Consider the following 57,534-nt stretch of genomic DNA (forward strand, 5'->3'; position numbering starts at 1 on the left):
GTTGGATGCGCTGCTGACCGCGCTGACCCGCTACGTCATCCTTCCCACCCCTGAGGCCGCCGACGCCGTGGTTCTGTGGATCGCCGCCAGCCACGCCCAACCCGCATGGGCGCACGCCCCCCGCCTGGTGATCCGCGCCCCCGAAAAGCGCTGTGGCAAGTCCCGGCTGCTGGACGTGGTCGAGTCCACCTGTCACGAGCCGTTCATCACCGTCAACTCCACCCCCGCCGCCGTCTACCGCTCCATCACCGACGACCCCCCGACGATGCTGGTCGACGAGGCCGACACCATCTTCGGCCCGAAAGCCGACGGACACGAAGACCTGCGCGGGCTGCTGAACGCCGGGCACCAGCGCAACCGGCCCGCCAAGCGCTACGACGCCAACACCAACCGCGTGATGAGCATCCCCACCTTCGCCATGGCCGCGCTCGCCGGCATCGGCGCCATGCCCGACACCATCGAAGACCGGGCCGTCGTCATCCGGATGCGCCGGCGCGGCCCCGGCGAAACCGTGGCGCCCTATCGGCACCGCCGCGACCGGCCCGCCCTCCGCCAGCTGGCATGCGAGCTGTCCGCGTGGCTGCGCGCCGACCTCGCCGCCCTGGAGAAAGCCGAACCGCCCATGCCGGTGGAAGACCGCGCAGCCGACACCTGGGAACCCCTCGTGGCCGTCGCCGACCACGCCGGCGGCCACTGGCCCGACCGGGCACGGGCCGCCGTGCTGGCCCTGACCGCCGAAGCCGACGAAGCCTCTCAGCCCTCCACCCGCGTCCGGCTGCTGGCCGACTGCCGCAACGCCTTCGGCCCCGACACCGCCCTGGCCACCACCATCCTGCTGGACCGGCTGAAGGTCAACCTGGAGGCGCCCTGGGCCAGCTTCGGCCCCACCGGGCTGACCGCAATGCGCCTTGGCACCATCTTGCGCGAGTACGACATCCGCTCCACCACCATCCGCTTCCCGCCCCCGATCGGCCAGGCCAAGGGCTATCAGCGAGCCGACTTTCTGGACGCGTGGGAACGCTACTGTCCCGCCCCTGCGCCCGTCCCGACGGCCGAAGTGCTCGACTTCACCAGGGGGAGCCGTACCAGCCGTACCAGCCTCAACATTGCAGGTCAGACCCAATGAGGCTTTCACGCTGGTACGGCTCAAGCCGTACCAAGATCGCCGCCTGGTACGGCTTGAGCCGTACCACGAAACAAGCCTCTTCGGGCCTGACCTGGGGAAACGAGGCTGGTACGGCTGGTACGGCTACCCCCCTCAGAACCGCATCCCACCGCCAAGGAGCGACCTCCCACATGAACACCCCTCCGCTCGACGACGCCCAGCTCTATCGCGTCCCGGACGCGATGAAGCGGCTCAAGCTCAGCCGAAGCCTGATCTACGACCAGATCCGCACGGGACGTTTGCCCTCCGTCAAGCAGGGCCGCGCCCGTCTGTTCACCGCCAACGGCATCAGGGCCTACATCGCCCTGTTGGAAGAGGAAGCGAGGAACGCCGCTTGATGGCCAAGCGACGCAGCAGGGGAGACGGCGGCATCCATTGGGATGAGAAGCGCCAGCGCTACATCGCCACCGCGAGTCTCGGCTACGGCCCCAACGGCAAACGCATCGTGAAGCGCGCCAGCGGCAAGACCAAGACAGAGGCCGGCGCCAAGCTCAAGCAGATCCTCCGCGACTTCGAGGACGGCTTGGCCATCGCGCCAACCAACTACACAGTTGCCGAAGCCGTGACCTACTGGCTGGACAACGGACTTCCCGGCCGCGACGCCAGAACGGTGAACATGTACCGCTGGTACGCAGGCAAGCATCTCATCCCTCACCTGGGCAAGCGGAAGCTGCGCGACCTGTCGGTGGAAGACGTGGACCGCTGGCTGCAGAACCTCACCAAGCCACTCGGCACCCGCTCCCTTAAGATCCTGCACAACATCCTGAACCGCTCAGTCAAGAACGCGATGCGCCGCGACAAGGTCAAGCGGAACGTCGTGGACCTGTGCGAAGTCCCGGAGGGCAGAGAGGGCCGCCCGTCCAAGGCTCTGACCCTCACACAGGCGGAAGCCGTCCTGAGGGTCGCTGAGACTTCCGTGCCTCGCATCCGCGCCTACATCGTGGTCTCCCTACTTTCTGGAGCGCGCACAGAGGAGGTGAGGGCGATCCAGTGGAGCCACATCGTGGCTTACGTGAAGGAGCACAAGAGCTGGCTGCCCGTGGCCGAAGCAGGCTGGGAGCATGAAGAGTTTGCCCTGTACGTGTGGCGCTCGGTCCGGAAGAAGGGCGACACCAAGACCCCCAAGTCACGGCGTAGCCTGGCGCTCCCCAAGCGGTGCCTTGAGGCCCTCAAGACTCTCAGGCAGGCACAGGGAGACGAACATGAACTGGTCTTTGCGACGCGCGATGACAACCAGGTCAGCGCGCACAACATCCGCCGCGATTTCCGGAAGCTGATCACCAAGGCGGGGTTGGACCCAACCGAGTGGGCTCCCCGCGAGCTGCGACACAGCTTCGTCTCGCTGCTCTCCGATCACGACATCCCGATCGAGGACATCTCCCGGCTGGTCGGTCACTCCAACACGGTGGTCACGGAGACGGTCTATCGGCACCAGATCCGGCCCGTCATCCAAGACGGTGCACGGGCGATGGATGCCATCTTCCCTGCGGCGGAGGAGCCTTAGTCACGCAGTTTGTCACTCACGCCCCGTTTCCTTGATCGGAAACGGGGCGTTTTGGCAGGTGGACGGTACTGGGTTCGAACCAGTGACCCTCCGCTTGTAAGGCGGATGCTCTACCGCTGAGCTAACCGTCCCCGATCGGCACTACACCTTACGACACCAACGGCCCCGACCGCACATCCAACCGCCACGTCCCCCCGATGGCCCCCCGTCCGGCGGCACGCCAGCCGAGGAGCGCCGCGCCCAGCATGCCCGCGTCGACCCCGAGGGCCGCCGGGACGAGGGGTGGCGCGTCGCGGAAGGCGAGCCGCTTGACGAGGCGGGTGCGTACCGGGTCGAACAGGGCGGGTCCCGCCTCGGCGAGGCCGCCGCCGAGGACGATCACGGACGGGTCGAGCAGCAGCGTGTAGGTCGCCAGCGCGAGCGACAGCGCTTCGACGGCTTCGTCCCACACCTCGATGGCCAGGGGGTCGTCGGAGGCGACGACCTGTTCGGCGCGGATGCCTTCCTGGCCGGAGCGCAGTGAGTAGCGGCGTCCGACGGACGCGGCCGAGGCGTAGGTCTCCAGGCAGCCGAACTGCCCGCAGGCGCACTGTTCGCCGTCGGGGAAGACGGGGATGTGCCCGATCTCGCCGCCCCAGCCTGAGGCTCCGCCGTACGGGGCGCCGCGCAGGATCATGGCGCCGGCGATGCCGGTGCCGATGGGGAGGAACAGGAAGTCGTCGACTCCGCGTCCGGCGCCGATGACGCTCTCGGCGAGGCCGCCGGTCTGGACGTCGTGTCCGAGGACGACGGGGATGTCGAGGGCGCAGAAGGCGGACGCGGGGACGTCGCGCCAGCCGATGTTGGCGGAGTAGAGCGCCATGCCGGGGTCGACGAGGCCGGGCACGGCGATGCCGACGCCGGCGGGGCTGCCGTCGCCCGACGCGGCGAGGTCGCCGACGAAGGTGCGGATGGCTTCGACCACGGCCTCCGGCCCGTTCTCACGGGGCGTGGGGCGGCGCTCGGTCAGCAGGACGACGCCGGTGTCACTGACCAGCCCGCCCTTCATGGACGTACCACCGACGTCGAGGGCGACAACGAACGAACTCACGACACCAGAAGATAGCGCATGTCACGAAATGCGACCGAGCACCCGATTCAATGCGGCTTCCACCTCGTCGGACAGCCCGGGGACCGTGGTGACCAGGTCTCGCGTCTCCCGCGCCTGCCGTACGGCCCCGCAGGAGCGGCATTCGACCTCGCCGAGCCGGCAGATCAGCTCGAATGAGCCGCACGAGGAGCAGGTGTCGAGCTCGAGGTCGTGCGACCGTTGGCAGTCCGGGCAGATGAGCACGAGGACCTCGTGCGAGACCCCGCGGCGCCAGGGTGAGGCTCCGCGGACGGGGTCGGTCTGCCGGGCCCCGCAGCGATAGCAGGGCATGGGTCCCTCCGAACAACAGACGACGGATCGACTGACGACGGATCGACAGACGATGGATCGATGGACGGGTGTGCGACGGCGCCGGGCGGGGTGATCACGAGGACCGGTCGCCGGCGCCCCCACGACGGTTACGACAGGGCTTTGAGATAGTCGGCGACGTCACGCGGCGTGGAGACCGGGTTGTCGATCGACCACACGATGGCGCCGCCGCCGTCGATGATGAAGGTGCCCCGACGGGCAACCCCCTTCTCCTCATCGAAAACACCGTACGCCTGTGCGACCTGTCCATGTGGCCAGAAATCGGAGAGAAGAGGGAAGGCAAAGTCCTCTTGGTCCGACCAGGCACGCAAGGTGAACATCGAGTCCACTGAGACGCCCAGGATCCTGACGTCGTCAGGAAAGGCGGTGGAGGCGAGCGCGGAGAGCTCGCTGAAACAGATGCCGCTGAACGCGAGCGGGAAGAAGACCAGCACGACGCGCGTGCCTCGGTGGTCCGACAGCCTGGTGGGCGTGCCGTGCTGGTCCTTCAGCTCGAAGTCCGGAGCGAGGTCTCCCAACGAGAGAGTCAGCGTCGCCCCTTGGGCGGTGCCAGTCTGGTTCCCGACCAGTCGGGTGCGGCTGAGATGCTGCTGGTCTGGGAGAGACCCGCGGTGGCGGCGTCCTCCCCGATGTCGCTCGGCTCCACGTGTCCGTCGCGTCCGGCCTTGGGAGTCAGCAGCCAGATATGGCCGCCCTCTGCGAGGCCGCGCATGGCATCGCCGCTGAGTACGTCGAACAGATCGCCGTCACCGTCGCGCCACCACAGCAGCACCACGTCGACGACGTCGTCGGTGTCCTCGTCGAGCAGCTCGTTGCCGGTCAGGTCCTCGATGGCCGCCCGAAGGTTCTCGTCGACGTCATCGTCCCAACCGATCTCCTGCACCACCTGACCCGGCTTGAGTCCGAGTCGTTCGGCCAGGCCGCGCTCGCCCTGCGCCTGACCCGCGGTCGCGCTCACTTGTATCCCTCCTGGTATGCGGTTATCGCTTCGGGACAGTCCACACGCTGTGACCCTCAGTCGTCAACGGTCAACCGCCGATGAACGACAACCTGACCTCACGTGTCTGGTTGTCGACGTTCAGGTCGACGAGGGCGATGGACTGCCAGGTGCCCAGCGCGAGCCGCCCGCGCAGCACGGGAACGGTGGCGTAGGGCGGAATCAGCCCGGGCATGACGTGCGACCTGCCGTGCCCTGGTGAACCGTGGCGGTGGCGCCAGTCGAAGCCGACGGGCAGCAGGTGGTCGAGGGCGGACAGCAGGTCGTCGTCGCTGCCGGCCCCGAGTTCGATCAGCGCCACGCCGGCGGTGGCATGCGGCACGAAGACGTGCAGCAGGCCGTCGCCCTGGTCGCGCACGAACTGTTCGCACTGGTGCGTGATGTCGTGCACGGTCTCGCGCGACCCCGTGGTCACGCTGATGACCTCAGATCTCACCTGGACAATCTTACCGGGGCTCGATGACCGCGTCCGGACCGGGATAGACCAGGCCGGTATGCCCGTCGTCGAATCTGACCAGGTACGGCGGGCCGCCGTCGGGCCCGCGGATCTCGATGATCTCTCCCGACCGGTTCCTCTGTCCTACGACGTGTCCGTGGACCAGGAGCCGGTCTCCCACCGTCGCGTTCATAGAAACCACATTGGTACGGCACGCGCCGCGCGGAAAGACCCACCTGGCAGAAACCTTGGGGTGTCCTACCCCTAGGCTGGGTCACATTCGCGCCGCAGGGGTGTTCTCCCACTCCCCGCCAGGGGAAGGTAAGCGGTATGACAGAAATTTCGTTCGTTTTCCGGTCTTGTTAAATGACGCCCTGCGTGTAACCTTTGCGGGGATTCGTCCTACCATCGGTGGTCTAGGCCACCTCAGGCGCATCACCAGCGGTTACTCGCCGGTAGAGATGCACTTTCCGCAGCCAGCGGTAAGGATGGAAGACGACCCACACGACAGACATCAGTCCACCTCGGAAGGCGAGACCCAGTGGCTTCCGGACGCCAGCGTTTCTCGATCATCAGCGACGGCCTACCCAGCCAGCTGCCTGATGTCGACCCCAGCGAGACCAACGAGTGGCTCGAGTCGCTCGACAACGTCGTGAAGACGGAGGGCCGGACCCGCGCCCGCTATCTCATGCTCCGCCTCCTGGAGAGGGCCCGTGAGCACCAGGTCGGCGTGCCCGGACTGCGCAGCACCGACTACATCAACACGATCCCGCCGGAGCGCGAACCCTGGTTCCCCGGCGACGAGCACGTGGAACGGCGCATCCGCGCCTACATCAGGTGGAACGCCGCCGTCATGGTCTCCCGGGCCAACGCCCGCACCAACGTGGGCGGCCACATCGCCACCTACGCCTCCGCCGCCTCCCTGTACGAAGTGGGCTTCAACCACTTCTTCCGCGGCAAGGACCACGGAGAGTCGGGCGACCAGGTCTTCTTCCAGGGCCACGCCGCCCCCGGCATCTACGCCCGCGCCTTCCTGGAGGGTCGCCTCAACGAGGCGCAGCTCGACGCCTTCCGCCAGGAGCTGAGCCACGGCTTCCACGGCCTGCCCAGCTACCCCCACCCGCGGCTCATGCCCGACTTCTGGGAGTTCCCGACCGTCTCCATGGGCCTGGGCCCGATCGGCGCGATCTACCAGGCGCGGTTCAACCGCTACCTGCTCAACCGCAAGATCAAGGACACCAGCCGCAGCCACGTCTGGGCGTTCCTGGGCGACGGCGAGATGGACGAGCCCGAGTCGCTCGGCGCGATCGGCATCGCCGCCCGCGAGGAGCTCGACAACCTCACCTTCGTCATCAACTGCAACCTGCAGCGGCTCGACGGCCCGGTGCGCGGCAACGGCAAGATCATCCAGGAGCTGGAGTCGTACTTCCGCGGCGCCGGCTGGAACGTCATCAAGGTCGTCTGGGGCCGCGAGTGGGATCCGCTGCTGGCGGCCGACGTCGACGGCGTGCTCGTCAACCAGATGAACACCACGCCCGACGGCCAGTTCCAGACCTACAGCGTCGAGTCCGGCGGCTACATCCGCGAGAACTTCTTCGGCTCCGACCCGCGCCTGCGCAAGATGGCCGAGCACCTGACCGACGACGACATCCGCAAGCTCAGCCGCGGCGGCCACGACTACCGCAAGGTGTTCGCGGCCTTCAAGGCGGCCCGCGAGCACGTCGGCCAGCCGACCGTCATCCTGGCCCAGACCATCAAGGGCTGGACCCTCGGCAAGGACTTCGAGGCGCGTAACGCCACGCACCAGATGAAGAAGATGTCGAAGGCCGAGCTCAAGGAGTTCCGCGACCGGCTCTACCTGCCGATCCCCGACTCCGCGCTCGAAGGCGACCTGCCCCCGTACTTCCACCCCGGTGAGAACGACGAGGAGATCGCCTACATGAAGGAGCGCCGCGCGGCTCTGGGCGGCGTGCTGCCCAAGCGCGTCGTGCGCGCCAAGGCGCTCAAGCTCCCCGGCGACGACGTCTACAAGCAGTTCTCCAAGGGCTCGGGCAAGCAGTCGGTGGCCACCACGATGGCCTTCGTCCGCCTGCTCAAGGACCTCATGCGCGACAAGGAGATCGGCCACCGCATCGTGCCGATCATCCCCGACGAGGCGCGCACGTTCGGCATGGACGCGATGTTCCCGAGCGCCAAGATCTACAACCCGCACGGCCAGACCTACGAGGCCGTCGACCGGGAGCTGCTGCTGTCCTACAAGGAGAGCGAGCAGGGCCAGATCCTGCACGAGGGCATCAACGAGGCCGGTTCGATGGCGTCGTACACCGCCGTGGGCTCGTCGTACGCGACGCACGGCGAGCACATGATCCCGATCTACATCTTCTACTCGATGTTCGGCTGGCAGCGCACCGGCGACCAGATGTGGCAGGCCGCCGACCAGATGACGCGCGGCTTCCTGCTGGGCGCCACCGCCGGCCGTACCACCCTGAACGGCGAGGGCCTGCAGCACGAAGACGGCCACACGCCGCTCATCGCCTCCACCAACCCGGCCGCGGTCAGCTACGACCCGAGCTGGGCCTGGGAGACGGCCTACATCGTCAAGGACGGCCTGCGGAGGATGTACGGCGAGCAGCCGGAGAACGTCTTCTACTACCTGACCGTCTACAACGAGCCGTACGTCCAGCCGGCCGAGCCCGCCGGGATCGACGTCGAGGGCCTGCTGAAGGGTCTGTACCTGTTCAGCAAGAACGACAGGCCGGGCCCCAAGGCCAACATCCTGTCCTCCGGCGTGGCCGGTCCCTGGGCCGTCGAGGCCCAGCGCCTGCTCGCCGAGGACTGGGGCGTGTCGGCGGACCTGTGGTCGGCCACCTCGTGGTCGGAGCTGCGCAGGGAGGCTCTCGCGTGCGAGGAGCACAACCTGCTCAACCCCGAGTCCGAGCAGCGGGTGCCGTACGTCACGCAGGCTCTCTCGGAGGCCGGTGGGCCGTTCGTGGGCGTCAGCGACTACATGCGGGCCGTGCAGGACCAGATCGCGCAGTGGGTGCCGGGTGACTGGAGCGCGCTGGGCACCGACGGGTTCGGCCTGTCCGACACCCGCTCGGCGCTGCGCCGCCACTTCCACGTCGACGCCGCGTCGATCACGCTGGCGGTGCTCACGCAGCTGGTCAAGCGGGGCGAGCTCGACGCGAAGGTGCTGCAGGAGGCCATCGCCAAGTACCACCTGAAGAACGGTGTCACCGAAGCAGGTGGCGCCGAGAGCAACGACGCCGAGTCCATGGGCGTCTGACCTTCCGCTGAAGGGGCGGTCCGCTGGGCGGGCCGCCCCTTTCGCGTTCACAAGACCGTCACAAGCCATCGCCAAGTGACATTCGGGATGGTGAGTGACGTGAAGCGATTTCTCCCCCTCATTGTGGCCGGCTTGCTGGTCACCGGCCCTGCCGCGCTCGCCGACGATCAGCCGCCGGTCCCGGTCGGCACCCGCATCGCCGCCCAGACGCATCCCGCGGTCCTGCTGACCATGCTCGACTACACCGCCAAGGTGACCATCCCCTCGGCGCAGATCAAGCAGAACGCCCTCAGCAGCCTGGCCGAGCAGGCCTCCGCGGAAGCGATCGCCGGCAAGATCGCCACCGACGAGCGCACCATCCTGAAGTGGATGTTCGAGCGCATGGCCGCCGACCCCGAGACCTACCTCGAGGCCGTCCTGCCGTACCGCAGCGTGGACGGCGAGGCCGGCGGCGCCTGCACGGGCTGGTGGGTGACGCCCGACGGCTACATGGTCACCGGCGCGCACTGCGTGCAGATGAGCGACCAGGACCTGGCGGCGGCCTTCTCCACGCAGGCGCTCAGGAAGTTCAACGAGGAGGACGCCAAGGAGGTCATCGGCGCCCTCGGCAAGAGCGGCGACGCCGAGACGCTGGCGCTGGCGCAGCAGCTGTTCGCCACCTTCAACAGCAACCACCTGGAGATCACCGGGCTGCAGCAGAGCCTGAACGTGGTGCAGACGCTGCCGGGCGGCGGCGTCGACAAGAGCGCCAAGCTGGTCCCCGCCGAGCTGGTCTCGGTGGGCGAGAACTACCCGGGCAAGGACTTCGCGCTGCTGAAGGTCAACGGGCTGCAGAACCTGCCGACGGTACCGCTGGGCGAGGACGCGGACGTGCGCACCGGCGACACCCTGTACATCAGCGGCTTCCCCGGCCTGGTCACCAACCTGGACTTCCTCAGCCTGGAGTCGCGCCTGGAGCCGGCGCTGACCGAGGGCCCCTACAACGCCCTGCGCAGCACCAAGTCCGGCGTGCCGTACATCCAGACGCAGGCGCCCTCCTACCACGGCAACTCCGGCGGGCCGGTCTTCTCCGCGAGCGGCAAGGTCATCGGCATGCTGATCGCCGGGACGGTCGACGCCACCGGCGCCGCCTCCGAGAGCGAGAGCTTCGTGCTGCCGGTCAGCGTGATCAAGGAGAAGCTCAACGAGAAGAACGTCAGCCCGTCCGCGTCGATCACCACCACCAAGTACGGCGAGGCGCTCAACGACTTCTTCAACCGCCACTACCAGGCCGCCCTGCCGAAGTTCCGTGAGGTCCAGGCCCTTCACCCGGCCCACCCGTATGTCGGCAAGTACGTGCAGGAGGCCCAGATGGCCATCTCCTCGGGCAAGGACGAGACGCCGTGGCCGATGTGGGTCTGGGCCGCGATGGGCGGCGGAGCGCTGCTGGTCGTGGGCCTGACGGTGCTGCTCGTCGTGCTGCTCAAGCGCCGCAGGAAGCCCCAGGTGGTGGTGCACCAGGGCTGGCAGCAGGGTCCCTGGGACAACACGCAGTACGTGCGGCCGCTGCCCTACGCCCCCCAGCACCCGCAGCCGCAGCCGCCCTCGCACCCCCATCACCACCCGCAGCAGCTGCCCTACAACCCGCACCAAAATTCTGGTCGCTGAATCGCGTCATAGATCGGTGGGCACCTCGTCTTGGAATGGTGAGGCGGCGAGTTCTGGAGGGGTGCTCGCCGCCTCACTCGTATTGTGGGTAGTGCTTCCCCCTTGGCAGAGGGGAAGACCATGCGCCGAATGCTGGCAGCCTGTGTGCTGATCGCGATTGTCCCGGCCTGCGGCGGGGGTGATTCGCAAGCCGAACGGGCCGCCGACCCGATCTCCTGGGGGGCGTGCAAGGACCTGGTCCGTCCCGACGGCCAGCCGCCGGCCAGCGCCGACCCCGCCCAGCAGTGCGCGACGTTGCCGGTGCCCCTCGACTACGCCAAGCCCGACGGTGAGAAGCTGGACGTGGCGATCATCCGCGTGCGCGCCACGGGGCGGCAGCGGCTCGGCTCTCTGGTGTTCAACTTCGGCGGCCCCGGCGCCTCGGGCGTCGACACGCTCGCCCAGGCGGCCAAGAGCTTCGGCGAGCTCAACGCCCGCTACGACCTGGTCAGCTTCGACCCGCGCGGCGTGGAGCGCAGCGCCGGCGTGAAGTGCGGCACGGGCGCCGACATGGACGCCTACACCTCGCTCGACACCCTGCCCGCCGACGCGGCGACCCGGGCCAGGACGGAGGCGGCCAACAAGAAGTTCGCGGCGTTGTGCCAGCAGGACTCGGGCAAGGTCCTGCCGTACGTGGGCACCGTGAACGCCGCCCGCGACATGGACCGGCTGCGCGACGCGCTGGGTGACGCCAAGCTCAACTACTTCGGCATGTCGTACGGCACGCAGCTCGGCGCCGTGTACGCCACGCTCTTCCCGGAGCTGTCCGGGCGCCTGGTCCTCGACGCCCCGCTGGACCCGTCCGTCTCCTTCGAACAGCGCACCCTCGTCCAGACCGCCGGGTTCCAGAAGGCCTACGAGAGCTTCCTGGCCGACTGCGTCAAGCAGGGTTGCGAGCTCGGCGCCACCGCCAAGGTCGCCAACCGCAAGGTCGAGGCCCTGATGGAGAAGCTGATCACCCAGCCGCTGACCGTGGACGGCAGGAAGCTCACGCAGGGACTGGCCGCCACCGGCGTCGCCGCCGCCCTCTACTCCGAGTACAGCTGGCCGCTGCTGGAGGAGGCGCTGAAGATGGCGATGGACGGCGACGGTTCCGCGCTGCTGTACCTGGCCGACAGCTACATCGGGCGGCAGGAGGACGGCTCCTACAACACCCAGATGTCGAGCTTCCCGGCGATCACCTGTGTCGACAGCGCCGAGCGTCCCGACGCGGCCACGCTGCTGCGGACCGAGGAGGCGGCGCTGAAGATCTCGCCGTTGTTCGGCGGGGCGGGGGCGGGCGCGATCTGCTCCGTGTGGCCGGTTCCCGGCAGCGACCAGGCCAGGCATGTGGACGCGACCGGGTCGGGGCCGATCCTCGTGGTGGCAGGCAAGGGCGACCCGGCCACGCCGTACGAGTGGGGTCCCAAGCTGACCGCCCAGCTCAAGACCGCGGTGCTGCTGACCTACGAGGGCGAGGGCCACGGGGCGTACGTGTCGGGCGACGAGTGTGTGCGCTCGGCGGTCAACGCCTACCTTCTGGACGGCAAGGTTCCGGCGGCGGGCACGAGCTGTCCCGCGTGACGTCGAAGGGTGCGGCGGGCTGGGGTTGACCGGCCAGGGCCACCAGCACCGCGCCGCTAGGCTCTGCGGCGTGACGAACTACCTTGAAGCGGTCGAAGCAGAGGTCGCCGCGGTCTCGCGGCTCCTGGCGGGGGCCGATGCCGAGACCCAGGTGCCGACCTGTCCCGGCTGGACGATCCGCGACCTGATCGTGCACCTCGGCGGCACTCACCGCTGGGTCACGCACATCGTCGCCACGGGCGCCACCGAGCGCGTGCCGTACCGGCAGGTCGTCACGGAGCCGTCGCCCTCCGACGACCTGGTGGAATGGCTCGGGTCGGGCGCTCGGGAGCTGCTCGCCGCGCTCGGGCAGGCCGATCCCGACGCCCCGGTGTGGGCCTGGGGCGAGGACCGGCACCAGCGCTTCTGGCCGCGCCGCATGCTGCACGAGACGATGATCCACCGGGCCGATCTGGAGATCGCGCTCGGGCTGTCGCCGGAGTTCGATCCCGCGCACGCCGTCGACGGCATCGACGAGTTTTTCGCCAACCTGCCCCACGCGCGCAGCATCGCGCCCCGGCTGGAGCGGCTGACCTCCTCGGGCGAGGTGGTGCACCTGCACGCGACCGATGTGGAGGGCGAGTGGCTCGTCACCCTGCCCCCGGCGGGCTACGCGTGGTCGCGCGGCCACGGCAAGGGCGACGCGGCCCTGCGCGGGCCGGTGTCGGACCTGCTCCTGGTGGTGTACGGCAGGCGCTCGCCCGACACGCTCACCGTTTTCGGAGACCGTGAGCTGCTGGAGCGCTGGATCACCACGACAGCCCTGTGAAACCCCGGGCGCGCCGCCGCTCGGCGGTCGGCGGCGAGCCCCGGGCGAAGCGGCGGGTTCACCCCCCGTGTCGGGGCCGCAGGGGAAGGCTGCGGCCGAGGGGGAGCCCCCGCCATGACGTCAGACCGCCTTGCCGTGGAAGATCCCGAAAAGGCTGCCCGACGTGTCACGGATGTAGGCGAAGTCGGTGGGGCCCTCTCCGACGCTGGAGAAGACGACCTTCCCGCCCAGTGACTCGGCCTGCTCGCAGGACCGGGTCACATCGGCGACCTGCACGTGGAACACCGCGTGCGAGGGGAGGTCGCCGTTGGTGTTGAACAGCCCGCCGACGTCGTCGTCGGAGCCGGAGTAGCCGATCCGGCGGTAGTCGAGCTGCTCTCCCTCGAAGCGAGCCCCGAAGCGCCATCCGAACAGGCCGCCGTAGAACCGCTCGGCGCCCTCGGGGTCGTCGGTCGCGACCTCGAACCACGTGACAGTGTTGTCCACCTGCATCCTCTCCTTCTCGAACACAAGAACGATATGGCGGGATGGCGACAACACTATGTCGGTGTTTTCGATTGACTAATCGAGAATCGCGCCCTGGACGATCATCTCGGGGACGTCGGCGACGTAGCCCTCCAGGGGACGGTCGGGCGCGCGCTCGGCGGTGACCAGGGCGCTCAGGATGCGGTCGAGGCGGAAGACGCGCACGTCGTCGCGCAGTCGGCACCAGGCCACTAAGTACCAGAAGCCGCCGCGACCGCCGAGGAAGACGCCGGGCTCCACGTCGCGCACGGTCAGCATGCCCTTGCGGTCGGCGTATTCGAGCTTGAGCACCTTGCGCCGCTGCAGGGCGTCCTCGATCGAGCGGGAGACTCCGGCGGGGCCCAGCGGGCGGATCTCCTCGGGCTGCTCGACCGGCGCCATCACCTGCACCCGGCGCGCGAGCTCGCGGGCCAGCTCCCCCTCGCGGCCCGGCATCGCCGCCACCACCTTGCGCAGCGCGGTGCGCGCCTGCTTGGCGAACGGCTGGTCGCCCGCGCGGCTGAGCGCCAGGGCGATGGCCACGGCCTCGGCGGGCGTGAAGTTGAGCGGCGGCAGCGACATGGCCTTGTCGAGGGTGTAACCGCCCTTGCGTCCGGGCTCGGCGTAGATCGGCACGCCGGACTCCTGCAGCGCGATGATGTCGCGCTCGATGGTCCGGACGCTCACCTCGTAGCGCTCGGCCAGCTCGCGGGCGGAGCGGCGGCGCGGGGCGATCGCGCGCAGGTCTTCGACGAGCGCGTAGAGCCGGTCGGTACGGTTCACAACCGTGACGGTACGTGGCGCCACCGACAATCTCGCCGATCCGGAAAGCCAGGTATCCCGACGAATAGGGAGATGCAGCGCGACGGTTAGGTCGTCCGCCACTCCAGGAGCCGCTCCAGCGGCCAGGTGTTGATCACCCGCTCCGCCTCGACACCGGCCAGCGCCGCCCGCTCGCACCCGAACCGCTGCCAGTCGAGCTGCCCCGGCGCGTGCGCGTCGGAGTCGATGGAGAAGACGCACTCCATCTCGTAGGCCAGCCGCATCAGCCGCTTCGGAGGGTCCTGACGGTCCGGCCGCGAGTTGATCTCCACGGCCACCCCGAACCTGCGGCAGGCCTCGAAGACCAGCTCGGCGTCGAACTCCGACTCCGGCCTGATCCCGCCGCGCCGCCCGCCCGCCCTGACGATGCGCCCCGTGCAGTGGCCCAGCACGTCGACCAGCGGGTTGGCGATGGCGGTGACCATCCGCTTGGTCATCTCGTAGCGGTTCATCCGCAGCTTGGAGTGCACGCTGGCGACGACGACGTCCAGCGAGGCGAGCAGGTGGGGGTCCTGGTCGAGGGTGCCGTCGGGCATGATGTCGACCTCGATCCCGGTGAGGATGCGGAACGGCGCCAGCTTGTCGTTGAGCGCGGCCACCTCGTCGAGCTGGCGGCGCAGCCGGGCGGCCGACAGCCCGTTGGCCACGGCCAGCCGGGGCGAGTGGTCGGTCAGCGCCAGGTAGGAGTGACCGAGCGCCCTGGCCGCCCCGGCCATCTCGGCGATGGGCGAACCTCCGTCGGACCAGTCGGAGTGGCTGTGCAGGTCGCCCTTGAGCGCGGCGCGCAGGTCGGCCGCGGCGGCGGGCAGATCGGTGCCCTCGGTGGCCTGCAACCGGCGCAGGTACGTCGGGACCTGCCCGGCGAGCGCCTCGGTGACCGCAAGCGCCGTCACCTTGCCGATGCCGGGGAGCGAGGCGAGCTCGCCCGTCGACGCCAGCCGTACGAGCTCGTCGTGGTCGAGGTCGCCGACCACGGCGGCGGCGCGGCGGAAGGCGCGCACGCGGAAGGTCGGCTCTCCCGCGCGCTCCAGCAGGAAAGCGATGTCGTTCAGCGCTTGAACAGGCTCCATTGAGCCAATACTGCCCTCAGAAACTGGGCACCAAGCAGGGACCTAAAGCGTTGATAAGGTGACAAGTGCGAATTGGAGCTCGATGAAACCAGCCACTCCGGCGAAACCGCCGAAAAGTAAAGCGTCCAAGGCGATCACGCTGACCATCGTGGGCGCGGTGGGCGTCCTCATGATCGGTTATTGCGCCGCCCAGATGGACGACGACGACGTCGTAGCCGACTGCGTCGACACCACCACCCAGCTGCCCGACGGCTCGTACGCCGTGGTCGACGACGACTACTGCGACAACACGACCTACCGCTCGGGCGGCGGCGGCAGCGCGTTCCTCTGGTACTACGCCGGCACCCGCGTCGGCGCGCGCGTCCACAGGGGGAGCACGATCCGCCCCTCCAACGTCAACATCACCAGCCGCAGCGGCGCCAAGTCGATCCAGCGCGGCGGTTTCGGCGGGCGCGGGAGCAGCGGCAGTTGAGAAGGCACGACTCCCGGCCGCGCGACGGCTGGGAAGAGATCATCGAGAACCAGGGACTGGCCTACCACCGCGCGGCACACCCGAGCGGCCTGTCCAGGCCGTACTGGGACGAGTCCGTGCACTACGGTTTCTCGCTCGACGAGGTCGAGTCGATCGAGGCGCAGGTGGAGGAGCTCCACCGGATGTGCCTGGAGACGGTCGAACACGTCGTCAAGCACAACCGCTTCAGAGACTTCGCCATCCCCGAGTGGGCCTGGCACGAGATCGCCATGAGCTGGCAACGGCGTGACCCGCACGTCTACGGCCGCTTCGACCTGCGCTACGACGGCACGGGTCCGGCCAAGCTGCTGGAGTACAACGCCGACACCCCGACGAGCCTGCTGGAGGCGTCGGTGGTGCAGTGGTTCTGGCTGCAGGACGTCTTCCCCGGCGACGACCAGTGGAACTCCATCCACGAGCGGCTGATCGCGCGGTGGGGCGAACTCGTCCTGCCCACGGGACCCACCCACTTCGCCTGGACGTCCATGGACCGCACGGGCGAGGAGGCGATGACCATCGCCTACCTTCAGGACACCGCCTCCCAGGCCGGTCTCTACACGATGGAGATCGCCATGGAGGACATCGGCTGGGACGCCGGCAACCGGCGTTTCATCGACCTGGAGGGCCGGATCATCAGGTCGGCGTTCAAGCTCTACCCCTGGGAGTGGATGCTGAACGACGCCTTCGGCGGCCATGCCGTACGGCACGCGGCCTCGACCACGTGGATCGAGCCGCTGTGGAAGACGCTGCTGTCGAACAAGGCGCTGCTGGCGCTGCTGTGGGAGCTCTATCCCGGGCACCCGAACCTGCTGCCCGCCTACCTCGACGGGCCGCGCGACATGTCCTCCTACATCAGCAAACCACTGCTCGGCCGGGAGGGCGCCTCGATGCGTATCGTGACCCCCCACGGCAGCCAGGAGACCGGCGGGTCCTACGGCGCGGAAGGCCACGTGTTCCAGGCATTCGAAGCCCTGCCCGACTTCGGGGGTCAGCGGCCGGTGCTCGGAGCCTGGATGGTGGCCGACGAGTCCGCGGGCTTGGGCATCCGCGAGACCAGTGGTTTGATCACCGACGACACCTCTTCCTTCGTGCCACACCGAATCGAGCAACAATGACCCTCGTTGAGACCCTCCTGCGCGGCGCGGGAGCCATCGCCGCCTACGCCGCCGTCGGCGTCATCCTGCTCATCATCGGCTTCTACGTGATCGACTGGGCCATTCCCGGCAAGCTCAGCCAGATCATCAAGGTCGAGCGCAACCCCAACGCCACCCTGCTCACCACCAGCGGCCTGGCCGCCGTGGGCCTGATCGTGGCCGCCTCCATCTGGGCCTCGGGCGGGCGTCTCGTCGAGGGCCTGACCGCCACGGCGGTCTTCGGCCTGGTCGGCATCGCCGTGCAGACGATCGGCATGGTCGTCTTCGACAAGGTCATCGGCATCTCCATCAAGGACCTGGTCACCGAGAGCGACCTGCAGCCCGGCACCCGGCTGCTGGCCACGACGCACCTGGCCATCGGCCTCATCACCGCCGTAGCGGTCATCTGACAGGCTTAGAGGTGTGATGGACCGGATCCGCGAGGAGACCACCCGCCGTCTCGAGCGTTCCATGGGAACGCTCGGCACGGCCGCCATGTCCCGCATGGAGGAGCAGCTGGCGTGGTTCCGCGCGCTCAGCGCCGAGGACCGCTCCTGGGTGGGCCTGGTCGCCCAGGCGGGCATCGCCGCCTTCGTGGAGTGGTTCCAGCACGCGGGCGCCGACGACGGCGGCCGGCCCAAGCCCAGCATCGGCTTCTTCGGTACGGCTCCGCGCGAGCTGAAGCGCTCGATCTCGCTCCAGCAGACCGTCGACATCATCCGCATGATCGTGGAGGTCGTCGAGGCGCAGGTCGAGGAGCTGGCCGCGCCCGACGGCCGGGTGCAGCTGGAGCAGGCGATGCTCCGCTACACCCGCGACGTCGCCTTCGCCGCCGCGCACGTCTACGCCCGCGAGGCGGAGGTGCGCGGGGCATGGGACGCCCGGCTCGAAGCGCTGATCGTCGACGCGCTGGTGCGCGGCGAGGTCGACGACGGGCTGCACTCCTGGGCGGCGGCGCTGGGCTGGACCTCCTCCCCCGTCGTGGTGATCGCCGGGCAGGCGCCCGACGACGACCCGCGCGCGGTGATCGACGCGTTCCGCGAGCGCGGCCGCCGCATCGGCCTCGACCTGCTCGCGGGCGTGCAGGCCGACCGGCTGATCGTGATCGTCGGCGGTGCGAGCGGCGAGCGCGAGGCCGCCAAGCACGTGGTGCGCCAGTTCGGGCCGGGGCCCATCGTCATCGGCCCCGAGGTGCCCGACCTGCACGCCGCCACACGCAGCGCCAGGGCGGCGATCGCCGGGCTGAAGGCCTCCAGCGGCTGGCCCGACGCCCCCCGCCCGGTCCACGCCGAGGACCTGCTGGCCGAGCGGGCCCTCGACGGCGACTCCGACGCACGCCACCAGCTCGTGGAGAACGTCTACGAGCCCCTGGCGGGCACGCCGCTGCTCGACACGCTGGCGACCTACCTGGAGCAGGGCACCTCGCTGGAGGCCACCGCGCGGCTGCTGTTCGTGCACCCGAACACGGTCAGGTACCGGCTCAAGAAGATCACCGAACTGACGGGATACCAGCCCACCGAGGGCCGCTCCGCCTTCACCCTCCAGGTGGGACTGATCCTGGGGCGGCTCGCGGAGAGCGCGGCGACATGGCGAGCTCTCACGTAATATGCCCGAAACGTAGACTGTAGGTTTCCTACAAAACTACCAGGACAAAGTTCGTACGGATCATTATCCGCGTGTTGGACTTCTACAGGGCATCGTGGAATTCGTGCTCGTCATCGTCGCGCCCGGACAGGGCGCCCAAACTCCAGGCTTCCTCGCTCCGTGGCTCGAACTTCCGGGCGTGACGGAGCGGCTTTCCGCGTGGTCGGAGATCGTCGAGCTCGACCTTGTCCACTTCGGCACCGTCGCCGACGCCGACGAGATCCGCGACACCGCCGTCGCGCAGCCGCTCCTCGTGGCCGCCTCACTCGCCGCCGCCCAGGCGCTCGGCGCCACCCCTGACGTGCTGGCCGGGCACAGCGTCGGCGAGTTCGCCGCCGCCGCCCTGGCCGGGGTGCTCACCCCCGAGCAGGCGCTGGCCCTGGTGCGCGAGCGCGGCCGGGCCATGGCCGAGGCCGCCTCCGTCACCCAGACCGGCATGACCGCCGTGCTCGGCGGCACCGACGTGCTGGAGACCCTCGACAAGCACGGACTGACCCCCGCCAACAACAACGGCGCCGGCCAGATCGTCGCCGGCGGCACGCTCGACCAGCTCGCCGCCCTGAAGGAGGAGCCGCCCACCCGCGCCAGGCTCATCCCGCTGTCGGTCGCCGGGGCCTTCCACACCGTCCACATGGCGCCCGCGGTCGAGCGCCTGCGCGCCGCCGCCGCCGAGACCCAGCCCGGCGACCCCGCCGTCACCCTGCTGTCCAACAGCGACGGCCAGGCCGTCGCGAGCGGCGCCGAGTTCGTCGAGCGCATGATCAACCAGGTCAGCAACCCGGTCCGCTGGGACCTGTGCATGGAGACCATGGCCTCGCTCGGGGTCGACCGCATGATCGAGCTGCTGCCCGGAGGCACCCTGACCGGCCTGGCCAAGCGTGGCCTGCGCGGGGTCCAGACGGTGGCACTGAAGACCCCCGACGACCTGGACGCGGCTAAGGAGCTGGTCAAGTGAGGATCCCGAACGTCGCGCCCGGAGCCAAGGTCCTGGCCTTCGGCGGCTACCAGCCTTCCACCGTCGTCACCAACGACGACCTGGCCAAGACCATGGAGACCAACGACGAGTGGATCCAGTCGCGCGTCGGCATCAAGGAGCGCCGCGTCGCCGGTCCCGAAGAGTCGCTGGCCGACATGGCCACCCAGGCCGGAGGCAAGGCCCTGGCCGCCAGCGGCCTGGCCGCCTCCGACATCGACCTGGTCATCGTCGCCACCTGCACGCCCGAATCCATGATCCCGAACGTCGCGGCCACCGTCGCGCACCGCCTGGGCATCGAGGCGCCGGGCGCGTTCGACGTCAACGCCGCCTGCGCGGGCTTCTGCTACGCGCTGGCCACCGCCTCCGCCGCCATCCGCGGAGGCTCGGCCAAGCACGTCCTGGTCGTCGGCGCAGAGAAGCTGTCGCAGTGGACCGACTGGACCGACCGCGCCACCGCGGTGATCTTCGCCGACGGCGCGGGCGCCGCGGTCGTGGGCCCCGCCGACGAGCCCGGCATCGGCCCGGTCGTGTGGGGCAGCGCGGGCGACAAGTTCGACGCCATCATCGTCAAGGACCGCAACTCCTTCCTGCACCAGGAGGGTCAGACGGTCTTCCGCTGGGCCACCACCGCGCTCGCGCCGGTGGCGCTCGAGGCGTGCGAGCGAGCCGGGGTCGACCCGAGCGAACTGGCCGCGTTCGTCCCGCACCAGGCCAACCTGCGCATCATCGAGGCGATCGCCCGCAAGCTGGGCGCCCACAACGCCGTCATCGCCCGCGATATCGTTCTGGCGGGCAACACCTCCGCCGCGTCCGTCCCGCTCGCGCTCTCTCGCATGATCGAGCGCGGTGAGGTGCAGTCCGGCGGTCTGGCGCTGCTCCTAGGCTTTGGAGCCGGCCTGACCTACGCGGGTCAGGTCATCGAGATTCCGTGACGTGTACGGCTCCGCCGTATTCAATAAACCCATCACAAGGAGAAACACCGACATGGCAGTCAGCGAGCAGGAGATCCTCGAGGGCCTCGGCAAGATCGTCAACGAGATCACCGGGATTCCGGCCAACGAGGTCACCCCGGAGAAGAGCTTCGTGGACGACCTCGACATCGACTCCCTGTCCATGGTCGAGATCGCCGTGGCCGCGCAGGACGAGTTCGGCGTCGAGATCCCCGACGACCAGCTGAAGAACCTGAAGACGGTCAAGGACGTCATCAACTTCATCAACGCCTGACCGATCCCCGTCACCTGATCAGCAAGGAGCGTTACACGTGAGTGCGAACCGGGCACGAGTCGTCGTCACCGGGCTGGGCGCGACGACGCCTGTGGGTGGAGACGTGACCTCGACCTGGTCGGCGCTCCTCGCCGGTCGGTCCGGGGTCGAGACCATCACCGACGACTGGGTCGACAGCGTCCCCGTGAAGTTCGCGGGCCTCGCCGCCGTCGACCCGGCCGAGGTGCTGCCCCGCCCCGAGGCCCGCCGCCTCGACCGCAGCGAGCAGTTCGCCCTGGTGGCCGCCCGCGAGGCCTGGGCCGACGCGGGTGCGCCCGAGGTCGCGCCCGAGCGCATGGGTGTCGTGGTCTCCAGCGGCATCGGCGGCATCGGCACCACCCTGGCCGCCTACGACACGTTCAAGGAGCGGGGCTGGAACCGCCTGTCGCCCTTCACCGTGCCGATGCTCATGCCCAACGGCCCCGCGGCCTGGATCGGCATCGAGCTCAACGCCATGGCGGGCGTGCACGCCACCGTCTCGGCCTGCGCCTCGGGCGCCGAGGCCATCGGCTACGCCATGGACATGATCCGCCTGGGCCGCGCCGACGTGGTCGTGGCCGGAGGCACCGAGGCGGCCATCCACCCGCTCAACATGGCGGCCTTCGCCGCCTCGCGGGCGATGTCCACCCGCAACGACGACCCGCAGGGCGCCTCCCGCCCGTGGCAGCCCGACCGCGACGGCTTCGTCCTCGGCGAGGGCGCGGGCATCATCGTGCTGGAGTCGGAGGAGCACGCTCGCGCCCGCGGCGCGCGCGTCTACGCCTACGTCTCCGGCGTCGGCTACTCCGCCGACGCCCACCACATCACCCAGCCCGAGCCCGACGGCCGTGGCATCACCATGGCCATGACCCATGCGATCAGCGACGCCGGTCTGACCGGGGCCGACATCAAGCACGTCAACGCGCACGGCACCTCCACCCCGGCCGGCGACGTGATCGAGGTGCAGTCGGTGAACAAGGCCATGGGCTCGCACCCGCTCGTCACCTCGACCAAGTCGATGACCGGCCACCTGCTCGGCGGAGCGGGCGGCATCGAGTCGGTCTTCACCGTCCTGGCGCTGCGCGACCGCATCGTGCCCGCGACACTGAACCTCCGCACGCCCGACGACGGCATCGACGTCGACCTCGTCTACGGCGAGAACCGGGCGCTGCCCGGGGGCGACCTCGCGGCGATCAACAACTCGTTCGGGTTCGGCGGGCACAACGTGTCGCTCGTCTTCCAGAACGCCTGACGCCCTTACGGCAGAGCCCCGCCCCGGATTCTCCGGGAGCGGGGCTTTCGTCATGTCAGGGGATGGTCGGTCCCGCCCGTCGCATGCCGCCCGTCGCATGCCATACGGGCGCATGCCGTACGGCCATGCGGTACGGCGGGCGATACGCCGGAGCTACACGGCGGCGTGCAGCCAGCGCACCGGGGCGCCGTCGCCCGCGTAGCGGAACGGCTCCAGTTCCTCGTCCCAGGCGCGGCCCAGCAGCTTGTCGAGCTCCTCCTCCAGGACGCAGCGGCCCTGCGCGGCCATCATCATGGCCGTGCGCAGCCGGTCCTCCGGGATCAGGAAGTCGCCGGTGGCGCCCACGACGGCGTGGAAGGCGCCGAGAGTCGGTGTGTAGGCGTAGCGGGAGCCGTCGACGCCGGGAGAGGCGTCCTCGGTCACCTCGAAGCGGATGCGCTGCCACCCCATGAGGGAGGAGGCGATGGCGGCGGCGATGCCGGGCCGTCCCTCCCATTCGGCCTGCGCACGCACCACGTTGGGCGCGGCAGGCTGGGGAGTCCAAGTCAGATCAACAGGCACGCCGAGAACACCCGCGACCGCCCATTCGATATGAGGGCACAGCGCGGGCTGAGCCGAGTGGACGTACAGCACGCCACGAGCAGACACCGGACCTCCCGTTTCGGTACGAGGTGCGCCTTCCCCAACGGCCTCGTCCTGGGATGATCACAAGTGACTAGGGAGAGACTACCGTCGGTCGCTATCGCGCACCAGAGGGGGGCCATACCGAGTTGTTGCGGATGTGGCACGTGACACGACGCCTGTGGCGGAAAGATACAGCTCCATGGACGTGCAAGCTGTGGGCTCGGCCCTGATCCGGTCAGGCCAGATTCTTCTCGATCGCAGTGCCGTATCCGCGGTCTCCCGATGGACCCAGGCCATCGCCGAGGCCGACGGCGTCTGCGTCGTGCGCCTGAGCCCCGGGGTCGACCCCTGCGAGCTGACGCAGGAACTGCGCGACCAGGGCTACCGCGCCTCACCCAACCACGTCCTGACCGGCCAGCCGCTCTTCTTCGGCGGCCCCGCCTCCCGCCCCTTCCCCACCGGGGAGATCAGGGCGTCGCTGGGCAGGGAACGCTCCGGCGTGCGCGTCGCCCTGCTCGACACCGGCGTGGCCGCCCACCCGTGGTGGGCCAAGAGCCGCTGGTACGGCTCGCTGGGCGAGGCCGCCGCCGACGCCGTCGAAGGCGAGCAGGCCGGCCACGGCACCTTCATCGCCGGGCTGCTGCTGCGCCGCGCGCCCGAAGCAGGGCTGCAGGTGATCCGCGTGCTCGACGGGGACGGCAGCGGCGACGAGGCGCGCCTGCTGCGCGCCCTCCACCGGCTGCGCGGCGAACGGGCTCCGCAGGTGGTCAACCTCTCCCTGGGCGGCCACACCTTCGACGACCAGCCCTCTCCGCTGCTCGCCGACGCCGTGGGCGCGCTGCCGGACACCGTCGTCGTCGCCTGCGCCGGCAACACCGCCTCCGACCGGCCGTTCTGGCCCGCCGCGCTGCCCGGCGTGATCGGCGTCGGCGCGCTCGACGCCGCGGAACAGCGCCGCGCAGCCTTCTCCGGACACGGGCCCTGGGTCGACGCGTGGGCCCGCGGCGAGTGGCTCGCCTCCAGCTTCCTGTCGACCGGTGACTTCTCCGGATACGCCACCTGGAGCGGCACCTCCTTCGCCGCCGCCCTGGTCAGCGGCGCGATCGCCGCGGGCGCGGCCGACGCGCCCGTCCGTGAAGCGGCCGCGGCCGTGCTCGGCGACCGGCAAATTCCCGATCTGGGCGCTCTCGTCACGGCACGGCTGTAGAGTTTACGCTCAGTCCTCGTCCAACCACGAGGAGGCAACATGAGCGATGCGGCCCTGCTGCTCAAAGCCGCGGCGGATGGCGAGGATTCCGCGTGGTGCGAGCTCACGGCCCTGTACGGGCCGCGCATGTGGGCTGCCGCGCGCTCATGCGGACTGGGCGACAGTGACGCCGCTGACGCGGTTCAAGGCGCCTGGCTCCGACTCCTGGAGAACCTCGAGCACATCAGGGAGCCACAGGCCCTGGGTGCATGGCTGGCCACGACAGCCAGGCGTGAGGCTCTCCAGATCATCAGGCGGGAACCCGTCGCGGTCCCCGCCCTCCACCCGCCATTCGAATCCGACCCGGAATCGGCTTTCCTCGAGGCCGATTCGGTTCGTCTGCTCTGGCAGCTGGTCACCAGGCTGCCCGAGCCATGCCGCACGTTGCTGGTCCTCATCTCGTCCGAGGTGGGCTACCAGCAGGTCGCCGTGCGCATGGGCATGCCGCTCGGCAGCATCGGCCCAACCCGGGGCCGGTGCCTCAGGAAACTGCGCACCCTGATCTCTCTCGAGGAAATGGTGCAATGATCAACGACGAATACCTGCTGGCCGCCCTCCGGCTAGGGTCAGGACTGGACCCGATCCCCCCTCACGTCTCGGCCGCGGCACGTGAGGCTTACTCGCTGAGGATGTCCGGCGCGATCACCGCCTCGCCCGTCGAATGCGTCGCCACCAGCGGCGTCCGCGACAGCTCCGGCGGACCTCGCCTGGTCCGCTTCGCCACCGCCGAACTGGCCTTCGACGTGGAGGTCACCGTCGGCGACGGTCTCATCGACCTGGCCGGCCAGGTCACGCCGTGTCCTGGGGAGGGCTCCTTCATCGACATCCGCACCCTCCAGCTGATCGTGCGCCGCGAGGTGGGGCGCACCGGCCAGTTCGCCGCCACCGGGCTGCCGCCCGGGTGGTTCAGCCTCGTCTGTCATCGGCCCGGGTGCCGTCCGATTGTCACGCGATGGCTGAGGATCAGGTCCTAGGCGGCCACGAGCCGGGCGGGCCTCGCCCCGCCCGGCTCCCCTCCGGGGGCTCCGGAGGAGACGGCCGGGCCCACGGGGGTGGCCGGAAGGTGCTCGGAGGTCGAGGGCCTGTCGCCGGGGGCGAGGCCGACGCGGTCACCGACGACGAGGCCCACGCTGCCGCGGTTGCGCTCGCGGAGCAGGCCCGCGCCGACGAGGGCGCCGAGGCGGTGGAGGACAGCTGGCTGGTCGAGGACGGGTGGACGGTCGACGACGCCGGTCCGCCTGAGTCCCTGGTCGGCGCCGCAGAGGAGGCGGTGCTGCAATGCGCGGTCAACCCCGGCCGGGCGCTGGCCGCCGGGCGCAAGGTCCTGGCGGCTGCCGAGCACCTGGCCGGAACGCCGCGGCACAACGTGTTCGCCCGCCCGCGTCCGGGCCAGCTCCCTGCGGGCTTCTCCCCCGCACCCCCGTGGACCCCTCCCAACGACGCACCCGACGGCACCGATGCCCGGAACACACCACCCGGCATCGCGCGGAAGCGGGCGACCCTCCAGCGGGACGCGACGGCCGACCACGGTGACGTCGCGGCCGAGGCGGCGGCGGTGGCGTTGAGGGCGATGGCCCTGGCCGCTCGTGAGCTGGGCGATCTGCCCATGGCCGAGCACTGTCTGCGCCGCGCCATCGCCACCCCCGGCGCCCCACGGGGCAGGGTCGCCCAGGCCAGGCTCTCTCTCGTCACGGTCCGCACCGAGCGCGGCCACCCCCTGCAGGCCCTGCGCATCGCCGCCCAGGCCTACGCCTACCTCGGCCCCGTCGACCGGGCCAAGCTGGAGACCCAGCGCGCGGTCGCCCTGGCCAGGCTGGGCCGTTTCCACGAGGCGGGCGCGGCCTGCGAGCGGGCGATCGAGGTCCTGGCCGTCACCCAGGGCAGCGTCGACGACCTGCGTTTCCTGGCGGGAGGCCTGCTGAACAGGGGCCTGATCAGGGCCTACCGCGCCGAGTGGGCGGGCGCGATGCACGACGTCATGACATGTCTGGACATGGCGAGAAACGCCGGGCTCGACCACCTGGTCCGCCTGGCCGCCGCGAACCTGCCCTTCCTGGCCGTACGGCAGGGCGACATCGCCGGCGCCTTCGCCCACTACCAGCAGTCGGAAGACACCCTGTTCGGCTTCACCGAGCGCCTTGCCACGATGCGCACCGACTTCGCCGACGCCCTGCTCGCCTCCCACCTGCCCGGCGAGGCCGCCCAGGTGCTCACCCTGGCGGTGCCGGAGCTGGAGGCGGCGGGCGCCAGGGCCGCCCTGGCCGAGGCCCGGCTGAAGCTGGCCAGGGTGCACCTGCTGATGGGCGACCACGCGCAGGCGCTGGAGGCGGCGGAACGTGCCGCGGCCGACCTGTCGGAGCAGGACCGCGCGGGGTGGGCGCCGGTGATCGCCGAGATCCGGTTACGCGCCCGCCTGGCCGGAGGCGAGGCGGGCGCGGCCATGGTCGCCGAGATGATCGAGGCCGCCGACGCCTGCGAGCGCGAGGCCTCCGTGACCGCCTGCGCCCAGTCGCTGCGGCTGCTGGCGGTGGAGACGGCTCTGGAGGCGGGCGACGACTCGACCGTGAGCCGCCAGCTGGCCCGCCTGACCGCGCACCGGCCGCGCCCCGGCGATCCCGTCGTCGTCCATCATCATGCTCTCGCTCTGGACGCGCTCATCGACGGCGACCACGCCCTGGCCCACCAGGCGGTCATCGACGGCCTGACCAGCGCGGGCGAGCGTGCCGTACAGTTCCAGGACCCCTCGGTCCGGGTCAACACCGCGCGGGCCGGCGAGCGGCTGGCCGCGTTCGGGCTGCGCCTGGCCGTGCTGCGGGGCTGCGCGGAGCAGGTGTACGGCTGGGCGGAACGCTGGCGCTCCGTGGTCACCTCCGGGCGCCCGCACCTGCTGCCCCTGGAGCGGCTTCGCGCGCGGCTGGAGGGCAGGGCGCTGGTCGAGTACGTGGTCGACGGCGACGACCTGCTGGCCGTGACCGTCACCGGCCGAGGTGCCGCACTTCACCACCTGGGCGGCGTACGGCAGGCGGCAGAGGCCGTCACCCGGCTGCGATACTCCCTGCGCCGCGCCCACCTCCAGGACGCCGGGGCGGGGCTGGATCCGTCGGAGCTGGAGAGCCTCATCCTGCTGCCTCTCGCCGAAGCGCTCGGCGATCGTCCGCTCGTGGTGGTGCCCTCCGGCCCGCTGCACAACGTGCCGTGGGCCGCTCTGCCGTACCTGAGGGGACGGCCGGTCAGCGTCACACCCAGCGCCCGCGCCTGGGGCACGGCCGCACGGGACACGGGCCCGGCCGGGGGCACGCCGTTGGTGGTCGCCGCGGCGGGGCCCGGCCTGGAGCACGCGGAGGCGGAGGTGAAGGCCATCCTGGCCTGCCACGCACGGGCCGAACGGGTGCCGGCGCGCGGAGCGAACCTGCTCGCGGCCCTGGACCGGGCCGACGTGCTGCACCTGGCCGCGCACGGCACCTTCCAGGCGCGCAGCCCGCTGCTGTCGAGCCTGCTTCTGGACGACGGCCCGCTGATGGCCTACGACCTGCTGCGCGTGCGGCGCCCGCCGAGCCTGGTGGTGTTGTCGGCGTGCGAGTCGGGCATGGCGCACGTGCCCGCGGAGGGCGCGCCGCTCGGCCTCGCCGGGATGTTCCTGGCCAGAGGGACGACGTGTGTGGTGGCCGGGCTGGTGCCGGTGCCCGACGCCGAAACGGCCGCGCTGATGGGCCTCTTCCACCGCCTGCTCGCCGATGGCGACCCGCCCGAGCGGGCCCTGACGGCGGCGGTGGCCGCGACCGGGGCCCGGGGGTTCGTCTGCTTCGGCGCGGGCGATCAGCCGGTCTCGACCGGGCGGCCGGGGTCGGCCGACCAGTTGGACCACGAGCCGACGTAGAGGGCGCCGGGCAGCCCGGCCAGGTGCAGGGCGAGCAGTTCGTGCGCGGCGGTCACGCCGGAGCCGCAGTAGGCGCCCGTCTCCACCCCGTCGGCCACGCCCAGCGCCTCGAAGCGGGCGCGCAGCTCGGCGGCGGGCAGGAACGTGCCTCGCGGGGTGAGGTTCTCGGTGGTGGGAGCGCTGACCGCGCCGGGCACGTGGCCCGCGCGCGGGTCGATCGGCTCGACCTCGCCCCGGTATCGTTCGCCCGCGCGGGCGTCGAGGAGCACGCCGCGCCGTGCCAGCGCCGCCGCCTCGTCGGCGTCGAGGATCGGCAGGTGGCCGGGCGAGGCCACGAAGTCGCCCGGCTCGGCGGGGCCCGGCTCCTCCTTGGTGACCGGCCGCCCGCTGTCGGCCCACGCCTGCAGGCCGCCGTCGAGCACCCGGACGTCGTCGAAGCCGAAGTAGCGCAGCGTCCACCAGATGCGCGCGGCGATCGTGGAGCCCGCGTCGTCGTAGGCGACCACAGGCCTGCCCCGGCTCACGCCCAGGCGCCGCATGCTCTCCTGGAAGGCCGCCGTGTCGGGCAGCGGGTGGCGTCCGGCCGGACCGGCGGCCGACGACAGATCCTGCTCCAGGTCGCAGTAGCGTGCTCCCGGCAGGTGCCCTTCGCGGTAGAACTGCACGCCGGGCGGGCCGCCCAGCCGCGAACGCACGTCGAGCAGGGTGACGTGCTCGAGTGCGGCCAGCTCGTCCGCGGTGATCAGGGCGTTCATCTCGTACTCACTTCCAGAAGCGGGACGTTCTGCTCCAAGGCGGTCATGGAGCCGTGGTAACCGGTGAAGATCGCCTCCAGCTTGCCACTGCGCGAGGCGATCACGGCCACATCGGCGTACGGCACGGCGATCACGTCGCCGATGCGGCCCAGCCACGAGGAACGCACGCGGGGGCCGAACCACCCGGAGTCGACGGCCTCCTGCCTGGAGACCACCCAGGCCAGGCCGTCGAGACGCGCCCGCCAGGCGGCCAGCACCTCCTCGGCCGCACCCAGCGCGGTGTAGACGTGGCGGGCACGGGCGTCGCCGCCCACCATGGCCACGCCCGGCGTCAGCACCGGGTCGGTCTCGGCGTCGATCTTCTCGGTGGCGTTGACCATGCCGTGGTCGGCGGTGATGTACAGGGCCGAACCGGGCGGCAGCGCCTCGGCCAGGCGCTCGGCCATGCGGTCGACGATCGCCAGCTGGTCGAGCCATTCCGGACTCCCCCAGCCGCACAGGTGGCCGGTGGAGTCGAGGTCGCCGTAGTAGACGGTGACGTGGGCGCGCGGCTCGGCCAGGGCGGCGGCGACCGCGGCGACGCGCTCGTCGACCGTGTCGGCGGGCAGGTAGCGGGCTCCGCGGTAGACCGCGTCGGTCAGGCCACTGCCCTCGAACTGGGCGGGACCGACGTAGGAGGCGGGCACTCCGGCGGCGACGGCCCGCTGGTAGACGGTCGGGGCGGGCTGCCACTGCATCGGGTCCATGCGCATGCCGCCGGGCAGGGTCCAGCGCAGGCAGTTGAACAGGTGGCCCGCGCCGGGAACGGCCAGGACCATGCCGACCATGCCGTGCTCGCCCGGGGACAGGCCGGTGCCGAGGGAGCACAGGCTGGTCACCGTCGTCGCGGGGAAACCCGCGCTCAGCGTGCGCCGTGCCGTACCGGCCAGGAAGGGCGCGCGGCCGGCATGGGCCAGCAGCAGGTCGGCGCCCAGGCCGTCGACGACGAACAGGCACACCCGGTCGGCGGGCTCCAGGCCGAGGGAGTTGGGCCCTGGCAGGCCGAGCGCGGCCAGCAGCGAACCCGGCAGGTCGGACAACGCCGAACCGCCGTAACCGGGCAGCACCGGAGCCTGCGCGGCCGAGGCGCCGGCTCCGGACGTCGCCGGGGTGTGTGCGGACGAATCGCCCGCGGCGGGCAGCACGGGGTCGCTCATGGAACCTCCGGGGTCACGAGCAGGGGGTACGGCAGGCGTCAGGTGGCCGCGCGGGCGGTGGCCTCGGAGAGCGACTTGGCGAAGGCCAGGACGTGCTGCACGGCCTCGGGACCGTCGGCGGCCTCGCTCACCCGCAGCGACAGGTCGTCGGCGGTGATCGCCCCGGTGTAGCCGTGGTCGGCCTCGCAGTTCTCGTCGCCGCAGGTGGCGGGCTCGAGGTCGACGTGCGCGATGGCGCCCCAGCCGATGGTCAGGGTCACCTCCGTCGGCGCGACGCCGGGAGCGTAGGAGGCAGGGTCGGGCACCACACGCGTGACGGCGACGGACTGGATGCGGCTGAGCCGCACGGCCTCGGTCGTCGTGGAGGCGTGGGAGGCGGAGACGCCCTCGACGGCGGGATGCTCGTCGGTGTGGCACACCAGCAGCCGCCCGGCGGTCAGGACCAGCACGGTGACGTGCCTGCGCACTTCCATGGCCGGGTCGAAGGTGGCTTCGTGGTGGACGACGAAGGCGGTCACGGCCTCCTTGCCCAGCGCGGACTCGACCGCATCGGTGACGAGGTCGGGGTAGTAGCCGCTGCGCTCGATCGCTTCACGCAGGCCCGCGGCTGAGACTCGGGTTTCCCTCATGGGTCCATCCTGCCAGGGAGAGGGCGCTGGCTCACACTGCCGACCTAAAATCCTGACATATCACCACATAAGTCGTGTTACCGCAGTTCGCGGGGCTGTTCGTCGCCGGGCTCGACCCCATTCCTCCCCTTGGTCCACGTGCAGGAAAGCTCCTTTTCGCTTTGTGCTCACAGCAGACGGCGCGGGCCGCCGTCGAGCCGGGGGCCCTCGGGTGTACGGAGCACCGCGCGGGCGCCCAGCACGATCACCTCCGACTCCCCCACCAGCACCTGGTCCAGGTCCAGGCGGGCGATCTCCGGCAGGTCGTGGGCGAGCCTGCCCACCCGCACCAGCAGGTCCTCCAGCGCGTCCACCGCGACGGGCGGGTAGCCGTACTGTCCGAACAGCAGCGGGGCGGCGCGCACCGAGCGGACAAGCTCGGCCGCGTCCCTCCTGGTCAGGGGCGCCAGGCGGAACCCCTCGTCGGCCAGCAGCCGCGCGGTCACCTCGCCGAGGCCGAAGGAGAGCACCGGGCCGAAGGCCGGGTCCTCCACCACGCTCACGACCGTGGGGACGGCGGGCTGGGGAGCCATCTTCTGGACGGCCAGCGGCACCTCGGCGCCGAAGCGGGCGACCAGGTCGGTGTAGGCGTGCCGTACGCTCTCGGCTCCCGCCAGGCCCAGCCGTACGGTGCCCGCCATGCGCGAGGCGCCGGGGTCGGCGACCTTGAGCACGACGGGCCAGCCCAGGCGCTCGCCCTCGAACGCGGCCTCCTCGGCGGATCCGACCAGCTCGGCGGGCCACACGGTCAGGCCGTAGCAGGCGAGCAACTCGGCGGCGTCGAGCTCGACCACCGCGCCGGCCCCGGCCCCGCCATCGAGCGCAGCGGCGTCGGGTGAGGCGGCGTCGGGTGAGGAAGCCTCAGGGGCGGTGCTCGTGTCGTGGGTGGTGAGGGCCGATTCGACGAGGGCGCGGGCACGTTCGGCGTCGGTGCCCTCCAGCTCCGGCGGGATCTCGGCAGGCCGCTCGCGCCACGCCGCGTACCCCACCGCCCTGGCCAGCGCCCGCACCGCCTCCTCGGGCGCCGCGTAGGACGGGATCGGCGCCAGCTTCTCGCGCATCCCCAGATGGCCCTCGAAGGTCGCCATCACCGGCTTGCCCGAGCCCGCCGCCACCTCCGCCAGCGCGGCGGCCACCTCGTCGGAGGCGCCGGGAAGCGGCGGCATGTAGATCACCACCGCCGCGTCGACCTCGGGCAGCACGCCCGCCAGTGCCGTACCGAACTCCTCCGCGCCCGCCGCCGCGCCCAGGTTGACCGGGTCGCGCGGCTCCAGCCCCGCGCCCGCGCACGCGTCGACCGCGAGCAGCCCCAGCGCGTCGGAGTTGGTCACGAGCCCCACCCTGGGCCCCTTCGGCAGCGGCTGGTGGGCGAGCAACTGGCCGACGTCGAAGAGCTGGATGAGGTCGTCGACCCTGATCACCCCCGCCTGCTCGAACAGCGAGCTGACGGCCGAGTCGGGCAGGCCCAGCTCGGTGGCGGAGTGCGCGGTCGGCATGCCCAGGCTCTTGACCACCACGATCGGCTTGCGCTTGGAGATGCGCCTGGCCAGGCGGGTGAACTTGCGCGGATTGCCCAGCGACTCGAGGTAGAGCAGGATCACCTCGGTGGCCGGGTCCTCCTCCCAGTACTGCAGCAGGTCGTTGCCGGAGACGTCGGCGCGGTTGCCGGCGCTCACGAAGCTGGAGATGCCCATGCCGCGCTGCGCCACCCGCTGCAGCAGGGCGGTGCCCAGGGCGCCCGACTGGCTGAAGAAGCCCACCCTCCCCCGGCCCGGCACGGTGGCCGCGAGCGTGGCGTTCAGCCGTACGGCGGGGTCGGTGTTGGCGATGCCCAGGCAGTTGGGCCCCACCACGCGCAGGCCGTACGCCCTGGCCAGGGAGGCCAGCTCGTCCTGGCGTTCCTTGCCCGCGGTGCCGGTCTCGCCGAATCCCGAGGAGACGACGACCAGGCCGTGCACCCCCTTCTCCGCGCACTCCTTGACGACGTCGATCACGCTGTCGGCGGGAACCGCGACGACGGCCAGGTCCACCTGGTCCTCGATCGCGGTGATGCTCGGATAGGCCCGCACGCCCGCCACCGCCCGCACCTCGCGGTGGACCGGGTAGACGGGTCCGGTGAAGTCAGCGCCCAGCAGGTTGCGCAGCACGGCCTGGCCGACGCCGCCGGGCTCGCGGGAGGCGCCGATCACCGCGACGCTGCCGGGCGTCAGCAGCCGCGCGATCGAGCGGGCCTCGGCCCGGTGCTCGCGCGCCGTGGTCACCTCGGTGGAGGTCTCGGTCGGCGTCAGGTCGAGGATCATGCGGACCACGCCGTCGGCGAAGCGGCTCTGCGCGGTGTACCCCGCCTGGCGCAGCACCGCCATCATCTTCATGTTCGCCGGCAGGACGTCGGCGACGAACCGTTCGATGTCGTTGTCGCGGGCGGTGGCCGCCAGGTGCTCCAGCAGGACGCTCGCCACGCCGCGGCCCTGGTGGGCGTCCTCGACGAGGAAGGCCACCTCGGCCTCTCCCGCCTCGATGCGGTCGTAGCGGATGACCGCCACCATCTCCTCACCGATGGTGGCGATCAGCGCGACCCGGTCGGTGTAGTCGACGTTGGTGAACCAGGTCACCTCGCGGTCGGTGAGCTTGGGGCGCGGGCCGAAGAACCTGAAGTAGATCGACTCGTCCGACAGCCGGGAGTAGAAGGACCTGAGCAGGTCGGCGTCGTGCGGGCGGATCGGCCGCACGTGAGCCGTGCCGCCGTCGGCCAGTACGACGTCGGCCTCCCAATGGGCCGGATATTGCGTCTCCACAGTCCCGAGCGTACTTCCGAGCCTCACCAGGGGCGCCGGTGGGCAACGCTTGTGCATCGACTCCATCGCCGAACTGGTTCTCCAGCCCACGAGCAGGCCGGAAGCTGTTAGTTTTTCCCTGGCCAGGCTCGTTCTTGAACCAAGGTGGTGGCATCATGACGCGGGTCGTCGTGGTGGGCGATCTCATGACCGACGCGGTCGCGCGCGCCCGGTATGCGCTTGCCCGAGCCAGTGACACGCCGGCGACGGTCACGATGCACGGTGGCGGCTCCGGGGCCAACATCGCCTCGTGGCTGGCGGTCGAAGGCTCCGAGGTGGCCTTCATCGGCCGCCGCGGCGCCGACATCACTGGGCGAAATCGTGACATGGAACTCATGGGCTACGGCGTCGACGCCCGGCTCGTCATGGATCCCGAACGCCCGACCGGCACCTGTGTCGTGCTGGTCACCCACAAGGGCGAGCGCACCCAGCTCTCCGACCCGGGCGCCAACGCCGCCCTGTCGCCGGAGGACCTGCCGCGCGACCTGTTCTCCCAGGGCTCGCACCTTCACCTGTCCGGCTACACGCTGATGAACGAAGGTTCGCGCGAAGCCGGGCTGACGGCGCTCGAGATGGCCCGCCGCACCGGCATGTCGATCTCGGTCGACTGCGCCTCGACCGCTCCGCTGGAGCGCACCGGCGCCGAGCCGTTCCTGGAGTGGACCAACGGCGCCAAGCTGCTGTTCGCCAACGCCGACCAGGCCAAGGTGCTCACCGGCCGCGACGATCCCGCCGCGGCCGCCAAGGTGCTCACCGCCTGGTTCCCGCAGGTCGTCATCAAGCTCAACAAGGAAGGCGCGCTCTGGTTCACCAACGGCCGCCCGGAGCCCGTGCGGGTGCCGGCCGAGCCGGTCGAGCGCGTGGTCGACGGCACCGGAGCCGGTGACGCCTTCGTGGCGGGCATGCTGCCGCTGTGGCTGGAGGGCAAGCCTCCGGCCGAGTCGCTGGCGGCCGGCTGCCACTTGGCGTCCAAGGCCATCAGTCACCTCGGCGCCCGTCCGCGCCTGTAGGTGCGTCCCTTACGCAGCGGCGACCCCGTCGCGGTCAACGACTACCCTCTGACCGGCTTTCTCGGCGAGGGTGGTCAGGGCAGCGTGTACGCCGGAGTCGCCTCCAGCGGGCAGCGGGTCGCCATCAAGATCCTGCACGCCCGCTTCGCGGACGACCCCCAGGCGCTGCGCCGCTTCCGCCGCGAGGCCGAGGCCACGCGGCGGGTGGGCGAGTTCTGTACGGCACGCGTGCTCGAGATCGGCGACTGGCAGCAGCGGCCGTACATCGTCAGCGAGTTCGTCGACGGGCCCTCGCTGCAGGCCCACGGCCCCCTGACCGGCACGGCGCTCATGAGGCTGGCCGTGACCACCGCCCAGGCGCTCGTCGCCATCCACCGGGCCGGGGTCGTGCACCGCGACTTCAAGCCGTCGAACGTGCTGCTGGCGGCGGAGGGCCCGAGGGTCATCGACTTCGGCATCGCCCGCGCGCTCGACGTCAGCCACTCGCTCACCTCCAGCGTGATCGGCACGCCCGCGTACATGTCGCCCGAGCAGTTCCACGGGGAGAGCGGGCCGCCGGGCGACGTCTTCGCGTGGGCGGGCACGATCGTCTTCGCCGCCACCGGGCGGCCCGCCTTCGGGACCGGGGCGTTGCCGGTGGTGATGCACCGCATCCTCGCCTACGAGCCGGACCTGGGCGGGGTGCCCGGGGAGCTCGCCGGGCTGCTGCGGGCGGCGCTTCACAAGGATCCGGGGATGCGGCCCACGGCGGAGCAGCTCGTGCAGGAACTGCTCCGCGCAGGCCCGCCACCGGCCGCGTTCACCGCAGGCCCGCCACCTCCTCCGGCCCCGTCCCCCCTCGGCCACAGCGCGCCTCCCTCAGCGCCGTCGCTTCCGAACCCCGGCTCGCCTTCCTCCGGCCCATCGCCGATCGGCCCCGGCGGGCCGCACCCTGCGGCGCCCACCCCCGGCATGGGCCGGTACCCGGCGCCCGCTCCTCACACCCCCGTCACCCGGCCCGCGGGCAACGGCGTGCGCGCGGCCGTGGCCGCCGCCGGGGCCGTCATCCTCGCGGCGGTCATCGGGGTCGCCGTCTGGCTCTGGCCCGGCATCGAGCGCCAGCTGCTCGCGGGAGGCGGCCAGGACCCGGCCACGACGTCGGCGGGCGCCTCGACCCCCACCCCGGCGACCACCGGCAAGGCCTCCGCCTTCACCGCGATCGTCAACCCGTCGACCGCCAGGGGCGGCACCCTGCGCGCCGCCTTCCCCAAGCCCGACTCCCTGGATCCGGGCAACACCTACGACTCCCACGTCTGGAACCTGGTCCGCCTCTACGGCCGCTCGCTGACCATGTTCCGCCCCGAACCGGGCGTGCGCGGCACCGAGGTCGTCCCCGACCTGGCCGAGTCGCTGGGCACGCCGGGCGACGACGCGAAGACCTGGACCTACAAGATCCGCCAGGGCCTGAAGTTCCAGGACGGCACCCCCATCACCGCCGCCGACGTGAAGTACGCCGTGCTCCGCAGCATGGACCGCGAGGTCCTGCAGAGCGGCCCGTCGACCCTGCAGTTCCTGCTCGACCTGCCCGGCGACTACTCGGGCCCGGCCAAGTCCGGCGCCGACGGCGACCGCGCCGTCCTGACGCCCGACGACCGCACCATCGTCTTCAAGCTCAAGGCGCCCTTCTCCGGCTTCGACAAGGTCATGACCCTGCCGGTGACCGTCCCGGTCCCGAAGTCGGCCGACCGGGGCGCCCGGTATCGCGACCAGGTCGTCTCGTCGGGTCCTTACATGTTCTCAGGCGAGGTCACGGACACCGCCCTGACGCTGGTCCGCAACCCTCACTGGGACCCGGCCACCGACCCCGTGCGCAAGGCGCTGCCCGACCGCTACGAGGTCGGCTTCCTGGAGCCGGGCGCCGATGCGCAGCCCAAGCTGGAGGGGGGCGACCTGGAGTACGGGCCGTCCCCGGCCGAGACCGGGAGGATCACCTCGTCGTCCGACCTGCGTGCCCGCAGCGACGAGAGCGCGACCACCCTGCTGAACGCGCTCTACCTCAACCCTCGGATCAAGCCGCTCGACGATCCGGACTGCCGCAAGGCGATCTTCACCGCCGTCGACAGGACCATGCTCCTGCGTGCCTACGGCGACGCCGACCCCGCGGCGACGCTGCTGCCTCCGGTCGTCGCCGGCCACCGCGAGCACGGCCTGTACCCGACGGGCGCGCCGGACCAGGCCAAGACCCGCGCCCACCTGTCCGCCTGCGACAAGTCCAGCGGCTTCCCGCTGACCCTCCTGGCCCGCTCCGACCGCCCGGCGGAGCTGGCCGCGGCCGAGGTCGTCGAGCAGTCGCTCTCCCCCTTCGGCATCGAGATCACGGTGAAGCAGGTGAGCACGGCCGACTTCTACGCCAAGTATTCGGGCAAGCCCGACGCGCTCACCTCGGACCGGATCGGCCTGGTGTCGAGGCCCTGGGTGCCCGACTACGCCGACGCCGAGGCGTTCCTGGCGCCGCTGGTGGACGGGAGGGTGGCGAGCGGTTTCAACCTCAACGTGGACTCGGCCGAGGTCGACTCCCTGATCGACCAGGCCAACCGGGAGCTCGATCAGGGGAGGCGGGCGCAGTTGTGGGGTGAGGTGGACCGGGTGGTGATGGAGGAGGCGCTCATCCTGCCCACGGGGTGGCGGCGGGCGGTCCTGCTGCGGGGGGTCAAGGCGACGAACGTGCACGTCAATCCCCATCTTCAGCTCTACGACCTGCTGAACATGGGGGTCGCCGGATAGGTGTCGTGCGCCACGGGTCAGGTGGTCGTCGCCAGGGCCAGCGGCAGCACGGCCGGAGCGCCCGCGTGGCGGACGAGGGCCGCGCCGAGGGTCATCGTCCATCCCGTGTCGACCCGGTCGTCGACCAGCAGCACCGGCCCGCCGCAGTCGGCGATCCTCTCCCCGAGCTCGCGCGGCATCGCCAGGGTGCCCCTGATCGCCTGCACCCGCTTGGCGCTGTTGAACTGGCTCCCCGGCGACCCCGCCCGATAGCCGAGCGCCCCCAGGTAGTCGAGCCTGCCCACCTGCGACAACCGCTCGGCCAGGCTGGCGATCAGCTGGGGGCGGGACGTGGAGGGCATCGAGACGACGGCGACCGGCCGTGACTCCCAGCCCCACGAGGCCAGCACCTGGACGACACCCTTGAAGAGCTCGTCGGTGATGGGCGCGTCGGGGGCGGCGAACAGTTCGCGCAGCCGGTTGCCCCAGCCGATGTCGGTGAGGCGCCCGAGGGCGCGCCCCGGCTCGGCGCCGAGCTCGGGCTTGATGCGGCCCGACAGGTCGGAGAGCCCCGTGGGCCACTGGCGGCGGGCGTCGATGTCGACGCCCGGCCGGGTGAGCCGCTCGCGGGCCTGGTCGAGCACGGCCGCCTGGACCTCGGTGGAGCGGTGGGCGCCGGTGCAGTTGTCGCAGCGGCCGCACGGCCGGGCGGCCTCGTCGTCGAGGAGCCTGCGGAGGTACTCCTCCCGGCAGTCGGTGGTGGTCAGGTAGCCGAGCATGGCCTCCTGCTCGGCGGCGCGGGCGGCGGCGACGCGGGCGTAGCGCTCGGAGTCGTAGCTCCACTCCTCGCCGGTGGCCTCCCAGCCGCCCTTGACGCGGCGGACGGCGCCGTCGACGTCGAGGACCTTGAGCATCATCTCCATGCGGTTGCGGCTGAGGTCGACGCGTGTTTCGAGGGCCGCGGTGGACAGCACGCCGCCGCTTTCGGCCAGGGCCGCCAGGGTGGCGCGCACCTGGGACTCGGGAGGGAAGGCGAGGGAGGAGAAATACTGCCAGATCTCCTTGTCCTCGCTGCCGGGCAGCAGGATGACCTCGGCACGCTCGACGCCTCGGCCGGCGCGGCCGACCTGCTGGTAGTAGGCGACGGGCGACTGCGGGGCGCCCATGTGGATGACGAAGCCCAGGTCGGGCTTGTCGAAGCCCATGCCGAGCGCGCTGGTGGCGACCAGCGCCTTGATCTTGTTGGCGAGCAGGGCCTCCTCGGCCTCCAGCCGTTCGGCCGGCTCGGTCTGGCCGGAGTAGGCGCGCACCTCGTGGCCCTGTTCGCGCAGGTAGGCGGCGATCTCCTGGGCGGCGCTGACCGTCAGGGTGTAGACGATGCCGGAGCCTTCGAGCTCGTTGAGCGTCTGGGCGAGCCAGGCCAGGCGTTGTTCGGCGCCGGCGAGCCGGGTGACGGACAGGTGGAGGCTGTCGCGCTCCAGGGGGCCGCGCAGCACGAGGGTCTCGGGACCCATCTGCTCGGCCACGTCGCGGGTGACGCGGGCGTTGGCGGTGGCGGTGGTGGCCAGCACCGGGATGCCGGGCGGCAGCTCCTCGAACAGCTGGGCCAGGCGCCGGTAGTCGGGGCGGAAGTCGTGGCCCCAGTCGGAGATGCAGTGGGCCTCGTCGACCACGACCAGCCCGGCGCTCTCGGCCAGCTCGGGCAGGACGTTGTCGCGGAAGTCGGGGTTGTTGAGCCGCTCGGGGCTGACCAGCAGGACGTCGACGAGGCCCTCGGCGACCTGCTCGTAGACGCGCCCCCACTCCTCGGGATTGGCGGAGTTGATGGTGACGGCGCGGATGCCGGCGCGCTCGGCGGCGGCGATCTGGTTGCGCATGAGCGCCAACAGCGGCGAAACGATGACCGTCGGCCCCTCGCCCAGGTCGCGCAGCAGCCCGGTGGCGATGAAGTAGACGGCGGACTTGCCCCAGCCGGTGCGTTGCACGACCAGGACCCGGCTGCGCTCGACGACCAGCGCACGGATGGCCGACCACTGGTCTTCGCGCAGCGAGGCGTGGTCGCCGGCGAGCGCCCGCAGCCGCTCCTCGGCCTCCTCGCGCAACATGGTCTCGTCGGGGGCTTCAAACATGTGCTCCTTGTTACCAGGTTTCCCCGACGTTTTCGCCCGGCCATGGTTAAGAGCCCGGTGTCGCAGGGCTCCCGGGTCGCGTCCTCCAGCAGGATCGGAGCGGTTCTGGGGAGGTTTGATGCGTGCGACGTGGATAGGCATCGTGCTGTCGGTCCTGGCGAGTCTGGTCCAGCCGGACGCGGGTTCGGCGCGCGCCGCGCAGCTCAGCATCACCAAGACGGTGAACAACAACCCGATGATCATCGGCGCGGAGTCCGTCTACACGATCACCGTGAGCAACACCGGCGACCAGCCCGCGGCCGGGATCACGATGACCGACACGCTGCCCTCCAGCCTGACCGCCGGGACCCTGCCCAGCGGCTGCACGGCCGCCGGGCAGACCATCACCTGCGGCGGCGCGGGTCTGACCCTCGGCCCCGGCGAGCAGCAGACCTGGCAGATCCCGGTGACGGTCGACCCGTCGCTCTCCGACGGCACCAACATCGTCAACCAGGCCGGGGTCACCTCGACGACGCCGGGCGTGCCGTCCCAGAGCACGCAGCTCATCAGCCAGACCCAGACCCAGACGGACGTGGAGATCACCAAGACGGCCGTGCCCGACACGGCCGCGCCGGGCGACATCATCACCTACACGCTGACCGTCACCAACCACGGGCCCTCCGACGCGGTCGACGTCACCGTCCAGGACCCCACCGACGGCAACCTCGTCACGATCGTGGAGCTGCCGGACGAGTGCCCGCCCAGCGGGCTGACCGTGACCTGCCCGCTGGGCACGCTGGGGCCGGGAGAGACGCGCGTGCTGGTGTTCACGGTGCGCGTCGTCGAACCGCAGCCGGACGGCACCCAGATCGACAACTGCGCCACCGTCTACACCGGCAGCCGCGACACGGACTGGGACAACAACCACTCGTGCGCGGACACGGTCGTGCACCCCACGCCGACGCCCACGCCGACACCGACCCCCACCGGCCGGCCGATCACCAGCGCCACCAAGTCCGGCCCCGCCACGGCGGAGGTGGGCGACACGTTCACCTACACGCTGGTCGTGCGCAACACCGGTACGGCCCCGGCCTACAACGTGGTGGTGCACGATCCGATCGATTCCAACCTCACGGTGGTGTCGGTCTCGCAGGGATGCGTCGCCACCGCCGCGCAGGTGGCCTGCCGGGTGGGCGAGCTGGGGCCGGGCGAGGAGCGCACGTTCACCGTCACGGTCAGGGTGAACGACGACGTCCCGTCGGGGACCGCCGTCGGCAACTGCGCGGTCATCTACTCGACGTCCCGGCGCACGCTCACGCGGGAGAACGGCTCCTGCGTGGAGACGATCGTCACCACCCCCACCCCCACCCCGACACCCACGCCATCCCCGACGCCGACGAGGACGCCCACGAGCACTCCGGCCCCCACCGACACCGGCGGCCCCGGCCCGGGACCCGCTCCCGACCATGGAGGCGCAGGTCTCGGGCCGCGCCTGCCCTATACCGGCGCGCCCACGGCCTGGCTGGCCGCGGGGGCCGCGCTCCTGCTGGGCGTGGGCGCCGCCGTCAGGATCCTGGCCCGCCGTACGGCTAGGCGATGAACGGCATCAGCGGCCGCAGCTCCTCCACCGAGACCCGCCTGCCGTACGGCGCGAGCTGGAAGGTCTCCGGCCCGAGGAACTCGGCCCAGTACTTCTCGACGAACGTCCGGCAGGCCCCGACGTCACCCGCGTCGGGCACGTGCTCCAGCAGCCCCCGCTGGTAGGGCGCGTACTCCAGGAACTGCGAGGCGTGCGCGAGGCAGGCGTCGAGCTTGGCCTGCCGTACCGGGCCCACGTCGACCACGACGTCGTCACGGTGGACGGGACGCGAGGCGTAGTCGGTCATCAGCAGGCACACCGGCTGGTGCGGCAGGGAGGGCATGCCGCACTCCAGGTTGCGCACGGTGACCAGCTCCACGGCCTGCTCGGCCAGCCTGCCCGCGGCCCGGTTGTCGGGGTGTCCCGCGCCGTCGCCGTGCAGGGCGATCACCAGGTCGGGACGCCAGGCGCGGATCTCGCGCATGACCCGCAGACGCAGCTCGACGGTGGGTTCGAGCTCACCGTCGTGCACGTCGTCGAAGATCTCGTAGGTGGTCACACCGAGCGCGTCGGCGGCCCGCCAGGCCTCCTCGGCACGGCGCCGCGCAAGAGGGACACGCTCCAGCCGGTGGTGCCCGCCGTCGCCGTTGGTGAGGGTCAGGAACTTCACCGCGTGACCGGCCTGGGCCAGGAGGGCGGAGGTGCCTCCCGCGTAGATCTCGGGTTCGTCGGGATGGGCGGCGATCACCAGGGTGCGCAACATGGCTCAACTTTCGTCAGGGGATGTGATCACCGGTACGGCCTGCCGTACCGGCCTGGAAGACCCGCTCGCGGGCCAGTTCAAGGGAGTAGCGGACGGCGCCGTCGAGCACGGCGTTGCCGTCGACGCGGCTGACCGAGACCTCCACCGGCGCCAGCCCGGTGGGGGCCAGGAGACCGGCGACGCGGGCGCGCAGCGGCTCGCCCGCGGCGATGCACACGGGCCCGCCGAGCACGACACGGCCGGGGTCGAGCACGCCGACGGCGGCGGTGACGGCGATGGCGACGCGCCGGGCGAAGTCGTCGAGGAACCGGCCGAAGGGGCCGTCGGGCCGGTGCGTGGCCTCCAGGCGGTCGGGGTTGCGCGAGCGCAGGAACGCCACGACCTCGGCCAGTCCGGAGCCGGTCTCCAGGCCGTGCGCGCGGGCCAGCTCGGCCAGCGGCTGCGCGCCGAGCAGCACGCCGACGGGGCCGCCGTCGGGGCCGTGCACCCGGCCGACGCTGACGGGGTCGGGCACGATCACCGATCCGACCTCGCCGCCGCGCCCGGTGACGCCGCGCCACAAGGAGCCGTCGAGCACGGCTCCCGCGCCGACGCCGCTGCCGATCCACAGGAGCACGAAGCTGCTGCCCTCGTGCTCGGCCAGCTCGCGGATGGCCACGAGGTTGACGTCGTTCTCCAGCCGGAAACGCTCGGCTCCGAGCCTCTCGCGCAGGTCGCCGAGGTCGTCGAGGTGCGACCAGCCGGACAGCTGCACGGCCTGGCGCAGCCGCTCTCCCCCGGCGTCGACGATGCCGGGCACGCCGAGCACGATCTGGTCGAGCTGCTCCAGCCCGATTCCCGCCGAGCTCGCGGCGGCCTCGACGGCCGAGGTGAGGAACTCCACCGCGTCGGCGCCCTCGCCGGGCGCCTGGGCCCGGTGGTCGCCGCGCACCCGGCCGCTCAGGTCGGCCACGGTGACCTCCACCGCCCGCGCGGTGAGGTCGACGCCGGCCACCCAGGCGGCCGAGCCGTCGAGCTCCCACTGCTGGGCGGCGGGCCCGGCGTTGCCCGGCTTGGTGCCGGCCTTGCGCGCCAGCCGCCCGTTCTCCAGACGGCGCAGCACCTCGGCGGCCGAGGCCTTGGACAGGCCCGTGTGGAACTCCAGCTCGGCCCTGGTGAGGGTGCCGTGCCGCAGGAGCAGCTCCAGGGCGGCGCGCTCGTTGAGGGTGCGGAAGACGGTTGGGTTCCCGGTGGACACTACTTCACGGCTCCTGACGTCAACCCGGACTGGATATGTCGCTGGAAGACGATATAGGCGACCACGACCGGCAGGACCGTCATGCTGAGCGCCGCGAACAACGCCGGCCAGTCCGCCTCGTAGCCGGCGATGGTGGAGATGTCCGCGATGCCCTGGGTGATGACCCATGTGCTCTTGTCGCCCGGCAGCAGCACGAGCGGCAGCAGGTACTGGTTCCACTGGCCGAGCACGTTGAAGATGGTCAGGCTGACCAGGCCGGGCTTGGCCATGGGGAGCATGACCTGGAAGAAGGTCCTGGTGTGCGAGGCGCCGTCGATCATCGCCGCCTCGGCCACCGCGTCGGGCAGCCCCCTGAAGAAGGAGGTCAGGAAGAACACGGTGAACGGCAGCGAGTAGGCGATGTAGACCAGGACGAGGCCGACGTGCGAGTCGAGCAGCCCGAGGCCGTCGACCACGAAGAACAGCGGCACCAGCGCCAGGAACACGGGGAAGGCCATGCCGGAGACGAACAGGAAGTAGATCAGCCGGTTGCCGGGGAAGCGGTAGCGGGCCAGCACGTAGGCGGCCATGGAGCTGAGCAGCATGGTGCCCGCGACCCCGAAGAACACGACGATCACCGTGTTCAGCAGGTACCGTCCGACGCTGGCCTTCTCCCAGGCGCGCACCCAGTTGTCCCAGCGCAGCTCGCCGGGCAGTTGCAGGGCGTCGCCGAAGATCTCGGCGTTGCTCTTGAAGGAGGCCAGCAGAGTCCACACCAGAGGCGCGATGATCAGCAGCACCCAGATGGCGAGCAGCGCCTGAGCCAGCTTGCGGCCCATCAGTACACGATCCTCTCTCGCCTGGTGACCCGCATCGTCACCGCGGCGAAGGTGAGGGTCAGGAAGAACAGCGCCACGCCCAGCGCCGAGGCGTAGCCGAAGCGCGAGTAGCCGAAGGCGTTCTTGTAGATCTCGGTGGCCAGCACCGTGGTGGCGCCGTCGGGCCCGCCCTGCTCGACCGAGAGCACGTTGACCAGGGCGAAGCCGTCGAACGCCGCGATGCCCAGGTAGATCCAGCCGACCTGGACGGTCTCCCACAGCAGCGGCAGCGTGATCCGGAAGAACGTGGTCAGCCGTCCCGCGCCGTCGAGGGCGGCCGCCTCGTAGACGTCCTTGGGGATGGCGGCCATGCCCGCCGAGAACAGCACCACGTAGAAGCCGACGCCCTGCCAGACCATGACGGCGATGATCGACCAGAGTGCGAGCGTCTGGTCGGTCAGCCAGCCCACGGGCTCGATGCCCAGCTGGATCAGCGCGCCGTTGATCACGCCGCTGGCGTCGGGCCGGTAGACGGCCTTGAACAGCACGCCGACCACGGCGACCGCGAGCACCTGCGGCAGGAAGAAGACCACGCGGTAGAAGCCCGCGCCGCGGACCGGGCGGCCCTGCGGCGCGTTGAGCAGGTAGGCGAAGGCCAGAGCCAGCGCGATGGTGGCCAGCGGCATGGCGACGAGCAGGACTGCGTGGTTGCGGATCGCCTGCCAGAAGGAGTCGTTGCCGAACATCCGCCGGAAGTTGTCCAGGCCCACGAAGTTCAGCCCGGACGACACCCCTCGCCAGTCGGTCAGCGCGATCTGGAACGCCTGCACGTAGGGGCTGATCACGAAGACCAGGTAGACCGCGACGGGCAGGAGCAGGAATCCCGCGACGAAGCCGTGCCGCCGCATCGTCAGACGCTCCGGGTCTGCTTGGAGATGGAGGAGTCGTTCTTGAGCTCGTCCGCCTTCTTCTGCATGTTCTCGCAGAACTGGTCGGCGGTGATGCGCCCGGCCATGACCGAGTTGGTCTGGGTCTGGGAGTAGTCGAACAGCTCCTTGTACCAGGTCTCGAAGCGGGCGTCGGTGATGATGTTCTTGCCTGCCGCCTCCTGCGCCTTGGCGGCGCTGTTGACCGCGGAGGTCAGGTTCAGGCCGTCCACGACGCCGTTGACGACGGTGAGGTTCCTGGTCTGCTCGGTGTAGCCGCGGGCGCCCTCCTTGGAGAGCATGATCCGCAGGTACTCCAGCCCGCCCTGCGGGTTCTTGCCCTTGGCGGAGACGAAGAAGGCCTCGGCGACGCCCACGAAGATCGCTTCGTACGGCATGGCGTCGGTGCCCGTGACGGAGGGCACCGGCGCGATGGCGTACTCGAAGGTGTCGGGCTTCTCCTTGGCCATCTCGTTCTCCAGCCAGGAGCCGCACGGGTAGAACAGGACCTTGTCCTGCAGGTGCTTGACCTGGGTCTGGGTGTGGTCGAGGCCGAAGTAGGCCTTGTCGCCGAAGTCCTTCTGGATCTGCGCCCAGGCGGCGACCGCCTGCCGTACGGGCTCGGCGGTCCAGGCGCCGTCGGCGAGGTTGTCGATGTCGATGATCACCTTGTTGCCGCCGATCTTGGCGGCGGTGTAGACGAGGTTCCAGACCTGGTAGAACGGGCCGACCTGGCCGGGGTAGGCGAACAGGGCGATGCCGGCCTTCTTGGCCTCCTCGCCCAGGGCGTTGAACTCGTCCCAGGTCCTGGGCAGCTGCCAGCCCTTCGACTCGAAGAGCTTGGCGTTGTGCCACAGGGCGCGGTGGCCGACGGTGTACTGCAGCACCCGGGGGACGCCGTCGATCAGGGAGTTCTCGTAGACGCCGCCGACGAGGGTGTCGATGACCTTCTTGTCGGGGAAGGCGAGCGAGGGCGCCTCGAAGAGCGGGGTGAGGTCGGCGAGCTGGCCTTCCTGGACCAGCGCCTGGAGGTCGAGTGCCTCGGGCCCGGAGTTGTTGACGACGTCGGGGACGTCTCCGGAGATGAAGCGGGGGCGCAGCTGGGTGCCGACCTTCTGGGTGCCGACGTGCTTGAGCTTCGACTGCGGATAGGTCTTGCTGTAGGCGGCCTCGTGCAGGTCGACGGCGTACTTGTCGCCGTTGCCGCCGCTGAAGATGACCACTTCGAGCGGGCTGGCGGCGTTCACGCCGAGGGGGTTGGCCGCGGAGGTGGCGGCGGCGGTGACGGTGGGGGTGGGTGCGGCGCTGCGGCCGGTGGTGGCGCAGGCGGCGAGCGGCGTGGCCAGCGCGGCGAGGCCGAGTCCGCGCAGGACGTCGCGGCGGTTGGGGGACATGGATCCTCCTGGACGGCTAACCGTCTGGATACCTTCCAGACGGTTAGCCGCTGACTGTAGAGGGCTCGGGTCCGTGACGCAAGTGCTCTCAGAACTGCTCGCGCAGCCGGGCCTTGGCCTCCTCGCTCGCTCCGATGCGGTCCAGCGCGGCCAGCGCGGCGCCGGCGATCGGCGGCAGCTCGGCGATGATCTGGGTGGCCAGCGGTGCCCTCTCGGCGAACCGCTCGTCCAGCAACGCCGTCAGCAGCGGGTCGCGTGCCCGCAGTACTCCCCCGCCCAGGACCACCTCGGTGGGGGTCCGGAGCAGGTCGAGGCGCTTCAGGCACACCCCCGCCATGGCCATGACCTCGTCGGCCATCCGCGTGACCAGGCTCACGGCGATCTCGTCACCCGCCGCGGCCACCTTGAACAGGCCCGGCGTCAGCTCCAGCAGCCGCTCGCGCTCCAGACGGCCGAAATGCAGGTCCAGCGCGACCTGCTCGACCGTGGCCGCACCGAAGTGGCTCTTGACCAGGGCTGCCAGCTCCGTCGGCGCGCCGCGGCCGTCCTCGGCCCGCACGGCGTGCCAGAGCGTCTCGGCCGACAACCCGCCCCCGCCGCCCCAGTCGCCGCTGATCGGGCCCAGCGAAGGGAAACGGGCGACGGAGCCGTCGGGCGCGACGCCGACCGCGTTGATGCCCGCACCGCACACCACGGCCACGCCCCAGGGGCCCGAGGCGCCCGACCTGAGCAGGGCGAAGGTGTCGTTGCGCACCAAAACCTGGCGGGCCAGGCCGCGCCCCGAGATCTCGTGCTCCAGCGCCACCTCCTCCTCGGGCAGGTCGGCTCCGGCCAGAAAGGCCACCAGGTGGTCGGCCCGGCCGTCGAAGCCGAGCGCCTGCCGTACGACGACCTCGATGACGTCCGTGGCGGGGGCGACGCCCTCGCTCTGCGGCAGGAAGGCGCCGCCGCGCCCGCGGGCGAGGATCTCGCCCTCCGAGTTCAGCAGGACGACGTCGGTCTTGCTGTTGCCTCCGTCGACCGCGATCAGCGTCGTCATGACTGACGCTCCAGCATCAGCCTGGTGAGCTCCGCCGCGATCGCCTCCTGGCCGACCAGCGGGTGGGCCAGGAGCGCGTCGCGCACCCGCCCCTCGCCGCCGTGCAGGGCCGCCTGGAGGGCCAGCTCCTCGTAGGCCGACACGCCCGCGATCAGGCCGCGGTAGAGCGGCTCGACGGGCTCCACCGGCAGCGGTACGGCGCCGGCGGCGGTGATCTTCGCGGGCACCTCGATGACGGCCTCGTCGCCCAGGAACGGCAGGGTGCCGTTGTTGCGGGTGTTGACCACCTGGACGTCGCCGCGGTCGCCGAGCAGCGAGGAGATGAGCGCCACGGCGGCCTCGGAGTAGAACGCTCCACCGCGCTTGGACAGCAGCTCGGGCTTGGTGTCCACGGCCGGGTCGGCGTACATCTTCAGCAGCTGCTCCTCCATCGCGGCGACCTCGGAGGCGCGCGAGGGGGCGGACCTCTGCTCCTCGACCACGATGTCGTGCTGGTAGAAGTAACGCAGGTAGTACGAGGGCACGACCTTCAGGCGCTGGATCAGCTCCAGCGGCAGGTGGAGGTCGTCGGCGATGGCCTGGCCGTGCTGGGCGAGCAGGTCGGGCAGCACGTCCTCGCCGTCGACGTGGACGGAGCGCTCCCAGGTGAGGTGGTTGAGCCCCACGTGGCCGAGCTCGACGCGCGAGGGCTCGACGCCCAGGTGCTTGGCGAAGCGGCGCTGGAAGCCGATGGCGACGTTGCACAGGCCGATCGCGCGGTGACCCGCGTCGAGGAGCGCGCGGGTGACGATGCCGACCGGGTTGGTGAAGTCGACGATCCAGGCGCCGGGAGCGTGCTCCTTGACCTGGGCGGCGAGCTCCAGCACCAGCGGCACCGTGCGCAGGGCCTTGGCCAGGCCGCCCGCGCCCGTCGTCTCCTGGCCGACGCAACCGCACTGCAGAGGGAAGGTCTCGTCCACGTTGCGCGCGGCCTGGCCGCCCACCCGCAGCTGGAACAGGACGGCCTGCGCGCCGCGCACGCCCTCGGCCAGGTCGGCCGTGGCCACCACGCGCGCGGGATGACCTGCCTTGGCGAGCATGCGGCGCGAGACCCCGGCGACCAGCTCCAGGCGGGTGGCGTCGGGGTCGACGAGCGCGATCTCGGTGAGCGGCAGGTCGTCACGCAGGCGGGCGAAACCGTCGATGAGCTCGGGGGTGTAGGTCGAACCGCCCCCGATGACAGCGAGTTTCACGCTGGACTCCTTGATTAGTAAACTTTCCTAATCAAGAAATCTACCAGGCGTCCTACTTGTCCTGGTGCTCCGGGAAGGCGTTGACGGTCACGCGGTGCATACGCCGCCGCTCGGTGTAGTCGGCCACCGCGTAGTGCTGGGTGGGCCGGTTGTCCCAGAACGCCATCGTGCCCGGCCGCCAGCGCAGCCGTACCTGGTATTCGGGCGAGCGGATGTGGTCGATCAGCAGCGGCAGCAGCGCCTCGTTCTCGCGAGGGCTCAGCCCGACGAAGCCCGTCGTCGAGGCGCGGTTGACGAACAGCGCCTTGCGTCCCGTCTCGGCGTGCACGCGCACGACGGGGCGCTCGATCGGCGGCCACTTGGCCTGGATCTCCTCCAGGACGAACGGGTGACCCTTCGAGATCGCCTTCGTCATCGACATGGTGATGTCATGAACGGCGGTCAGTTCGTCGCACAATCGCTGCATCGGCTTCGACAACGACTCGTAGGCCAGGTAGGTGTTGGCCCAGCAGGTGTCACCGCCGATGCTCGGCAGTTGCACGCACCGCAGCAGCGACCCCATCGGCGGGGTCGGCTCGAAGGTGTTGTCGCTGTGCCACTCGTCGCCGCCCTCCCCCTTGGGGTCGGTCTGGTCGAGGACGTGGATGGGGCTGCCGCTGTCCTTCTTGAACGCCGGATGGTTGAGCGTGCCGAAGTTCAGGGCGAACTGCAGGTGCTGCTCGTCGTCGATGTGCTGGTCGCGGAAGAACAGCACCAGGTGCTTGAGCCACCCCGCGCGCAGGGTCGCCACTTGCTCCTGGGACAGGGGTTTGCGCAGGTCTACACCGGTCACCTCGGCGCCGATGTGCCTGGTCACGGGGTGAAACTCGATCATAAGGGGACCCTAATACCAAGCAATTGCTTGGTCAAGAGGAGACTGGACTACATGGATGTGACCACCACATATCTGGAAATGACGTCATCTGCCGATCTGGTCCCCGCGCGTCTCCCTCGCCTGACCGTCGACGTCGTACGCGCCGAGGTGGCCTCGCCCGAGTTCAGCCGGTTCCTCTACACGGCGGTCGGCGGCGACTGGCAGTGGACCGAGCGGCTGCCCTGGACCTACGCCCAGTGGGAGACGTTCCTGGCCGGCGGGGTCGAGACCTGGGTGGCCTGGCACCGCGGCACGCCCGCCGGATACGTGGAACTGCAGGCCCACCAGGGCGGGGAGGTGGAGATCACCTCGTTCGGGCTGCTGCCGTACGCCATGGGAGGAGGCGCGGGCGGACACCTGCTCGCCGCCGGTACGGCACGCGCCTGGGACCTGCACACCCGCATGGAAGGCCGCGAACCCACCCGGAGGGTGTGGTTGCACACGTGCACACTCGACGGGCCGGTGGCGCTGAGAAACTATCTCGCGCGGGGATACAGGGTGTTCGACGAACGGCTCAACGAACCCGGCGACGAGGACACGGGCTCGACACCAGGCCCCTGGCCAGGCGCCAGACCATGACCGGGGCGGTGGCGCCTCCGGCACGGAATCGCGTCGCAAGCCGTACAAAAGCCCGTGGAGTCGCGGACAGTCGGTGATGTTCGGCAGAATGTTCGACATGGCCCGACGCACCACCACGCCCCCGCCTGAGGACTTCGAGGAGCGGATCGTCGACATCGACGTCTCCTCCGAGATGCGCACCAGCTTCCTCGAGTACGCCTACTCGGTGATCTACCAGCGCGCGCTGCCCGACGCGCGCGACGGTCTGAAGCCCGTGCAACGCCGGATCCTCTACTCGATGAACGAGATGGGCCTGCGGCCGGACCGCGGGCACGTCAAGTCGAGCCGCGTGGTCGGCGACGTCATGGGCAAGCTGCACCCCCACGGCGACACCGCGATCTACGACGCCCTCGTACGGCTGTCGCAGCCGTTCTCCATGCGGCTGCCGCTGATCGACGGGCACGGCAACTTCGGCTCGCTCGACGACATGCCCGCCGCCATGCGCTACACCGAGGCGCGGCTGGCCCAGGCGGCCATGCTGATGACCGAGTCGATCCATGAAGACACGGTCGACTTCAAGCCCAACTACGACGGCCAGGAGACCGAACCCACGGTCCTGCCGTCCGCGTTCCCCAACCTGCTCGTCAACGGCACCACCGGCATCGCGGTCGGCATGGCCACCAACATGGCGCCGCACAACCTCGGCGAGGTCATCGCCGCCGCGCGCCACCTGATCAAGAAGCCCGACGCCACGCTCGACGAGCTGATGCGTTACATCCCCGGCCCCGACCTGCCCACCGGCGGCTCGATCAGCGGCCTCGACGGCATCCGCGACGCCTACGAGAGCGGACGCGGCACCTTCCGCATGCGGGCCAGGTGCTCCATCGAGCAGATCACCCCCCGCCGGCGCGGCATCGTCGTCACCGAACTGCCCTACAACGTCGGCCCCGAGCGCGTCGTCACCAAGATCAAGGAGCTGGTGACCTCCAAGAAGCTCCAGGGCATCGCCGACCTCAAGGACCTCACCGACCGGCACAAGGGCCTGCGCCTGGTCATCGAGATCAAGAACGGCTTCGTGCCCGAGGCCGTGCTGGAGGAGCTCTACCGGCTCACGCCGATGGAGGAGACCTTCGGCATCAACAACGTCGCCCTCGTCGACGGCGAACCCCGCACCCTCGGGCTGCGCGAGCTCCTCCACGTCTACGTCGACCACCGCCTCGAAGTCGTCAGACGCCGCTCCGAGTTCCGCCGCCGCAAGCGCGAGGAACGCCTGCACCTCGTCGACGGCCTCATCATCGCCCTGCTCAACATCGACGAGGTCATCCAGGTCATCAGGACCAGCGACGACTCCGCCGCCGCGCGCGCCAGGCTCATGGACATCTTCGACCTGTCCGAGGTCCAGGCCACCTACATCCTCGACACGCCGCTGCGCCGCCTCACCCGCTTCGACAAGCTCGAACTCGACCGCGAGAAGCAGCAGCTCACCGACGAGATCGCCGAGCTCACCGAGATCCTCTCCTCCGACGTACGGCTGCGCCAGGTCGTCTCGGGCGAACTGGCCGAAGTGGCCAAGAAGTACGCCACACCACGCCGCACCATCCTGCTCGAAGCCTCCGGCGTCACCCGCTCCGCCACCGTCACCCTCGAGGTCGCCGACGACCCGTGCCTGGTCCTCATGTCGTCGACCGGGCTGCTGGCGCGCACCTCCGACGCCTCGCCCCTGGCAGGAGACGGCGATCGCAACGCCCACGACGTGCTCGTCTCCGTCGTGCGCACCACCGCGCGCGCCGAGGTCGGCGTCGTCACCTCACACGGCCGCGCCATCCGGGTCTCCGTGCTCGACCTGCCCATCCTGCCGCCCTCCGCCAACCCGCCCTCGCTGTCAGGCGGCCATCCCGTCTCCGAATACGTCACACTCCAGCCCGACGAGAAAGTCGTCGGCCTCGGCTCCCTCGACCCGGCCGGCCTCGGCCTCGCCCTCGGCACCTCATCAGGCGTCGTCAAACGCGTCGTGCCCGACTACCCGGTCAACCGCGACGACTTCGAGGTCATCACCCTGAAGGACGGCGACAGCGTCGTCGGCGCCGTCGAACTCGAGTCCGAAGAGCACGACCTGGTCTTCATCACCTCCGACGCCCAACTGCTGCGCTACCCCGCCTCCTCCGTCCGCCCCCAGGGCCGCCCCGCCGGCGGCATGGCCGGCATCCGCCTCGACGGCGCCACCAGCGTCGTCTTCTTCGGCATCGTCGACCCCACCAGGCCCGCCCAGGTCGTCACCGTCGCAGGCTCCTCCACCGCCCTGCCCGGCACCCAGGTCGGCGGCGGCAAGGTCTCCGACTACGCCGAGTTCCCGCCCAAGGGACGCGCCACGGGCGGCGTGCGAGCCCAGCGGTTCCTCAAGGGCGAGGACGTGCTGCTCCTCGCCTGGGCCGGGCCCGCCCCGGCCAAGGCGGTGTCGAGCACCGGCAAGCCCATCCCCCTGCCCGAGGAGATCAGCAGGCGAGACGGGTCGGGGCTGCGGCTCACCCACACCATCGGGGCCGTGGGCGGGTCATTGGGGGCCGGCGGGTCCGACACGCCGGCGGCTTCTGGGGGTGGGGAGGAGCCTCCGCTCTTCTGAGGGTGCCTATCCAGTCATTCCCTCCAGCCCGGCCCTCATCTGTCGCCCCTCTCCGGCAGCCTCACCTGCCGTCCCGCTCCGGCATGAGCCTCACCAGCCGCGCCCCGACGGCATGGGCCTCGCGGGTCGAGCGCCTTCGGCGCGGGGCGGGCTCGGGCTCCCCTCATTGGGGGGCCCAGCCCCCCAAGACCCCCTGCCGGGGGCCTTCCGGCCCCCGGACCCCCGGTCGTTGCCGTGGGTGAGACGGGTATCGGTGCCTAACCGGGGTCGGCCTGCGGGACGGTGGCGGCTTGCGGGGCGGGTGTCGTGGCCCCCGCGGCGATAGGGCCGTACAAGCCGAGCCGTCACAGCGCTAGACGTCGGGTGCGGCCACCACGAACGCCCGCTTGAGACTCCACGCGCACCCCACCCGACGCACCGCAGCGGCCGAGGGTGGGTGGGCCTAGCCTGGCAGGCGTGGGAGAGCGTTTCGCGTTCGGTGACGGTTATGCGTGGTATCACGGGCCGTCGATGGACAGCACGGCGCATCGGCATGCCGCCTTCCAGATCGCGGTGGGTGTGGACGGCGACGTGGGCATGGTGGACGAGGTGGGTGCCGAGCATCGGGGGCCGGCGCTGGTGGTGCCGCCGATGGTGCGGCATCGGCTGCTGGCCGGGGGTGAGCTGCGCGTGTTCTTCGTGGAGCCGCACTCGGTGTTCGCCGACCGGTTGAGGGGGTTGGGCGGGGAGGGCATCAGCGTGGTGGGTGAGCTGCGCGACCTGCAGGTGGAGGATGTGCGGTGGGGCGTTTCGGGGGAGCTTGATGCGCGCCTGGTCGAGGCGATGAGGCTTCTGGCGACGGAGAACCACGCGACGGCTGGCCCGGCGTCCATGAATCGCACCTCATCCAACGTGGTCTCGGGGAGCGGTGCGACACCCGGCCTCGTGTCGGGGAACGGTGCGACGCCCGGCCTGGCGTCGGGGACCGGTGCGACACTCAGCCGGGGGTCGGGGAACAGCGCGACGCCCGGTCTGGCGTCGGGAAGTGGCGTGAGAACCGGGCTTATGTTGGGGAGGGATGCGGCACCCGACCTGATGTCGGGAAGTAGGGCAGGATCCGGCCTGACGTCGGGATACCGCGCGGCACGTAGGCTCGTGTCCAACGACGGCGCCCTGCCAGGGCTTGCTCGCGAGAGCGTCGCGATGTCCGAGAACGTCACGATGTCCGAGATCGCCGCGCAAGTCGGCCTATCGCCGCAGCGGCTCAGGGCCCTTGCTCGCGAGCAGCTCGGCATGCCGCTCGCGAGGTGGCGGATCTGGCAGCGTCTCAGCCGTGCCGCCGAGGCGCTGCGTGAGGGCCGCACACCCGCCGACGCGGCGGCCGTGGCAGGGTTTGCCGACCAGGCCCACTTTCACCGGCGGATGCGCGAGATGATCGGGCTGACGCCGGCAGCCGTGGCTCGTGCCGTACGCCCATAGCCGTCGAAACGTCAGGCCCAGAGTCCCCGCTATCGGCCTGTCCTCAGGCGCCGCGCCGGGCCACGTACAGCGAGATCGATCCGTTGACCGTCGCCACCACATCCGTCTCCCGCACGCCAACGAACCCCGCTTCCCTCATCAGCTCCGGCACAACCCCTTCCGCATTGGGCTGGGTGTCCGCCTTACCGTCCGCCCACTGCACCACGCGAAACGCCAGCCGCATCAACGCCGTCCTCTGCTCTCCGAAGTCGGCGATCACGACCTTCCCGCCGGGCCGCAGCACGGCGTGCATGGAGGCCAGCACTGCCCGCTTCACTGCCATCGGGCACTGGTGCAGCACCAAGCTCGACACCACCGTGTCGACCCGTTCCCCATCGACGATCCCCTCCAGCTCGTCCCCCATTCCGACTCGCCAGTCGGGCCTCACCCCTGCCGACAGCGCCTTCCGTCTGGCGATCGCGAGGACGGCCGGGTCGGGGTCGATGCCGATGATGCGTGCCCGAGGCTCGGTCCGGCTCAGCAGTACGGCCAGCGAGCCGGTGCCGCACCCCACGTCGACGATGACGTCGTCCGGCTGCGGCGCGACGTGCTTCGCGGTCAGCCCGCGCCATACGCGTTCGCGGGTCAGGGCGATGAGGGGGTCGTAGAAGCGGGTGAGAGAGGCGCGGCCGGCGGCGGGCGTGAAGGATGTCATGCCCGCAGCCTGACCGGCCACCGGGCAGGGGGTCTTGTACGAAACGCCCGCTGAGGGCTGCCGCTGCACGCTCTCGGCGGCGATGCCCTAGATGGGTGAGGTGGGCGAGGTGGGCGCGGTAGGCGCGATGGGCGCGGTAGGCGCGATGGGCGCGGTAGGCGCGATGGGCGCGGTAGGCGCGGCGAGCGAGGTGGGCGCGGTGGGCGCAGCGGGCGAGAACGTGCGCACCTCAATGCGTCGATCACGCGCAGGTTGACGCCCCCGGCAGGAGGAGTCGCTCATCGAGCTCCTACGAACAACTAGCCATCGCGGCGGCTGAGAGTGGCCTCGCCCTGCGATGCCACCCATAACCCCCCACCCCCGGCCGCACACCGCCGGACCGGAGCTACGGCAAGAACTCGCTCACCAGCTCGGCGAACTCCTCCGGGCTCACGACCCGCACCTGGAGCTGCTCGGCCTTGGCGCGCTTGGACCCCGCCTTCTCCCCCGCGACCAGCAGTGAGGTCTTGGCCGAGACGCTGGAGGAGGCCTTGCCGCCCGCCCGCTCGATCAGCTCGTTGACCTGGTTGCGCGACAGCTCCTCCAGCGGCCCCGACATCGCGCCGGTGACCACGACGGACATGCCCGACAGCGGCAGCTCCGGAGCCGACGTCGCGGATCCCGACGGGTCGACGCCGGGCTCGGTCATGGTGACCCCGGCGGCGACCAGCTTGTCGATGAGCGGCGCCAGCTCGGCGAGTTCGGCGACGACGACCGGCGCCTTCTCGGGGCCGATGCCCTCGACCTGCTGGATGGCCAGGGCGTCGGCGGCGCGGATGGCCTCCATCGTGCCGAAGTGGCGGGCGATGCGGCGGCTCATGGACCGGCCGGTGCCGCGTACGCCCAGCGCGCAGAAGACGCGGCTGAGCGGCTGGGCCTTGGCCCGCTCGAAGGCGGCCAGCAGGTTGTCGGTGCTGACCGCGCCCATGCGTTCCAGGCTGAGCAGCTGGTCCCGGGTGAGGTAGAACAGGTCGGCGAAGTCGGCGATCATCTCGGCGTCGAGGAGTTGCTTGATGCGGTTGTCGGCCAGGCCCTCGATGTCGAGCTGGTCGCGGCCGGCGGCGTAGCTGATGGAGGCGATGGCGCGGCAGGCGCGCCCGCGCACGCAGCGCCAGCGCTCCTGCGACATGTCGATGGCGTCGCCGCAGGAGGGACAGACGGAAGGGATCGGGATCGGCTGCTCGTCGCCGGTGCGCAGGTGCACCACCGGCGCCTCGACGCGCGGGATCACGTCGCCCGCCTTGTAGACGGTGACGGAGTCGCCGAGCATCAGGCCGCGCCGGGTGATGTCGGCGACGTTGTGGAGGGTGGCGTAGGTGACGACGCTGCCGTCGAGCTCGACCGGCTCCAGTACGGCGCGCGGGGCGATGATGCCGGTGCGGCCGGTGTTCCACTCGACACCGACCAGCTTGGTGATCTTCTCGGTGGCGGGCAGCTTGTAGGCGACCGCCCAGCGCGGGGCGCGCGAGCTGAAGCCGGCCACGGCCTGGTCGGCCGCGAGGTCGCACTTGACGACGATGCCGTCGATGCCGAACTCCAACTCGGGCCGGGCCGCGGCGATCTCGTCGACGCGCTTCTGGACCTGCTCCAGGGTCTCGGCGACGATGCCCGCGACCGGCGTCGCGTCGGTGGTCTGCACACCCTGGCCGGACACCCAGCCCATGACCTCGCTGTGCGGCAGCTCACGCAACCGCGTCGCCAGCTCGGAGGAGTCGTCGGGCGCGGGCAGCGCGCCGTACCCGAAGAAGGTCAGCTCGCAGACGTAGGGCCGCTCGCGGGTGCGCAGCGTGCCCGCGGCGGCGCTGCGCGGGTTGGCGAAGGTGGTGCCGTCGTGGGCCTGGCGCTTGGCGCACGCCTCGTCGAACTGGGCGGCGGTCATCATGACCTCGCCCCGCAGCTCGACCGTGACCGTGTCGGCCAGCCGGTCGGGCAGGCCGACGATGGTGCCCATCGCGTGGCTGACGTCTTCGCCCGCGACGCCGTCGCCGCGGGTGACAAGCTGGACCAGCCGCCCGCGGCGGTAGCGGGCCGAGATGGCCAGGCCGTCGAGCTTGGGCTCCACACTCCACGCGGTGACCGGACGGCCGATGCGCCGCTCCAGCGAGGCCGCCCAGTCGGCCAGCTGGTCGGCGCCGAACACGTTGTCGAGGCTGAGCATCGGCACGGTGTGGGGCACGTCGCCGACCACCGCGCCGCCCGCGACCTTGCCGGTCGGCGACTGCGGCAGGACCTGGTCGGGATGCTCGCCCTCGTAGGCCTCGATGCCGCGCACGAGGCGGTCGTAGGCGTCGTCGTCGAGCGTCGAGGTGCCGTCGGCGTAGTAGGCCGCCGCGGAGTCGAGGGCGAGCTGAACCGCCTCGGCGTAGGCGGTCTCGTCGGCGATCACAGTGCTGGGAGGCGCGTCCGTCATAAGGCCATCATGCCTGGTGGCACCGACAATTCCGGCTCACAGGCCGAGGGCGGGCAGGGACGGCCGGCGGTCGCCGGGTTGGCGAATCGAGCAGGCCGGCCGACGCGACGACCAAGAGGGCGGGCGCGGTAACCGACAGGACGAGCACGACGGCCAAGAGGGCGAGCGCGATACCCGACAGGACGAGCGCGACGGCCCACGCGCCCGCCGGCCGTACGGCTAACGGCTAACGGCTAACGGCTAACGGCTAACGGCTAACGGCTAACGGCTAACGGCTAACGGCACAGGCAGAACGGGTGCCCCGCCGGGTCGACGAAGACGCGCCACTCGTCATCCTCGCTCGGCTGGACCTCGTGCTTGCGCGCCCCAAGCTCCAGCGCCCGCTTCTCAGCCTCCTCCATGTCATCCACCGCGAGGTCGAGGTGGAACTGCTGCGGCCGCTCGTCGTCCGGCCAGTCCGGCGGCCGGTGTCCAAGCACCTGCTGGAAGGCCAGGCGCATGGAGCCGTCGGACACCACGGCCCACTCGGCGTCGCCCGTGAGCTTCCAGCCGAGCAGATCGGCGTAGAACCGCCCCAGGGCGAGGGTGTCCGGGCAGTCGAGCACCGTGCTACGGAAACGTACGATTCCCGGCATGATTGACTCCTCTCATGGCTGTCAATTCCTTCATGGTCCCCCTCGGCACGCCCGCCCCCGACTTCCATCTGACGGCGATCGACGGCGGCAGCGTGAGCCTGTCCGATCTCAAGGGCTCACCG

52 protein-coding genes and 1 tRNA gene (2 of these 53 running past the window's edge) are annotated in these 57,534 nt (G+C 70.8%); 26 read left to right on the plus strand and 27 right to left on the minus strand.

Translation table 11 applies throughout. The annotated features are described in order from the left end of the window. The 3 genes from HNR30_RS39890 to HNR30_RS39900 form a co-directional block, all read left to right on the plus strand. On the plus strand, positions 1–1,126 hold the 3' portion of the coding sequence (locus HNR30_RS39890; protein WP_181615374.1) for a DUF3631 domain-containing protein. It extends 77 nt beyond the left edge of the window; 1,126 of the gene's 1,203 nt are visible here — the last part of the coding sequence; the start codon falls outside the window, past its left edge; its stop codon occupies positions 1,124–1,126. Positions 1,127–1,296: 170 nt separating this feature from the next. Further along, on the plus strand, positions 1,297–1,503 hold the full coding sequence (locus HNR30_RS39895; protein ID WP_181615375.1) for a helix-turn-helix domain-containing protein: 207 nt from the start codon (positions 1,297–1,299) through the stop codon (positions 1,501–1,503). Continuing rightward, entirely contained in the window at positions 1,503–2,669 is a 1,167-nt protein-coding gene (locus HNR30_RS39900; protein WP_181615376.1) for a site-specific integrase, read from the plus strand. Before HNR30_RS39895 ends, HNR30_RS39900 begins: the two co-directional genes overlap by 1 nt. A gap of 59 nt (positions 2,670–2,728) precedes the next feature. On the opposite strand, the gene HNR30_RS39905 is transcribed toward HNR30_RS39900, so the two are convergent. The 7 genes from HNR30_RS39905 to HNR30_RS39935 all read right to left on the minus strand — a co-directional run bounded on the left by HNR30_RS39905 (position 2,729) and on the right by HNR30_RS39935 (position 5,754). Continuing rightward, positions 2,729–2,800: transfer RNA gene (locus tag HNR30_RS39905), tRNA-Val, on the minus strand. Between the two features lie 17 nt (positions 2,801–2,817). Further along, complete coding sequence (locus tag HNR30_RS39910) at positions 2,818–3,759, minus strand: ROK family protein (protein ID WP_181615377.1); 942 nt, start codon at positions 3,757–3,759, stop codon at positions 2,818–2,820. Positions 3,760–3,780: 21 nt separating this feature from the next. Beyond that, entirely contained in the window at positions 3,781–4,089 is a 309-nt protein-coding gene (locus tag HNR30_RS39915; RefSeq protein WP_181615378.1) for a hypothetical protein, read from the minus strand. Between the two features lie 128 nt (positions 4,090–4,217). Continuing rightward, the gene (locus tag HNR30_RS39920) at positions 4,218–4,658 is read right to left on the minus strand and encodes a peroxiredoxin (protein ID WP_181615638.1); all 441 of its coding nucleotides are present in this window, start codon (positions 4,656–4,658) and stop codon (positions 4,218–4,220) included. Further along, positions 4,655–5,086, minus strand: a complete 432-nt coding sequence (locus tag HNR30_RS39925; RefSeq protein WP_181615379.1) for a DUF3052 domain-containing protein — start codon at positions 5,084–5,086, stop codon at positions 4,655–4,657. The genes HNR30_RS39920 and HNR30_RS39925 overlap by 4 nt, the downstream gene beginning before the upstream one ends. A gap of 70 nt (positions 5,087–5,156) precedes the next feature. After that, a complete protein-coding gene (locus tag HNR30_RS39930; RefSeq protein WP_181615380.1) occupies positions 5,157–5,561 on the minus strand; it encodes a secondary thiamine-phosphate synthase enzyme YjbQ in 405 nt (134 codons plus the stop codon). Positions 5,562–5,571: 10 nt separating this feature from the next. Next, positions 5,572–5,754, minus strand: a complete 183-nt coding sequence (locus HNR30_RS39935) for a DUF1918 domain-containing protein (RefSeq protein ID WP_181615381.1) — start codon at positions 5,752–5,754, stop codon at positions 5,572–5,574. Between the two features lie 348 nt (positions 5,755–6,102). Between HNR30_RS39935 and aceE the strand changes: the two genes are divergently transcribed. From aceE to HNR30_RS39955, 4 genes are all read left to right on the plus strand, one after another. Continuing rightward, positions 6,103–8,847 carry a pyruvate dehydrogenase (acetyl-transferring), homodimeric type gene (gene aceE / locus HNR30_RS39940; protein ID WP_181615382.1) on the plus strand — a complete coding sequence of 915 codons (2,745 nt, stop codon included), beginning with the start codon at positions 6,103–6,105 and terminating at the stop codon, positions 8,845–8,847. Between the two features lie 99 nt (positions 8,848–8,946). Continuing rightward, complete coding sequence (locus tag HNR30_RS39945; protein ID WP_181615383.1) at positions 8,947–10,494, plus strand: S1 family peptidase; 1,548 nt, start codon at positions 8,947–8,949, stop codon at positions 10,492–10,494. 129 nt (positions 10,495–10,623) lie between these two features. After that, a complete protein-coding gene (locus tag HNR30_RS39950) occupies positions 10,624–12,096 on the plus strand; it encodes an alpha/beta hydrolase (RefSeq protein ID WP_246380124.1) in 1,473 nt (490 codons plus the stop codon). Positions 12,097–12,166: 70 nt separating this feature from the next. Next, entirely contained in the window at positions 12,167–12,904 is a 738-nt protein-coding gene (locus HNR30_RS39955) for a maleylpyruvate isomerase family mycothiol-dependent enzyme (RefSeq protein WP_181615385.1), read from the plus strand. A gap of 120 nt (positions 12,905–13,024) precedes the next feature. On the opposite strand, the gene HNR30_RS39960 is transcribed toward HNR30_RS39955, so the two are convergent. The 3 genes from HNR30_RS39960 to HNR30_RS39970 all read right to left on the minus strand — a co-directional run bounded on the left by HNR30_RS39960 (position 13,025) and on the right by HNR30_RS39970 (position 15,300). Further along, positions 13,025–13,390: a VOC family protein gene (locus HNR30_RS39960; protein WP_181615386.1), complete on the minus strand. Its 366-nt coding sequence runs from the start codon at positions 13,388–13,390 to the stop codon at positions 13,025–13,027. 75 nt (positions 13,391–13,465) lie between these two features. Continuing rightward, positions 13,466–14,191 carry a helix-turn-helix transcriptional regulator gene (locus HNR30_RS39965; RefSeq protein ID WP_181615387.1) on the minus strand — a complete coding sequence of 242 codons (726 nt, stop codon included), beginning with the start codon at positions 14,189–14,191 and terminating at the stop codon, positions 13,466–13,468. Positions 14,192–14,277: 86 nt separating this feature from the next. Continuing rightward, the gene (locus HNR30_RS39970) at positions 14,278–15,300 is read right to left on the minus strand and encodes a PHP domain-containing protein (RefSeq protein ID WP_220134550.1); all 1,023 of its coding nucleotides are present in this window, start codon (positions 15,298–15,300) and stop codon (positions 14,278–14,280) included. Between the two features lie 82 nt (positions 15,301–15,382). On the opposite strand from HNR30_RS39970, the gene HNR30_RS39975 reads away from it, so the two are divergent. From HNR30_RS39975 to fabF, 8 genes are all read left to right on the plus strand, one after another. Then, positions 15,383–15,772 carry a hypothetical protein gene (locus HNR30_RS39975; RefSeq protein WP_181615388.1) on the plus strand — a complete coding sequence of 130 codons (390 nt, stop codon included), beginning with the start codon at positions 15,383–15,385 and terminating at the stop codon, positions 15,770–15,772. After that, positions 15,769–16,926 (plus strand): glutathionylspermidine synthase family protein, encoded by a 1,158-nt coding sequence (locus HNR30_RS39980; protein WP_181615389.1) that lies wholly within the window; start codon positions 15,769–15,771, stop codon positions 16,924–16,926. Before HNR30_RS39975 ends, HNR30_RS39980 begins: the two co-directional genes overlap by 4 nt. Then, positions 16,923–17,354 (plus strand): DUF350 domain-containing protein, encoded by a 432-nt coding sequence (locus HNR30_RS39985; RefSeq protein ID WP_181615390.1) that lies wholly within the window; start codon positions 16,923–16,925, stop codon positions 17,352–17,354. Before HNR30_RS39980 ends, HNR30_RS39985 begins: the two co-directional genes overlap by 4 nt. A 16-nt stretch (positions 17,355–17,370) precedes the next feature. Then, entirely contained in the window at positions 17,371–18,549 is a 1,179-nt protein-coding gene (locus tag HNR30_RS39990; RefSeq protein WP_246380161.1) for a PucR family transcriptional regulator, read from the plus strand. Positions 18,550–18,652: 103 nt separating this feature from the next. After that, positions 18,653–19,543, plus strand: a complete 891-nt coding sequence (locus tag HNR30_RS39995; protein ID WP_181615391.1) for an ACP S-malonyltransferase — start codon at positions 18,653–18,655, stop codon at positions 19,541–19,543. After that, positions 19,540–20,496, plus strand: a complete 957-nt coding sequence (locus HNR30_RS40000) for a beta-ketoacyl-ACP synthase III (protein ID WP_181615392.1) — start codon at positions 19,540–19,542, stop codon at positions 20,494–20,496. The genes HNR30_RS39995 and HNR30_RS40000 overlap by 4 nt, the downstream gene beginning before the upstream one ends. A 52-nt stretch (positions 20,497–20,548) precedes the next feature. Then, positions 20,549–20,788 (plus strand): acyl carrier protein, encoded by a 240-nt coding sequence (locus HNR30_RS40005; RefSeq protein ID WP_181615393.1) that lies wholly within the window; start codon positions 20,549–20,551, stop codon positions 20,786–20,788. Positions 20,789–20,825: 37 nt separating this feature from the next. Then, entirely contained in the window at positions 20,826–22,058 is a 1,233-nt protein-coding gene (fabF, locus tag HNR30_RS40010; protein WP_181615394.1) for a beta-ketoacyl-ACP synthase II, read from the plus strand. A 153-nt stretch (positions 22,059–22,211) separates the two neighbouring features. Here the strand turns inward: fabF and HNR30_RS40015 are convergent, their stop codons facing one another. After that, complete coding sequence (locus tag HNR30_RS40015) at positions 22,212–22,706, minus strand: DUF3145 domain-containing protein (RefSeq protein WP_181615395.1); 495 nt, start codon at positions 22,704–22,706, stop codon at positions 22,212–22,214. A 175-nt stretch (positions 22,707–22,881) separates the two neighbouring features. Here HNR30_RS40015 and HNR30_RS40020 point away from each other — a divergent pair, with 175 nt between their 5' ends. The 4 genes from HNR30_RS40020 (at position 22,882) to HNR30_RS50475 (ending at position 27,805) form a co-directional block, all read left to right on the plus strand. Continuing rightward, complete coding sequence (locus tag HNR30_RS40020) at positions 22,882–23,889, plus strand: S8 family peptidase (protein WP_181615396.1); 1,008 nt, start codon at positions 22,882–22,884, stop codon at positions 23,887–23,889. 39 nt (positions 23,890–23,928) lie between these two features. Further along, on the plus strand, positions 23,929–24,456 hold the full coding sequence (locus HNR30_RS40025; RefSeq protein ID WP_181615397.1) for an RNA polymerase sigma factor: 528 nt from the start codon (positions 23,929–23,931) through the stop codon (positions 24,454–24,456). After that, on the plus strand, positions 24,453–24,902 hold the full coding sequence (locus HNR30_RS40030) for a hypothetical protein (RefSeq protein WP_181615398.1): 450 nt from the start codon (positions 24,453–24,455) through the stop codon (positions 24,900–24,902). The genes HNR30_RS40025 and HNR30_RS40030 overlap by 4 nt, the downstream gene beginning before the upstream one ends. Positions 24,903–24,991: 89 nt before the next feature. Next, positions 24,992–27,805: a CHAT domain-containing protein gene (locus HNR30_RS50475; RefSeq protein ID WP_181615399.1), complete on the plus strand. Its 2,814-nt coding sequence runs from the start codon at positions 24,992–24,994 to the stop codon at positions 27,803–27,805. On the opposite strand, the gene HNR30_RS40040 is transcribed toward HNR30_RS50475, so the two are convergent. The 4 genes from HNR30_RS40040 to HNR30_RS40055 form a co-directional block, all read right to left on the minus strand. Next, entirely contained in the window at positions 27,745–28,560 is an 816-nt protein-coding gene (locus HNR30_RS40040; RefSeq protein WP_181615400.1) for a sulfurtransferase, read from the minus strand. The genes HNR30_RS50475 and HNR30_RS40040 overlap by 61 nt on opposite strands. Further along, positions 28,557–29,756: an alkaline phosphatase family protein gene (locus HNR30_RS40045; protein ID WP_181615401.1), complete on the minus strand. Its 1,200-nt coding sequence runs from the start codon at positions 29,754–29,756 to the stop codon at positions 28,557–28,559. The genes HNR30_RS40040 and HNR30_RS40045 overlap by 4 nt, the downstream gene beginning before the upstream one ends. 38 nt (positions 29,757–29,794) lie before the next feature. Then, on the minus strand, positions 29,795–30,385 hold the full coding sequence (locus HNR30_RS40050; RefSeq protein ID WP_181615402.1) for a DUF5998 family protein: 591 nt from the start codon (positions 30,383–30,385) through the stop codon (positions 29,795–29,797). A gap of 167 nt (positions 30,386–30,552) precedes the next feature. Beyond that, entirely contained in the window at positions 30,553–33,276 is a 2,724-nt protein-coding gene (locus tag HNR30_RS40055) for a bifunctional acetate--CoA ligase family protein/GNAT family N-acetyltransferase (RefSeq protein ID WP_181615403.1), read from the minus strand. A gap of 98 nt (positions 33,277–33,374) precedes the next feature. Between HNR30_RS40055 and HNR30_RS40060 the strand changes: the two genes are divergently transcribed. After that, positions 33,375–34,268, plus strand: coding sequence for a carbohydrate kinase family protein (locus HNR30_RS40060; RefSeq protein WP_181615404.1), 894 nt, complete (start codon positions 33,375–33,377; stop codon positions 34,266–34,268). After that, entirely contained in the window at positions 34,269–37,031 is a 2,763-nt protein-coding gene (locus tag HNR30_RS40065) for an ABC transporter substrate-binding protein (protein WP_181615405.1), read from the plus strand. It begins immediately after the preceding gene. 17 nt (positions 37,032–37,048) lie between these two features. On the opposite strand, the gene HNR30_RS40070 is transcribed toward HNR30_RS40065, so the two are convergent. Continuing rightward, a complete protein-coding gene (locus tag HNR30_RS40070) occupies positions 37,049–39,139 on the minus strand; it encodes a RecQ family ATP-dependent DNA helicase (protein WP_246380127.1) in 2,091 nt (696 codons plus the stop codon). A 118-nt stretch (positions 39,140–39,257) separates the two neighbouring features. On the opposite strand from HNR30_RS40070, the gene HNR30_RS40075 reads away from it, so the two are divergent. Further along, positions 39,258–40,718, plus strand: a complete 1,461-nt coding sequence (locus HNR30_RS40075; protein ID WP_181615406.1) for a COG1361 S-layer family protein — start codon at positions 39,258–39,260, stop codon at positions 40,716–40,718. Here the strand turns inward: HNR30_RS40075 and HNR30_RS40080 are convergent. The 8 genes from HNR30_RS40080 to HNR30_RS40115 all read right to left on the minus strand — a co-directional run bounded on the left by HNR30_RS40080 (position 40,708) and on the right by HNR30_RS40115 (position 48,959). Then, entirely contained in the window at positions 40,708–41,460 is a 753-nt protein-coding gene (locus tag HNR30_RS40080) for a PIG-L deacetylase family protein (protein ID WP_181615407.1), read from the minus strand. The genes HNR30_RS40075 and HNR30_RS40080 overlap by 11 nt on opposite strands. A 13-nt stretch (positions 41,461–41,473) precedes the next feature. Then, positions 41,474–42,697, minus strand: coding sequence for an ROK family transcriptional regulator (locus HNR30_RS40085; protein WP_181615408.1), 1,224 nt, complete (start codon positions 42,695–42,697; stop codon positions 41,474–41,476). After that, positions 42,697–43,515 (minus strand): carbohydrate ABC transporter permease, encoded by an 819-nt coding sequence (locus HNR30_RS40090; RefSeq protein ID WP_181615409.1) that lies wholly within the window; start codon positions 43,513–43,515, stop codon positions 42,697–42,699. Before HNR30_RS40090 ends, HNR30_RS40085 begins: the two co-directional genes overlap by 1 nt. Next, positions 43,515–44,402 carry a carbohydrate ABC transporter permease gene (locus HNR30_RS40095; RefSeq protein ID WP_181615410.1) on the minus strand — a complete coding sequence of 296 codons (888 nt, stop codon included), beginning with the start codon at positions 44,400–44,402 and terminating at the stop codon, positions 43,515–43,517. Before HNR30_RS40095 ends, HNR30_RS40090 begins: the two co-directional genes overlap by 1 nt. Before the next feature lie 2 nt (positions 44,403–44,404). Next, entirely contained in the window at positions 44,405–45,814 is a 1,410-nt protein-coding gene (ngcE, locus tag HNR30_RS40100; protein WP_181615411.1) for an N-acetylglucosamine/diacetylchitobiose ABC transporter substrate-binding protein, read from the minus strand. Positions 45,815–45,902: 88 nt separating this feature from the next. Next, entirely contained in the window at positions 45,903–46,853 is a 951-nt protein-coding gene (locus HNR30_RS40105; protein ID WP_181615412.1) for an N-acetylglucosamine kinase, read from the minus strand. Next, on the minus strand, positions 46,850–48,085 hold the full coding sequence (locus HNR30_RS50480) for a 6-phospho-beta-glucosidase (protein WP_181615413.1): 1,236 nt from the start codon (positions 48,083–48,085) through the stop codon (positions 46,850–46,852). Before HNR30_RS50480 ends, HNR30_RS40105 begins: the two co-directional genes overlap by 4 nt. A gap of 52 nt (positions 48,086–48,137) precedes the next feature. After that, a complete protein-coding gene (locus HNR30_RS40115) occupies positions 48,138–48,959 on the minus strand; it encodes a TauD/TfdA dioxygenase family protein (protein ID WP_181615414.1) in 822 nt (273 codons plus the stop codon). A 78-nt stretch (positions 48,960–49,037) separates the two neighbouring features. On the opposite strand from HNR30_RS40115, the gene HNR30_RS40120 reads away from it, so the two are divergent. From HNR30_RS40120 to HNR30_RS50485, 3 genes are all read left to right on the plus strand, one after another. Further along, positions 49,038–49,577: a GNAT family N-acetyltransferase gene (locus tag HNR30_RS40120; RefSeq protein WP_246380128.1), complete on the plus strand. Its 540-nt coding sequence runs from the start codon at positions 49,038–49,040 to the stop codon at positions 49,575–49,577. Positions 49,578–49,665: 88 nt separating this feature from the next. After that, positions 49,666–52,176, plus strand: a complete 2,511-nt coding sequence (locus HNR30_RS40125) for a DNA gyrase/topoisomerase IV subunit A (protein ID WP_220134551.1) — start codon at positions 49,666–49,668, stop codon at positions 52,174–52,176. Between the two features lie 456 nt (positions 52,177–52,632). Beyond that, the gene (locus HNR30_RS50485; RefSeq protein ID WP_312894989.1) at positions 52,633–53,634 is read left to right on the plus strand and encodes a helix-turn-helix domain-containing protein; all 1,002 of its coding nucleotides are present in this window, start codon (positions 52,633–52,635) and stop codon (positions 53,632–53,634) included. A 43-nt stretch (positions 53,635–53,677) separates the two neighbouring features. Here HNR30_RS50485 and HNR30_RS40135 read toward each other — a convergent pair whose 3' ends face one another. The 3 genes from HNR30_RS40135 to HNR30_RS40150 form a co-directional block, all read right to left on the minus strand. After that, positions 53,678–54,328: a class I SAM-dependent methyltransferase gene (locus HNR30_RS40135; protein ID WP_181615417.1), complete on the minus strand. Its 651-nt coding sequence runs from the start codon at positions 54,326–54,328 to the stop codon at positions 53,678–53,680. A gap of 385 nt (positions 54,329–54,713) precedes the next feature. Continuing rightward, on the minus strand, positions 54,714–56,777 hold the full coding sequence (gene ligA / locus HNR30_RS40145) for an NAD-dependent DNA ligase LigA (protein WP_181615419.1): 2,064 nt from the start codon (positions 56,775–56,777) through the stop codon (positions 54,714–54,716). A 275-nt stretch (positions 56,778–57,052) separates the two neighbouring features. After that, positions 57,053–57,412 (minus strand): VOC family protein, encoded by a 360-nt coding sequence (locus HNR30_RS40150; protein ID WP_181615420.1) that lies wholly within the window; start codon positions 57,410–57,412, stop codon positions 57,053–57,055. Positions 57,413–57,426: 14 nt separating this feature from the next. Between HNR30_RS40150 and HNR30_RS40155 the strand changes: the two genes are divergently transcribed. Beyond that, positions 57,427–57,534, plus strand: the beginning of a protein-coding gene (locus HNR30_RS40155) for a thioredoxin family protein (protein WP_181615421.1). It continues 456 nt past the right edge of the window; 108 of the gene's 564 nt are visible here — the first part of the coding sequence; the start codon lies at positions 57,427–57,429; the stop codon falls past the right edge of the window.

Source organism: Nonomuraea soli (assembly GCF_013761175.1).
Classification (GTDB): Bacteria; Actinomycetota; Actinomycetes; order Streptosporangiales; family Streptosporangiaceae; genus Nonomuraea; species Nonomuraea soli.

Bases quoted from the DNA above. Each gene is read 5' to 3' on its own strand.
- HNR30_RS39895 (WP_181615375.1), top strand. From the start codon at position 1,297: ATGAACACCCCTCCGCTCGACGACGCCCAGCTCTATCGCGTCCCGGAC.
- HNR30_RS39900 (WP_181615376.1), top strand. From the start codon at position 1,503: ATGGCCAAGCGACGCAGCAGGGGAGACGGCGGCATCCATTGGGATGAG.
- HNR30_RS39915 (WP_181615378.1), bottom strand. From the start codon at position 4,089: ATGCCCTGCTATCGCTGCGGGGCCCGGCAGACCGACCCCGTCCGCGGA.
- HNR30_RS39935 (WP_181615381.1), bottom strand. From the start codon at position 5,754: ATGAACGCGACGGTGGGAGACCGGCTCCTGGTCCACGGACACGTCGTA.
- HNR30_RS39950 (WP_246380124.1), top strand. From the start codon at position 10,624: ATGCTGGCAGCCTGTGTGCTGATCGCGATTGTCCCGGCCTGCGGCGGG.
- HNR30_RS39970 (WP_220134550.1), bottom strand. From the start codon at position 15,300: ATGGAGCCTGTTCAAGCGCTGAACGACATCGCTTTCCTGCTGGAGCGC.
- HNR30_RS39975 (WP_181615388.1), top strand. From the start codon at position 15,383: ATGAAACCAGCCACTCCGGCGAAACCGCCGAAAAGTAAAGCGTCCAAG.
- HNR30_RS39985 (WP_181615390.1), top strand. From the start codon at position 16,923: ATGACCCTCGTTGAGACCCTCCTGCGCGGCGCGGGAGCCATCGCCGCC.
- HNR30_RS39990 (WP_246380161.1), top strand. From the start codon at position 17,371: ATGGACCGGATCCGCGAGGAGACCACCCGCCGTCTCGAGCGTTCCATG.
- HNR30_RS40005 (WP_181615393.1), top strand. From the start codon at position 20,549: ATGGCAGTCAGCGAGCAGGAGATCCTCGAGGGCCTCGGCAAGATCGTC.
- HNR30_RS40020 (WP_181615396.1), top strand. From the start codon at position 22,882: ATGGACGTGCAAGCTGTGGGCTCGGCCCTGATCCGGTCAGGCCAGATT.
- HNR30_RS40025 (WP_181615397.1), top strand. From the start codon at position 23,929: ATGAGCGATGCGGCCCTGCTGCTCAAAGCCGCGGCGGATGGCGAGGAT.
- HNR30_RS40030 (WP_181615398.1), top strand. From the start codon at position 24,453: ATGATCAACGACGAATACCTGCTGGCCGCCCTCCGGCTAGGGTCAGGA.
- HNR30_RS40040 (WP_181615400.1), bottom strand. From the start codon at position 28,560: ATGAACGCCCTGATCACCGCGGACGAGCTGGCCGCACTCGAGCACGTC.
- HNR30_RS40045 (WP_181615401.1), bottom strand. From the start codon at position 29,756: ATGAGCGACCCCGTGCTGCCCGCCGCGGGCGATTCGTCCGCACACACC.
- HNR30_RS40050 (WP_181615402.1), bottom strand. From the start codon at position 30,385: ATGAGGGAAACCCGAGTCTCAGCCGCGGGCCTGCGTGAAGCGATCGAG.
- HNR30_RS40055 (WP_181615403.1), bottom strand. From the start codon at position 33,276: ATGCACAAGCGTTGCCCACCGGCGCCCCTGGTGAGGCTCGGAAGTACG.
- HNR30_RS40060 (WP_181615404.1), top strand. From the start codon at position 33,375: ATGACGCGGGTCGTCGTGGTGGGCGATCTCATGACCGACGCGGTCGCG.
- HNR30_RS40070 (WP_246380127.1), bottom strand. From the start codon at position 39,139: ATGTTTGAAGCCCCCGACGAGACCATGTTGCGCGAGGAGGCCGAGGAG.
- HNR30_RS40075 (WP_181615406.1), top strand. From the start codon at position 39,258: ATGCGTGCGACGTGGATAGGCATCGTGCTGTCGGTCCTGGCGAGTCTG.
- HNR30_RS40080 (WP_181615407.1), bottom strand. From the start codon at position 41,460: ATGTTGCGCACCCTGGTGATCGCCGCCCATCCCGACGAACCCGAGATC.
- HNR30_RS40090 (WP_181615409.1), bottom strand. From the start codon at position 43,515: ATGGGCCGCAAGCTGGCTCAGGCGCTGCTCGCCATCTGGGTGCTGCTG.
- HNR30_RS40095 (WP_181615410.1), bottom strand. From the start codon at position 44,402: ATGCGGCGGCACGGCTTCGTCGCGGGATTCCTGCTCCTGCCCGTCGCG.
- ngcE (WP_181615411.1), bottom strand. From the start codon at position 45,814: ATGTCCCCCAACCGCCGCGACGTCCTGCGCGGACTCGGCCTCGCCGCG.
- HNR30_RS40105 (WP_181615412.1), bottom strand. From the start codon at position 46,853: ATGACGACGCTGATCGCGGTCGACGGAGGCAACAGCAAGACCGACGTC.
- HNR30_RS40115 (WP_181615414.1), bottom strand. From the start codon at position 48,959: ATGATCGAGTTTCACCCCGTGACCAGGCACATCGGCGCCGAGGTGACC.
- HNR30_RS40120 (WP_246380128.1), top strand. From the start codon at position 49,038: ATGACGTCATCTGCCGATCTGGTCCCCGCGCGTCTCCCTCGCCTGACC.
- HNR30_RS40125 (WP_220134551.1), top strand. From the start codon at position 49,666: ATGTTCGACATGGCCCGACGCACCACCACGCCCCCGCCTGAGGACTTC.
- HNR30_RS40135 (WP_181615417.1), bottom strand. From the start codon at position 54,328: ATGACATCCTTCACGCCCGCCGCCGGCCGCGCCTCTCTCACCCGCTTC.
- ligA (WP_181615419.1), bottom strand. From the start codon at position 56,777: ATGACGGACGCGCCTCCCAGCACTGTGATCGCCGACGAGACCGCCTAC.
- HNR30_RS40150 (WP_181615420.1), bottom strand. From the start codon at position 57,412: ATGCCGGGAATCGTACGTTTCCGTAGCACGGTGCTCGACTGCCCGGAC.